Origin of the sequence: Candidatus Symbiopectobacterium sp. 'North America' (assembly GCF_015762685.1) — a bacterium.
Classification (GTDB): Bacteria; Pseudomonadota; Gammaproteobacteria; order Enterobacterales; family Enterobacteriaceae; genus Symbiopectobacterium.
This window is the reverse complement of record NZ_PEHF01000070.1, coordinates 1-41,697: the sequence shown is the minus strand read 5'-3', so window position 1 is coordinate 41,697 and position 41,697 is coordinate 1. Positions and strand designations below refer to the sequence as shown.

At 54.0% G+C, this 41,697-nt stretch carries 20 protein-coding genes and 18 pseudogenes; 13 read left to right on the top strand and 25 right to left on the bottom strand.

Annotation, left to right across the window (positions count from 1 at the left end; genetic code table 11):
- Positions 1 to 584 precede the first annotated feature (584 nt).
- The 7 genes and pseudogenes from kduI to CS369_RS14950 all read right to left on the bottom strand — a co-directional run bounded on the left by kduI (position 585) and on the right by CS369_RS14950 (position 8,693).
- Positions 585 to 1,421 carry a 5-dehydro-4-deoxy-D-glucuronate isomerase gene (gene kduI / locus CS369_RS14975; RefSeq protein WP_196907734.1) on the bottom strand — a complete coding sequence of 279 codons (837 nt, stop codon included), beginning with the start codon at positions 1,419 to 1,421 and terminating at the stop codon, positions 585 to 587.
- A gap of 11 nt (positions 1,422 to 1,432) precedes the next feature.
- A pseudogene (kdgT, locus tag CS369_RS14970) lies at positions 1,433 to 2,372 on the bottom strand (2-keto-3-deoxygluconate transporter).
- A 445-nt stretch (positions 2,373 to 2,817) separates the two neighbouring features.
- Positions 2,818 to 3,117 carry an IclR family transcriptional regulator C-terminal domain-containing protein gene (locus CS369_RS23835; RefSeq protein WP_244665039.1) on the bottom strand — a complete coding sequence of 100 codons (300 nt, stop codon included), beginning with the start codon at positions 3,115 to 3,117 and terminating at the stop codon, positions 2,818 to 2,820.
- A gap of 27 nt (positions 3,118 to 3,144) precedes the next feature.
- Positions 3,145 to 3,576 (bottom strand): IclR family transcriptional regulator, encoded by a 432-nt coding sequence (locus CS369_RS23830; protein ID WP_244665037.1) that lies wholly within the window; start codon positions 3,574 to 3,576, stop codon positions 3,145 to 3,147.
- 272 nt (positions 3,577 to 3,848) lie between these two features.
- Positions 3,849 to 5,204, bottom strand: coding sequence for a CDP-diacylglycerol--serine O-phosphatidyltransferase (gene pssA, locus CS369_RS14960; RefSeq protein ID WP_196907733.1), 1,356 nt, complete (start codon positions 5,202 to 5,204; stop codon positions 3,849 to 3,851).
- Between the two features lie 152 nt (positions 5,205 to 5,356).
- Positions 5,357 to 7,942, bottom strand: a pseudogene (locus CS369_RS14955) (GNAT family N-acetyltransferase).
- A gap of 50 nt (positions 7,943 to 7,992) precedes the next feature.
- Positions 7,993 to 8,693 (bottom strand): annotated as a pseudogene (locus tag CS369_RS14950) (tRNA-uridine aminocarboxypropyltransferase).
- 471 nt (positions 8,694 to 9,164) lie between these two features.
- On the opposite strand from CS369_RS14950, the gene CS369_RS14945 reads away from it, so the two are divergent.
- Positions 9,165 to 10,427: a tRNA/rRNA methyltransferase gene (locus tag CS369_RS14945; RefSeq protein WP_196907732.1), complete on the top strand. Its 1,263-nt coding sequence runs from the start codon at positions 9,165 to 9,167 to the stop codon at positions 10,425 to 10,427.
- A 178-nt stretch (positions 10,428 to 10,605) separates the two neighbouring features.
- Here CS369_RS14945 and CS369_RS14940 read toward each other — a convergent pair.
- The 11 genes and pseudogenes from CS369_RS14940 to hpxX all read right to left on the bottom strand — a co-directional run bounded on the left by CS369_RS14940 (position 10,606) and on the right by hpxX (position 22,271).
- Positions 10,606 to 12,074: pseudogene (locus CS369_RS14940) on the bottom strand (DHA2 family efflux MFS transporter permease subunit).
- A gap of 17 nt (positions 12,075 to 12,091) precedes the next feature.
- Positions 12,092 to 13,248: pseudogene (gene emrA, locus CS369_RS14935) on the bottom strand (multidrug efflux MFS transporter periplasmic adaptor subunit EmrA).
- Between the two features lie 223 nt (positions 13,249 to 13,471).
- Entirely contained in the window at positions 13,472 to 14,059 is a 588-nt protein-coding gene (mprA, locus tag CS369_RS14930) for a transcriptional repressor MprA (RefSeq protein WP_196907731.1), read from the bottom strand.
- Positions 14,060 to 14,219: 160 nt separating this feature from the next.
- Positions 14,220 to 14,564: an L-valine transporter subunit YgaH gene (ygaH, locus tag CS369_RS14925; RefSeq protein WP_196907730.1), complete on the bottom strand. Its 345-nt coding sequence runs from the start codon at positions 14,562 to 14,564 to the stop codon at positions 14,220 to 14,222.
- A complete protein-coding gene (locus CS369_RS14920) occupies positions 14,561 to 15,319 on the bottom strand; it encodes an AzlC family ABC transporter permease (RefSeq protein WP_196907729.1) in 759 nt (252 codons plus the stop codon). Before CS369_RS14920 ends, ygaH begins: the two co-directional genes overlap by 4 nt.
- 96 nt (positions 15,320 to 15,415) lie before the next feature.
- Positions 15,416 to 16,585 (bottom strand): annotated as a pseudogene (locus CS369_RS14915) (MFS transporter).
- Positions 16,586 to 16,888: 303 nt separating this feature from the next.
- Positions 16,889 to 17,888: pseudogene (proX, locus tag CS369_RS14910) on the bottom strand (glycine betaine/L-proline ABC transporter substrate-binding protein ProX).
- A gap of 31 nt (positions 17,889 to 17,919) precedes the next feature.
- On the bottom strand, positions 17,920 to 18,777 hold the full coding sequence (locus CS369_RS14905; RefSeq protein WP_244665036.1) for an ABC transporter permease subunit: 858 nt from the start codon (positions 18,775 to 18,777) through the stop codon (positions 17,920 to 17,922).
- A gap of 1 nt (position 18,778) precedes the next feature.
- A pseudogene (gene proV, locus CS369_RS14900) lies at positions 18,779 to 19,972 on the bottom strand (glycine betaine/L-proline ABC transporter ATP-binding protein ProV); the annotation flags it as partial.
- A 701-nt stretch (positions 19,973 to 20,673) separates the two neighbouring features.
- Positions 20,674 to 22,065, bottom strand: a pseudogene (locus CS369_RS14895) (AtzE family amidohydrolase).
- A 14-nt stretch (positions 22,066 to 22,079) separates the two neighbouring features.
- A complete protein-coding gene (gene hpxX, locus CS369_RS14890) occupies positions 22,080 to 22,271 on the bottom strand; it encodes an oxalurate catabolism protein HpxX (protein ID WP_196907727.1) in 192 nt (63 codons plus the stop codon).
- A gap of 180 nt (positions 22,272 to 22,451) precedes the next feature.
- On the opposite strand from hpxX, the gene CS369_RS14885 reads away from it, so the two are divergent.
- The 7 genes and pseudogenes from CS369_RS14885 (at position 22,452) to hpxK (ending at position 28,466) form a co-directional block, all read left to right on the top strand.
- On the top strand, positions 22,452 to 23,339 hold the full coding sequence (locus CS369_RS14885; protein ID WP_196907726.1) for a MurR/RpiR family transcriptional regulator: 888 nt from the start codon (positions 22,452 to 22,454) through the stop codon (positions 23,337 to 23,339).
- A 120-nt stretch (positions 23,340 to 23,459) separates the two neighbouring features.
- Positions 23,460 to 24,246: pseudogene (locus tag CS369_RS14880) on the top strand (transporter substrate-binding domain-containing protein).
- Between the two features lie 24 nt (positions 24,247 to 24,270).
- Complete coding sequence (locus CS369_RS14875; RefSeq protein ID WP_196907725.1) at positions 24,271 to 24,939, top strand: amino acid ABC transporter permease; 669 nt, start codon at positions 24,271 to 24,273, stop codon at positions 24,937 to 24,939.
- Positions 24,939 to 25,454: pseudogene (locus CS369_RS14870) on the top strand (amino acid ABC transporter permease); the annotation flags it as partial. The gene CS369_RS14875 and the pseudogene CS369_RS14870, both read left to right, overlap by 1 nt.
- Positions 25,438 to 25,910 (top strand): annotated as a pseudogene (locus CS369_RS14865) (amino acid ABC transporter ATP-binding protein); the annotation flags it as partial. The pseudogenes CS369_RS14870 and CS369_RS14865, both read left to right, overlap by 17 nt.
- A gap of 104 nt (positions 25,911 to 26,014) precedes the next feature.
- A pseudogene (locus CS369_RS14860) lies at positions 26,015 to 27,244 on the top strand (alanine--glyoxylate aminotransferase family protein).
- Positions 27,241 to 28,466 (top strand): annotated as a pseudogene (gene hpxK / locus CS369_RS14855) (allantoate amidohydrolase). The pseudogenes CS369_RS14860 and hpxK overlap by 4 nt, the downstream one beginning before the upstream one ends.
- Positions 28,467 to 28,820: 354 nt before the next feature.
- On the opposite strand, the gene CS369_RS14850 reads toward hpxK, so the two are convergent.
- Positions 28,821 to 29,588 (bottom strand): amidohydrolase, encoded by a 768-nt coding sequence (locus CS369_RS14850; protein WP_196907724.1) that lies wholly within the window; start codon positions 29,586 to 29,588, stop codon positions 28,821 to 28,823.
- Positions 29,576 to 30,733, bottom strand: coding sequence for a pyridoxal phosphate-dependent aminotransferase (locus CS369_RS14845; protein ID WP_196907723.1), 1,158 nt, complete (start codon positions 30,731 to 30,733; stop codon positions 29,576 to 29,578). The genes CS369_RS14850 and CS369_RS14845 overlap by 13 nt, the downstream gene beginning before the upstream one ends.
- 183 nt (positions 30,734 to 30,916) lie before the next feature.
- Here CS369_RS14845 and CS369_RS14840 point away from each other — a divergent pair, with 183 nt between their 5' ends.
- The 3 genes from CS369_RS14840 to CS369_RS14830 are packed head-to-tail and all read left to right on the top strand — an operon-like array spanning position 30,917 to position 32,777.
- Positions 30,917 to 31,531, top strand: a complete 615-nt coding sequence (locus tag CS369_RS14840; RefSeq protein WP_196907722.1) for a methylthioribulose 1-phosphate dehydratase — start codon at positions 30,917 to 30,919, stop codon at positions 31,529 to 31,531.
- On the top strand, positions 31,528 to 32,223 hold the full coding sequence (gene mtnC, locus CS369_RS14835; protein WP_196907721.1) for an acireductone synthase: 696 nt from the start codon (positions 31,528 to 31,530) through the stop codon (positions 32,221 to 32,223). Before CS369_RS14840 ends, mtnC begins: the two co-directional genes overlap by 4 nt.
- A gap of 11 nt (positions 32,224 to 32,234) precedes the next feature.
- Entirely contained in the window at positions 32,235 to 32,777 is a 543-nt protein-coding gene (locus CS369_RS14830; protein ID WP_196907720.1) for an acireductone dioxygenase, read from the top strand.
- Positions 32,778 to 32,819: 42 nt separating this feature from the next.
- Here the strand turns inward: CS369_RS14830 and mtnA are convergent.
- The 3 pseudogenes from mtnA to fadE form a co-directional block, all read right to left on the bottom strand.
- A pseudogene (gene mtnA / locus CS369_RS14825) lies at positions 32,820 to 33,449 on the bottom strand (S-methyl-5-thioribose-1-phosphate isomerase); the annotation flags it as partial.
- 79 nt (positions 33,450 to 33,528) lie between these two features.
- Positions 33,529 to 35,339, bottom strand: a pseudogene (gene atoS, locus CS369_RS14820) (two-component system sensor histidine kinase AtoS).
- Between the two features lie 176 nt (positions 35,340 to 35,515).
- Positions 35,516 to 37,964, bottom strand: a pseudogene (fadE, locus tag CS369_RS14815) (acyl-CoA dehydrogenase FadE).
- A gap of 360 nt (positions 37,965 to 38,324) precedes the next feature.
- On the opposite strand from fadE, the gene lpcA reads away from it, so the two are divergent.
- Together lpcA and CS369_RS14805 are read left to right on the top strand one after the other, a co-directional pair.
- Positions 38,325 to 38,909, top strand: a complete 585-nt coding sequence (lpcA, locus tag CS369_RS14810; protein ID WP_196907719.1) for a D-sedoheptulose 7-phosphate isomerase — start codon at positions 38,325 to 38,327, stop codon at positions 38,907 to 38,909.
- A 38-nt stretch (positions 38,910 to 38,947) separates the two neighbouring features.
- The gene (locus CS369_RS14805; protein WP_196907718.1) at positions 38,948 to 39,715 is read left to right on the top strand and encodes a class II glutamine amidotransferase; all 768 of its coding nucleotides are present in this window, start codon (positions 38,948 to 38,950) and stop codon (positions 39,713 to 39,715) included.
- Here CS369_RS14805 and dpaA read toward each other — a convergent pair.
- A complete protein-coding gene (gene dpaA / locus CS369_RS14800; RefSeq protein WP_196907717.1) occupies positions 39,686 to 40,408 on the bottom strand; it encodes a peptidoglycan meso-diaminopimelic acid protein amidase in 723 nt (240 codons plus the stop codon). The genes CS369_RS14805 and dpaA overlap by 30 nt on opposite strands.
- A gap of 224 nt (positions 40,409 to 40,632) precedes the next feature.
- Positions 40,633 to 41,402, bottom strand: a pseudogene (locus tag CS369_RS14795) (class I SAM-dependent methyltransferase).
- Between the last annotated feature and the right edge of the window lie 295 nt (positions 41,403 to 41,697).

Sequence of the window (41,697 nt, the reverse complement as noted above, 5' to 3'; positions counted from 1 at the left end):
GACGGCCCTTTTTGCTGTGTGTGATATTCACTTTATTAATGTAATAACCTTTCTCTTACCCTCATTTCGTTATCCTCGGCGAAGGCCAGAGACCTCAGACAGGGAGACTGCATTTTGCCTGCGAGAGTTCTTCGCATACGCGCCGAGAATAGCGTAAGGGGGCATGGTTTTAATTTTTTGAATTGTTTGACGTTATATCGCGTAAAAAATAACGCAGAGGGGAACGAGACCACAGGGTGAGCGGCAGGACGCCGCGAAAGTCAGTACCGCGTCGGGAACGCGTCGCTGGCGGCCCGTCAGTGGGCTCGGGCCCCTAAGGCACCGCGTAATTGAGCGCCCCGTGTCGGGCGAGTGCGATGTACGGTGCAAATAACCACGTGGGTTAACGCGCACGAAATATTCACAGTACCAACAAAAAGACTCGGCCTAAATTTGTAGGGACTTCTTTGTGGGGATCGGAAGGCCCGCCCTCCGACAGTGCGGTAAATGCCAGCGAAAAAGATTGCCGGATAGCAGATATAAAAACGCCCACGGTATCGATACCGTGGGCGTTAGCCGAACGAGTGCGAGTCGTGCAGCGCCTACTAGCGCAGATCTTTCATCGCAATATGGTCCATGTCGTCAAACGTCAGGTTTTCACCGATCATGCCCCAGATAAAGGCATAATTTTTGGTACCAACGCCAGTGTGAATCGACCAGCTCGGTGAGATCACTGCCTGCTCGTTGTGCATTACCAGGTGACGTGTTTCATGTGGCTCGCCCATCATATGGAAAATAATGGTGTCATCTGCCATATCAAAATAGAAGTAAACTTCCATTCTGCGTTCATGGGTATGGGTCGGCATTGAGTTCCAGTTGCTGCCTTCTGCCAAACGCGTCAACCCCATACTTAACTGGCAGGTTTCCACCACTTCCGGTACCAGATATTTGCAAATGGTACGCTTGTTACAGGTTGCGATATCACCCTGCGGGGCTTTAACCGCATCCTCTTGCGTAATCACACGCGTTGGGAACGTGGCATGCGCTGGCGCACTGTTGTAATACAGTTTTGCCGGTTTAGCCTTATCTACGCTGCTGAATGCCAGCGCTTTCGCTCCTTTACCCACGTAGAGCGCTTCTTCGTTGCCTACCGCGTAGCTTTTGCCATCAATCACGATGTTTGCCGGGCCACCGATATTGATCAGGCCCAACTCGCGGCGTTCGAGAAAATAGTTCACACCAAATTGCTTACCGATACCGTCATCAAAGGTGATCTCGCCGTCAATCGGCATAATCCCACCCACAACAATGCGGTCAATGTGACTGTACACCATCGTGTATTGGTTTGGCGTAAAAATCTGCTCAATGAGAAATTTCTTTCTCAGCTCGGTGGTATCGGGCGTTTTAGCATGTTCGCTGTGTACACTTTGTCGTACGTCCATATTGTTACCTTTTATGCGTTTTTAGGTGAAAATCGTTTTGCCCACAAGGCCGTAATGATGGGCACGAGTACTAAAGTCACTATAACACTGGTGGCAACAAGCGCCGTGGCTTGTTGAGCTACCGGGGCGAATTCCGGAGCCATGTTGGCGATCAAAAGCGGAGTTGCGACTGCGGCACCGGCGCTACTGGAGGCCGCTACACCTGCGGTACCGTTACCGCTACCGATAAATTTGTCAGCCAGGATCAACGGGATACCAGTAACTACAATCACCAGCACGCCCAGAAAAATACCGGCAAAACCGGTTTTGAGGATAACGGCCAGGTTGATGGTGTTACCCAAGGCGAAGAAAGGAATTAAGGTTTGGACAGAGTTACCAAACAGTTTTCTCAGGTCCGGATCCAGGTTGCCCAGTGTAAAACCAATCAGGAAAGGTAACACAGCGCTGACAAACAGTTGTGGTTCAAAGGTTGCGATACCGCTGGCACCGAGGATAACCATGTTCATCAGCGGACCGGACTCCAACGACATCAACACGAAGGAACCGGCTTCTTCTTTAGAACCATATTGGTTCATCAGGGCGGCATACAGACCCCCGTTGGTCATATCCATCGCTGCTACCAGTGCGAGAACTGAGATACCCGCAAGCAAGCCGTTTTGGATACCATCGCCCGGCAAGAAGGATTGCCACGACCCATGCAGTGGCAATTTTGGTGACAACCAAAACGCCAGATTTTTTCAGCATGGTACCCGTCGCTTTGAGCTCAATGGATGCGCCCATGCAGAAGAACCACACGGCCAGAATAGGAATGGTGCCGGTAATCAGTCCGTTACTGAAGGAGCCCAAATACTTCCCTGCGCCCGGAGTAAAGGTATTACAGAGTGCGCCCAAAAAGAGCGGAACCAGCATTAATCCCCCAGGGATTTTATCAATAGCTTGTTTGATTTTCATGAAAAGCCTCATCTATAAAAAATAAAAATGTGTCCCGCCGCTTTTGATAAAAGCAGATAGGTGATAGGTATAAAATTTAAAAATCAGGGGCGCACAAGGCCCTGGGTGTTATTACCCACATTCACATAATGTTGAAGATGGTTATCCCCATTAAAAATTGATAATTAAATGTTTGCTATTGCCTTACTATTTTGGGTTTCTAGATGTTATTTTTAATTATAAGCTGCCTTCCCGTAATGTTGTTAAAGACATTACAGATATTTTACCCATTATGTATCGCTACCTAGATTGATGATATCCATTACCGGTTTCCGGTGAATGATCAATCTTTCAGTAGTAAGCGAATTACATGTAATTTATCAGTGTAAAATAAAAATTGTTTTATTGACGCTCTGATTATTAACCTCTTAATTAATAATATAGTATTTCTGTTTGCTTATTGGAGTTATTCAGCGCGATGGCTGTTAATATGATCGGAGATTGCCTTGCTGGTTTTAATCAGGCTTGCCAAGTGTTTCTCTTTCTTGCCATTGGCATACTGTGACTGCATGCCATTGACGCCGATGGCGGCGATAACCTTGCCATCCTGATTAAAAATCGGTGCTGCCATACAGCAGATTTCCTCAATGTCTTCACCGTCGTCGATCGCCCAATCTTGTTCTTTGACGAGCTTCAGGTGTTCCAGAACATCATCTTTATTGGTAATGGTTCGTGGCGTAAAACGCTTGAAGGTACAATCAGCAATCAGGGCTTCTATTCTTTCCTGTGGCAGCTAAGCCAATAATGCTTTTCCCAGAGACATGCGGTTAAATACAATTTTCTTACCTTTCCAAGATGTTTTCACAATAGCCTTGGGCGATTCGACTTTACTCAGGAAAAAGCCGTTATCCCCCTCAAGAATACCAAGGTGGCAGGTTAACTCCGTCTCTTTCACCAATGTGTGCATAAAACCAATGGCATCTTTGCGCAGGTCGATATTCTTAATTGCCAGACCACCAAGTTCGAATAAACGCAAGCCTAAAACATAACGTCCATCAGCGCGCTGACGTAATAGTTGTGATACCGTCAATACTTCAAGCAGATGATGTACGCTACTTTTCGGTATAGACAGATCGGTACAGATCTCGGTAAAGCTGGCTTTATCACGATTGGCAATATAGTCAACGATCATCACGAGACGGACTGCCGCTGGTGCTTTGCTCAAGTTGTTGGAAGATATTCATAGTGGTTTTATATGTGAAACTGTGGTTTTTTATATAGAACAATAATAACGGAAGGGTATTTTATTTACCTAGATGCAGATCACAAAACGAGCGCTGTAGTGTTGATTATTTCAAGATAAATGGAACTGAGTTTCATTAGGAAAACGAAAAAGGCAGTTTTATGACAATATGGCGCGGATAAGGGCGAGATGAGCAGAGATGGCATCTACACTGATAATCAAAAACCCCGCGAACGGGGCTTTACGGTGTGGAATTACAGAATCCGACTGATCAACCTGTCGATCCTGATACGGCGCAAGCGGCGTATCAATTTACGTACTTTCACTGGATATTGTGCGATACCTTGCAAGTCGGTATAGCTTTGGAGCGGCGTGGTGTATGCGCGAATCTGCTCCAACTCTTGCAACCGCTGTTCCAGCAGCACTTTTTCAGGATCGTGGATCAGGATGGCGTTTTCCAAATCCAAACGCCACGCGCGAGGATTGAGGTTATTACCTGTCAGTAATTGCCAGGTATCGTCGGACCACAGCCCTTTGAGGTGGAAGCTGCTATCCCCATCCTTCCACAACCGCACGGTTAACTGCTGATTGTCGATATAACGCTGCAAGCGGCTGACGAAACGGCGCAGGTTGATTTCATACAGGTAGGGCAACGCACCGATGATCTTGAACGGCTGATCTTCGGGAATAAAGAAATCGTTAGCCGTCTTGTCGCCAATGATGATCTCCACCTGCTTGTCCTCTTTGAGCAGGCGCACCACGTTTTTGATCAGCAGTGCCGGCAGGTTGAAATAAGGGGTGCACATTACCAGCCTATGCTCGGTACAAAACATCAGGTGATGGATGGTGTTATTCAACGGGCTTTGTTTACCCAACCCGACTAACGGTGTGACCGTCAGTTCTCCATTGACGCCCTCACTGCCGGGCGTGTTGTAAGCCAGAGTGCGCAGCATTTGGCGAAATTGACGAATATCTGCTTTGATTTCCAGATTTTTGGGCCGCGAACGGCTGTCCAGACGTTGCACCGCCGGATCGTTTAGCAGCGTGGTGATGTAGCCCGACATGGTGTCGGCCAGCGCTGCATTATGGATAAGCTGATAGCGATCGTAGCGATACTTATCATGCTGATGCAGATAGACATCGTTCAGGCTGGCACCGCTATACAGCACGCAGTCATCAGCGATGAAGCCCTTTAGGTGCAAGACGCCGAGCGCTTCGCGCGTATTGACCGGAATACCATAAATGGGAAACTTCACGTCAGCGTGTTTTTCTGCCATGTCGCAGTACCAATCCGCATTGGTACTCGCTGATTTGTCACCAATGCGCCCGCGCTGCGCACGGTGCCAATCGACCAACAGACGCACGTCGAGATAGGGGTTGCTGCGCTTGGCGTTGTAGAGCGCAGAGAGTATGCCCTGTCCGCCGTCATCCTGCTCCAGGTAGAGTGCGACCAGATAGACTCGCGTCTTGGCCTGTTGGATCAGGTTAATCAGCGCGGCGCGAAACAGTTCAGGGGAGTGTAACGTCTGAATGCCGTCCGCTGCTTGAGGGATTTTGGGCAGTTGTGCAAGGTGTTGTTGGTATTTATTGCGTTTAAATGTAGACAACATCACAGTGCGTTTCTTCTCTTATTAGTCGGCGCAAGGCCGTCATTAATGATGTCAGGGGAATGCCTAATCGGGCGATGATACCACTACTTTTCGGGCGTAGTGAGTAAGTTTTACCGTTCATTACCAGATTGACCGCCAAAATAAACGCTCTGTCACGCAACATCTTGTGTGTTCAACGGCAGCACCAGCGTGACAATCCCTTCGTCCAACTGCACGTCTACCGTGAAACCGAGTTTCTTCGCCAAGGCGACCATGCCCTGGTTATGCGGCATGGTGATGCCGTTCAATTGTTTTAATCCGTGGCGACGGGTGTAATCAATCAACTTGCTGAGCAGACACTTGCCAAGCCCCATCCCTTTACAGTCTGAACGCACCAGCACCGCGAATTCAGCGGCAATATTATCGGGATCGGAAATGGCGCGCGTCACGTCAATGATTTCATCACCGAACGCCGTCGGGCGCACCGCAACAAAAGCCATTTCCCGATCGTAGTCGATCTGCGTCATGTACGCCAAATCTTCATGGTTGAATTCGTTGATTTCACTGAAATAACGGTAGTAGAGATCTTCTTTGGTGACGTTGCCGATAAAGCCTTCCAGCAGCGGTTCGTCCTCGGGCAGAATGGGGCGAAACAGTCAATACTCCTGATTATTGAGCTGCACCTGTTCTTCCAGCTCTTGGGGATCGCCAGAGAAAGGCGTGAGATGGAGTGTGACATCTAGCAGGGTGAATTCACTGCCCGATGCCAGCAGCGGATGAATATCGAGGCGATGTACTTCCGGGCAGTCCAGGATCAGATTGAATACCTGCACCAGCAGCCGGCTGAGCCCGGCGATATCCAATGGATGCAGGGCGCTGCGCCCGCGTATTTTTCCGCTTTTCAGCGCTTGCATTATCAGGTAGCGCGCCAGCGTCATATTGAGCGCCGGCAAGGCCACCGCCGCCTGCGAATCCTTGTTCCACTCCACGCTGCCATCGCCCAATAAAATCAGCGGACCGAAGATAGGGTCCTGTTCTACCGCGATACGCAGCTCTTGTGCGCCAGCGAGATTCGCCATGCCTTGTACTAGCAGCCCGTGAATGCGAGCCTGCGGATAGGCACGTTTAACACGATCGATAATCGCATCGGCGGCTTGCTGAACTTCATGGGCGGTGCGCAGGTAGAGCATCACCCCCTGTACTTCGGATTTGTGCGGGATATCAGGTGAACGCAGCTTGATGGCGACAGGATAACCAATCTGTTCGGCAATATGCACCGCTTCCGCGCTGTCGCTGGCAATCCAGGTCGGCAAGGTGTGCAGCCCGTAGGCGTTCAAAATCGGCTGAACTTCGTGGGTATCCAACTGCGTTACCCCATCCGTCAACGCCTGATGAATCAGTTGATGTGCCTGAGCGGCGTTGATGCCGAGATCGTGCGGCAGGGCCGGCGTTTCCATCAGTTGCTTCTGGTTACGTCGGTATTACACGATATGCATAAAGGCTGTGACCGCCCCTTCAGGTGTGCGGTAAGTGGGAATGCCAGCCTCATTGAACAGACGACGAGCCTCTTGAGAGGAATATTCGCCGCACCAGTTGGTGAGTAAGGTGATGCGCTTGCCGCGCGGATGTGCCTGACAGCAGGCAATCAACTGCTGCGCGCTTTCTGTACCGGGCGCCGCGGCGCTCGGTGCGTGGATGATCAGTAGAGCGTCGTAGTCATCGCTGTCCAGCAGCACTGAAAGCGTGCTGAGGTAGCGCGCAGCGGTAGCGTCGTCGCGCAGCTTCTGCTGGGTTTGTTCCGTCAAGGTCGCCAGTTTGCCTTGTCGGCTAAGCAGTTGATCGAGCGCTTGTGCGGCGAGTGATGCGCCGTTGCTGACAATAAGCAAGCGCTCACCGCGCAGCGGGCGCAGGTGGCTCAGCGTTTCCACCGCGGAGAACAGCTCGTGGGTGTCTCGTACTCGTAGCAGACCGGCACGCTGGGTGGCCGCATCGTAGGCAGCATCCAGCCCGAGTTGGTGCCCGTGCAGTAACTGCTGAGCAAGCTGAGTTCGGCCACTCTTGATAACCAGGTTGGGCTTGTTTCTGGCGGCGCTGCGCGCGGCAGAGAGAAAACGCCGCGCATCCTTAAGCTGCTCAAGGTGCAATAAAATGGCGCTGGTTTTACCATCACGCGCCAGGAAATCGAGGACATCGTCCACATCGATATCCAAGCTGTCACCCAGTGCGATGAAGTAGGAAAAGCCGATGCCACGCTGCTGCGCCCAATCGAGAATGGTATTGGAAACCGCAGCGGACTGAGAAATAAACGCCAGCTTGCCTTTGACGATCGGCACGGGGGAGAAGCTGGCGTTGAAACCTTGCCACGGTGCCAGTATCCCCAGACTGTTCGGACCCAACAGACGCATGGCATAGCGGCTGGCACAGGCTTTGAGCTCTTCCGCCTGTGCGGGGGGCGAAGAGAGAATAATCACGGTTTTACAACCGCGCTGACCCAACGCGTCCAGCAGCAGTAAATTGCGACTGGCATGGGTACAGAGAACTGCCAGGTCGGGAGTGATGGGCAAACTTGCCACATCGGGATAAGCCAGTACGCCACAGACGGCACGATATTTGGGCGTGACGGGCAGGATCGGACCGGTGAAGTGACCGCCCAGCAGGTTTTGCATCATGAGAAAACCGGCGCGCCCCGGTTTCTCCGATGCGCCCAGCACGGCGATCGATTTTGGTCTTAATAACGCTTCTAACTCGCGCTGACTCATCGCTCGCTCCCGACAGGACAGAGAGCTGAATCATAGCGGTTTTTATGCCTTTATGCTGTGACAGTCGATGAAATTTCCTGCACAAGGCGATGTGCTTTACCGGCCAGATAGCGTTGGCGAAAGCGGTCGAAGTGATTGAGCAGGCCCTGGCTGGCATCATTATCACACGCCTGTTGCAACAGTGCGGCAGCAATTTCCGCTGTGCAGTGTTGTCCTGCGCTACTGGCTTCGCGCAGTTGGTAGCGTGAGAGTGATTCAACCGTAAGCGACAAAATGGGCAGCGCATCCAGATAAGGGCTTTTGCGAAACATCTTGCGCGCTTCCGGCCAGGTGCCGTCCAGCAGCACAAACAGCGGCGGCTCTTGGCGTTATCTGGTAAACTGTGCAAAACCTGACGCGACGGCCCGGCTTCATCCGCAAGAAAAACCAGATAGGGCTGATAGTCCGAGGTTTTCAGTGCTGCCAGCAATGCTGGATCAGGCTCAGTGCCTGACCAGAGAAAGGCCTGGGTGTCAGGCAGAATATCGGCAATCAGGCGACCGGTATTGCTGGGTTTTAACGGTTCGGTATCGAACATAATCAAACAAAAGCGGCTGCGTGCCGAATGAGGGGTGATGATGTCGCACAGACAGCTGGTCACCGGCAGCAGGCAGTGTTGACAACGTACCACACGGCAGCCTCGGGCCCGAAAAGGGCGAGTGGAGCGTTCCAGACGGTGCTGGCGCAAACGAAGAACAGCGTTATCGCGCATAGGGGGGTGGCTAAAAAGCGCTATTCTACTTGACGCACTGGAGGACACAAAGCCCCAGTGCGGCTTTTATTACATGGCTTAACGGCTCAAATCGTTTCATCTAACCAGTTTTCGAAAGGCGTTTTCGGCAAACGGTTCGTGGTGTGGCAGGATTCGCATACCATGTTCATAGGCGACCTCAAATCATAAAACGGCTAAAATAGATGTGCTGTGGTCAACGTTGTGCCAAAACCAGAGGGCAGCTTGAAAAACAACAGCATGTTGCAAAAACGTAAACGTATTATGGTGATGGCCGTCTGAAGAAACAATGTGGTTTCCTCAATGATTACAATAGACATCACCGTTGTGATTCAGGTTTCGGTGTCATCGTCTGCTCTGGTGTCACGGAAACTCCGCTTTTATACCCGAAGTCGGTAGCGTCGCGGGTGTACATCAGGTAATCTTCGCGCCAGCGCGTTGGTGGAGAAAATAATGAGCGATTCAGCGGGTAGTAAGAGCGGAAAGGTCCGCGTGATGTACGTCCGTAATGAGGACGAAAAGAAAAATTCGCGTACCGGAGACGGCGCGCGCGATCGCCGCAATGATAACGAAAAAACCGGGCGGCGCGACAACCGAGACAAAGACGGGCGCAGCAAAGGGCCGTATGAGTCTCGCGACAACCGGGACAAAGAGGGGCGTGGCAAAGGGCCGTATGCGTCTCGTGACAATCGGGATAAAGACGTGCGCGGCAAGCCGCGTGATAATCGCGATAGCCGCGATAAAGATGGGCGTACCAAACCACGCGATCCGCGTGACATGAACCCGCGCTATGTGCGTGAAAATCCGCACCGCAATAATGACAATGCTGGGCGCGATGATCGTGCAGATTACGGTCGCGGCAGTGATTCACCGTGGAAAACCGTGTCGCGCGCACCGGATGCCGCAGAGACACCAGACCACGGTGGGATTGTGGGCAAGAGCCGTCTCGATCCTGAGCAGATTCGCTGTCAGCGTCAGGAAGAGACGCGGGTTTATGGTGAAAACGCCTGTCAGGCGCTGTTTACCAACCGTCCGGACGCCATTGTGCGCGCCTGGTTCCTGCAAGAAGTGACGCCGCGTTTCCGTGAAGCGTTACGCTGGATGGCGGCGAACCGTAAAGCCTACCATGTGGTGGATGATGAAGAACTCACCAAAGCGTCTGGCACTTATCACCACGGCGGCGTGTGCTTCCTGATCAAGAAACGCCAGGGCTCTGATGTGAATGATTATCTGGCACAGGCACAGACGAAGGAAACGGATTGCGTGCTGGCGCTGGAAGATGTGGGTAACCCGCATAATCTGGGCGGTATCGTGCGCTCCTGCGCGCACTTTGGTGTCGAAGGGGGGCTGATTCACGATCCGTCGTTGCTGGAATCTGGCGCGGCAGTGCGCACGGCAGAAGGCGGCGCAGAGCATGTGAATGCCATTCAAACCGATAGTTTCCCCTCGGCGCTGGATGCGTTCCGCGCCGCGGGTTATACCATCGCGACCACCTCCAGCCACAAAGGGCAGCCGCTGGCACAAACCGCATTGCCGAAGAAAGTGGTATTGGTGGTGGGGCATGAAGGTGATGGCCTGACGGACAGCACCTGGCAGCAGGGCGATTTGCCGCTGTCTATCGGTGGTACGGGTAAAGTGGAAAGCCTGAATATTTCCGTCGCGACGGGTATTTTGCTGTCGGAATGGTGGCGGCAGCACAGCATCACTGAAGAGTGATGTCCGACTGGTGATTAAGTCACTTAACGCCTTGTCATCTTCGGATTCCCTCTCGTCATCCTCGGCGAAAGCCGGGGATCTCTGCCAGAAGAAACGCGTTTTACCGGCTAGAGATTTCCGCCTTCGCGGGAATGACGACTGTTTTAGGTAAGGTTGTCAGCAACCTTACCCCACTCTATCAATGAGCGCCGCCCCCGGTAGTAAACGGTGGTCTCGCAAACCACACCAATATCATCAGCACCAGAAAGACCCCTGCCGCTGCCCAAAAGATTTCATTGGCTGAAATAATCAACCCTTGATTGGTGATTTGTTGGGCGATGTATGCGGAAGCCTGCTTCTCACTCATCCCCATCTCCATCAACTGCTGATAGGAGCCCTGAGCAATGGGGTTGTAAGGCGTCACCGATTCGGTGAGATGCGCGTGGTGCAGCGATTCGCGCTGTGTCCACAATGTCGTCGTGATCGAGGTACCGATGGAGCCTGCCAGCGTACGCGCAAAGTTCGAAAGGCTCGATGCCGCCGCCAGTCGCTCTGGGGGTAATCCGGAAAGCGTAATGGTGGTGAGCGGCATAAAGAAGCAGGCCACGGCGAACCCTTGCACAAATTGCAGCCAGGCCGAGGCACCGAAATCCATCCCCGGTTCAAAGGTATACGCACGCCAATAAAAGCATACGGCATACATAATGAAGCTGAACGTCACCAGCTTGCGCATATCCAAACGCGGTGCAAAGCGTCCAATGATTGGGGATAGCAGCACAGGCATCAGGCCGACTGGCGCTGAGGCAAACCCAGCCCAGGTTGCGGTATAGCCAAAGACTGTTTGCAACAACTGAGGTAACAGCACGATGGAGCCAAAATAGAACATGTAGGCCAGGCTGATACACAAGCAGCCAATGGTGAAGTTACGGGATTTAAACAGTGACAAATCCACCACGGTCAAAATGATTATCTCATTGAACTGAACCAGTCCAGCTCTTTAACACTGTCCAGCATCATTTGCAGGCTGCCGATCCCGATAATCAACAGCGCCAGGCCGATGGTGTCAATCGGTCGAATTTCAGTTTTGGTTTTGCACCCCTTCAGGGTTTGCATCGCAATGACCACAACCAAAATACCTAACGGCACGTTGATAAAGAAGATCCAGCCCCAGTGATAATTATCGCTGATCCAGCCTCCGAGAATCGGACCACAAATGGGTGCCACCACCACCACCGTCATCGACCAGAGCGCCAGTGCAATACTGCGTCGGGCAGGTGGATAGTTACTCAGTAGCAAGCTTTGCGACAGCGGAATCAACGGACCTGCCACGATCCCCTGAAGCACACGGGCGAAAATCAGCATTTCCAAGCTGGTGGAGACGCCGCACAGCCATGACGTGAAGGCGAACAGTCCCGTTGCCCACAAAAACAGACGTACCTCACCGATGCGTTTGGCGAGCCAACCGGTAATCGGAATGGAAATCGGATTGGCTACCCCGAATGACGTGATAACCCAAGTACCCTGGGAGTTTGAGGCTCCCAGGTTACCGGCAATCGTGGGGATGGCCACGTTAGTGATGGTCGAATCCAGCACCTGCATAAAGGTCGCCAATGACAGCGCGACGGTCATCCAGGCCAGGGCCGAGCCTTCAAGCGGTTTTCTCTGCACGCTCATCTCCTGCGAGGTTATTCCGCATTAGCTCGAATAATGGTGTCGATCAGGGTATTGACCGGGGCCAGATCCAGCGTCAACGCATCGCTTTGATATGCTGGTGCGCTGCGCGGTGCATCGGAAAGCACTTTCCCCTCTACATTGGCCGTATCGACTTTCACCAGCGTGGAAAGGCCAATACGCAACGGGTGCCCAGCCAGTTGCTGCGCATCCAGCTCAATACGCACGGGCAAACGCTGCACGACCTTGATCCAGTTACCGGTAGAATTTTGCGCTGGCAGCAGAGAGAACGCGCTGCCTGTCCCCATATCGAGGCCGACGGCCTTGCCCTGGTACACCACATCGTCACCGTAGATATCACTGACCACCGTGACGGGCTGGCCGATACGCATATTGGCAAGCTGCGTTTCTTTAAAGTTAGCATCCACCCATAAATGGTGGGCGGGCACCACGGCCATCAGCGCAGAAGAGGGGGTGATACGCGCACCAACTTGTACGCTGCGGCGAGAAATATAGCCATCCACCGGGCTGAAAATACGGGTTCGTTGCAGTGCCAACCAGGCATCACGCAGATCGGTTGCGGCTTGTTGCACACCGGGTTGTTGCTCAAGCGGCGTATCAAGGATCATCGCGCGATTGGCCTGATATTGCTGCTTGGCCACTTCCAGTGAGGCGCGTGCGCTGGCGACGGCATCACGCGCGTGCTGCACATCTTCACGGCCAATGGCATTCACATACCCAGGGTTTCACGGCGCGCAAGGTCGCCCGTGGCTTTATTGAGTTCTGTTTGATACAGATCGATGTTGGCTTGATATTGTTTGCTGTTGATCATCAACTGGTGCGTCTGGCGCACTCTGTTAGCCAGCGCGGTCTGCGCACGTTCGAAAGCCAGTTGCGCATCGGTCGCGTCCAGTTCGACCAGGACCGCCCCCTGCTTGACGAAATCGGTGTTGTCCACGTTGACGCGGGTGACGCTGCCGCTCACCTGGGACATCAACTGCACCTGATTACCAGCTACATAAGCATCGTCGGTTTCCTGATGGTGTCTGAGCACCTGATACCAGTAGACGAACCAGATGCAGCCAACCAGTAAAAACAGCATGGTTAACAGGATAAGTACCAGTTTTCGCTGGTATTTTTTATCGGAATGCGGCGGATAACGATGGCCGATTCTTACACATGCGCTGCGAGGCAGAGAATCGGCCAACGCAGCCTTTACCCATGATGCAACTTATCGCTCCGGCTGCCGTGAGGCAGCGGAACGTGGTCCGTTTAATGAACGGTCATGATACGAACGGGTATTGATCCAAAAACACCAGGCATCTGGCAACACGCCAGTGCGTGTGAAGATGTATTTAAGGTAAGACAGTATTGTTATTATCGGTCTGACGAGATCATGGATTATCGATCTTGTCCATTTCGTCCAGCCGCACCAGCAATTTACGCATCAGCACTTCCAACTGCTTCTGCTCATCTTTTTCCAATGCTGACCAGAGGAAATGCAGACTCTGGTGCTGCGGTGGCAACAGACGATCGAGAAACGCTTTGCCTTCATCTGTCATATGCAAGTGTAAGCAACGACGATCGCTATCGCTTTCACGGCGTTCAATCCAACCGCGTTTCTCTAACTCATCGGCAATGCGCGTGGCATTGGTACGCGAAGAGCCCAGTGCGGCGCTCAATTCTGATGGTTGAATACTACGTGATTCCTGAGACTCCAGCGTAATCAGTGCCATAAACAACGTTTCGTTGATGCCCTGTTCCCGCAAAATCTTGTTGCGGTGCTCCAGAATCTTGTTCTGCATGTGCATGCACAAACGCACCAGCAAGATTTCCTGTTGAGGAAACTCTGGATTGCGCGAAGCTCGCAGATTGATCATTTGTTCGATGGGCGAGAAGGAGCTGTTTTTATCGAACTCAGGTTTTTTGTCACGCGCGCCACTTTCAGTGAGCCCGTGCTTGTGTACAGATGGACTATCCATTTTTATGTAAACCTCATTAATCACGATCAGTATAATAACGAAAGTTACTAATCGGGTAAACGATATTTAGTCGCATTGGTCGTCGACTTTGTGACAGAACATAAGTGACCTTCTGTAATGTAACGTGAACCACTAATAACGTGCTGCTAACACAATGATATTAAATAATTCCCAATGAAAGGTATTTAAAAGCAATACCGTAACAAAACGCGCCCAACAATGTTGATATGACAATGCTGCGTGTCCGGTAGAAGCAGAGCGTGAGCGTCAGACAACCGATGAGTGTAGGCAACAACTTGTTAGTATGCTGTTGAATCTCTGGGACGCTGGAAACAATCAGCAAGGCGCAGATAGACGCGATGCCAATGCTGTCGAGCACTGCCCCCACTTTGCCGCGCTTGAGTGAGCCGGAAGCGCGGCTGGCTCCCAGACGGAGTGGCAGGTAGCGGAATAAAAAATTCACCATGCCGACCAACACTCCAATCAGCACTATTTGGCTATTCATGCGGATTTTTCCCCCTGTTGAGCCATGACGGGCGGTGCAAGAAACAGTGCGGCGGCGCAGCCACTGCCGATACCGACTAAAATCGCGGCCGGAATGGAGAACAGCAGTAACCCAAGCAGGGCACCACCCAGTGCACACACCACGATCACACTTTGCCGTTTTTTAAAAGAAGCTAGCAGGAAACTGAGGAACAGCGCGGGCAGCATGAAGGTAAGTGCCGCCTCGACGGCGGGGTACGCTTTCAACGGTCCATTACCAAATAACGCGCCGATCACTGTGCCACAGGCCCAGGAAATCCAGGAGGCGGCAGCGACGCCCAGCATCCAGTTTTCACTCCAGCGGCGATTGTTTTGTGCCAGCCGTGCTGTTGCGGCGGCGAAGACTTCATCGGTCAGCCCAAACGCCCACAGCGGTGTCTTGCGCGTAGGCAGGCGCTGCAAAATACGGTGCCGCAGCGCAGGGCCATACAGCACATGGCGTACATCCATGGCCATGACGGTAAACGCCGCCACCCAAATGGACATCCCGGCGCTGAGCAGGGCGGTAATCACAAACTGGCTGGCGCCGGCGTAAATCACGCACGACATAAAGACCGCTTCCCACGGCGAATAGCCGAGTTTGACTGCATTCAGACCAAAAGCGAAGGCGACGGAAAGATAACCGATCACAATCGGCAGGCTACTGATCACCCCTTCGGCAAAGGTGGCGTGCGGGGAGTCGTGTTCAATCTGCTTCTCCTGCTGTTGGCTTATCATTGGCTAACGTGTCGTTTAATAGAATGGGTAGTCAATACCCTACCGATAAAAGGGCGGATGTGCCAGAGATGTGACACATCCTCATCGACGGCCCTCTCAGCCGTGTTTTCGGCTGGGAATCCAGATAAGCAGCGTCAGCAGGCTCACTGCGGCACCCGCATAGCAAACACCTGTCCAGCCTGCGACCTGATAGGTGGCCGCAGACAGCAAAGAGCCCGCAGCGCCGCCGATAAAGTAGCTGGTCATGTATCCGTCGGTGAGTCAGTTACGCGCTTCCGGCATCATCTGGTAGATCACGCTTTAGTTAGTGACGTGCAAACCCTGCACGGCAAGGTCGAGCACGACAATGCCGACAATCAGCGGCAGCAGCGCCGTGGCACCCATGGCGATCATGCCCCAGGACAGCAACAGCAGTACCAGACCTACCGTGGTGGTTAATGTGGCTTTTCCCTTATCGACCAGACGACCAGCGCGGGTGGCGGCCAGTGCGCCTGCCGCTCCAACTAAACCAAATAGCCCGATAATCCCTTCTGAGTAGTGATAAGGCGGTGCCGACAGCATAAATGCCATCGAGGTCCAAAGAATGCTGAAATTGGCGAAAGAGAGACACCCAAGCAGTGCGCGCACGCGCGTAGTGCCAAACAGCCGGAAAATGGAAACGATCAGTTGTTCGTATTGCAGGTTATTGCTGGGCAGTAAACGCGGCAGAGCGCGCCACAGCACCAATGCCATGATGACCATCAGTACGCTGGCTACCCAATATACGGTACGCCATCCTCCCAGCGTGGCGAGTGCGCTAGCAATGGTGCGTGCAAGCAGAATGCCGAGCAGTAAACCGCTCATTATCGTACCGACCACCTTACCGCGGGTTTCGGGGGTTGCCAGCGTTGCCGCGAGCGGCACCAGCACTTGGGCTACCACGGAACACAACCCCGCGACCCCGATACCAGCAAGCATCACCGGTAATGTGGGGGCCAGCGCGGTAATCACCAGTCCCAACGCGGTTAACAGCGTCATGGTGACAATCAGCGTGCGCCGTTCAAACATATCGCCCATCGGCACCAGAAACATCAAACCTACCGCATAGCCCACCTGTGCGGCGGTGACTATAAGCCCTGCCTGATTAACGGAAAGCTCAAAGACTCTGGCGATGGTTTCTAATAGCGGCTGGGCTTAGTAATTACTGGCAACGGCCAATCCGGTTGCCGTTGACATGATGAGCGTTAAAGGAAGACTGAGGCCGGTCTGGGCCTGTTGAGAAGACATGAATACTCGCTAGCGTTCTGAAAGGTGTGGGCGTGATTGTAGCAAATCCGTTAAGGGTGAGGGCGTTTACGGGGAACGGAATCTGAAGAAACAGGTCCGAATGGGCTTGAGGTAGCTGACAAAGCGAAGGAAAACGGCCATTCCCATATACTCTCTGTCATTCCCGCGTAGGCGGGAATCTCCCACAGGCGAAACACATTCTTCCTGACAGAGGTCCCCGGCCTACGCCGAGGACGACGAGCTTTGACATCAGTTTAAGGCCCAAGTGGGCCTGTAAGTGAATAACAACGTGACGCTATCTGATTACTTGGCCGCGTCAGTGGCGGTTTTTATCCAACCATCAAACTGTGCCTGATGTGCCTTGATCCAGCCATCCACATGGCGTTCGATATCTTTCTGGCTGCTCTCTCCGCTGCGCATCCGCATGTTTTGCGCGTTGATGTCGGCCAATGGCAGATTCATGATGGCAAACAGCTTGGCAGCCGCCGGATTTTTCTCGGCCCACGCTTTGTTTGCTGCGATGCGAATATTATTCACGGGGAAGCCGTAGTCGTTGCCGTTAGCCAGCTTGGTGCTGGAGCCTTTCATTTCTCCCGGTTGAGAAGAGAAAGGCACCTGTAACCAGACAACATCGCGCCCCGGGTACCAGCACATCGCTGACCCAGTACGGTGTCCAGGTGTAATAGAAGATAGGTTTGCCTTCTTTATAGCGGGTAATGGCATCCGCGATCATCGCGGCGTAGTTACCCTGATTGTGCTCGACCGTGTTGCTCAATCCGTAAGCCTGAAGGTGATGGTTGATGGCGGCTTCACAACCCCAACCTGGTGCACAACCGATCAGGTCCGCTTTGCCGTCACCGTTGGTATCAAACAGCTTGGCGATCTCAGGGTCTTTAAATTGCTCAACGTTGGTGATCTGGTACTTTTCCGCTGTCTTTTTGTCGATCAGATAGCCCTGCGCGGCACCGCCAACGTAAACCCCATCGCGGTAAAATTTAGCATCACCGCCAGCCGCTTTGTACATGTCTGCCTGAAGCGGATGCCAGTTGACGGCGGTGAAGGTGGCATCGCCGGATGCGATGGACATATAGGCAACGTTATAATCCACTTCGCGAATGGGTTGCACGTTGTAGCCCAGTTTCTCCAGCGCGCGGCTAACCAGCAACGTCTGGAAGGTTTCTTCCGAAATCGTGCTCTGCACGGGCTGAACACTGACACCTTTGCCCGGCTGATCGGCGGCATAGAGCGGCGAGCCTGTTAGCGCGGCAATCAGGGCAACAGCCCCGAATCCGGTTTTCTGCATCATGGTTTATCCCTCTTTATATGTAATGTGATTAACGCGTGAACGGGCGCAAGATCAGCCCCAATGGACCGGTGCGATACCAGGATTGATTACCATGGCTACGGCGGTCACGCCCCAGAGACTGGGTCAATCGGTCCAAAATAATGGCAAGAATAACGATCCCGACTCCGCCCACGGCAGCCAGTCCCATATCCAGACGCCCGATACCGCGCAGCACCATCTGCCCCAATCCTCCCACTTCGATCATCGAAGCAATGACCACCATGGAGAGCGCGAGCATCAGCGTCTGCTTAACACCAGCCATGATGGTGGGCATTGCCAACGGCAACTGTACTTTGAACAACATCTGGTGCGGACTGGCTCCAAAGGGCTCAGCGGCTTCTACCAGATCGGCGGGCACCTGCCGGATACCGAGGATGGTCAAACGAACAATCGGTGGTAGCGCAAAGATAATAGTGACCACCACGCCGGGCACATTCCCGATGCCAAACAGCATGACAATGGGCACCAGATACACAAACGCCGGCGTGGTTTGCATGGCGTCGAGCAGTGGGCGCACCACTTTTGCCGCACGCTCACTGCGCGCCAGCCAGTCGATCCCTCCGGTGACCCAATGATCCAACGGAATCAACGTGTCTTTGAACGGATCTAACAGCGAAAAGTGTTCCTGAGTCGGTGCAGGGGCGCTGTTCAGCCAATCAGCGCCAGACTGTGCGGCATCCTGAGCGGGGGCGCCCCAGGCATCTGCGCTGTTAGTTGCGGCGTCACCTGAAGCCGATGCACTTTGTGCTGCCGATGACCAGGGATCGCCATTGCTGCTGGTGGCTGCCTGTTCGGCAGCATTGACCGGTGTTTGCGTGGTTTCCCACGGATTGGTTGCGTAAGTCATTGTTGCTGCCCTCCTTGTCTAATGCCTGTAACAGCATGCCCTTGGAAATAATGCCGATATATTCACTGTTCTCACCGATGACCGGTACGGCGCAGGGGGCCTGCGTAACCTGTAAAATCAGTTCATTGAGAGACATATCTGCGGGCACGGGGGTAGGGTCGGGCAGCAAAGCCTGTTCCAGTGGTTCTTGCGTGTGCAGTGCTTTTTTCAGTGAATCGATAGAAACGACGCCGATAAATTTTTTCCCTTTTTCCAGCACGTAGCCATATTCACGATCATCATCCTGTAGGATCTTGAGCGCAGAGCACGGCCCAACGCCGGGCGTTTTGCGGATCAAGGTAACGGGGCGACGACGCGCAATATCTTTGGCACGGAACACGTGGCTAATATCCACGCCGCGGAAGAAGGTACGCACATAGTCATTAGCCGGGTTGTTGAGAATTTCATCTGGCGTACCGACCTGGATCACTTCACCGCCGTGCATGATGGCGATGCGATCGCCGATGCGCATGGCTTCGTCCAGATCGTGGGAAATAAACACGATGGTACGCTGGTGGCGCGATTGCAGTTTCACCAACTCATCTTGCATTTCAGTACGGATCAGCGTATCGAGCGCTGAAAACGCTTCATCCATCAGCAGAATATCGGGATCGTTTGCCAGTGCGCGCGCCAGACCGACGCGTTGGCGCATCCCGCCGGAAAGCTCATCCGGGTAGGTATTGGCATAGGCTTCAAGGCCTACCTGTTGCAGTGCTTCGAGCGCTTTCTGTTCACGCTGTGCTTTATCGACGCCTGCCAACTCCATGCCAAACGCAGTGTTAGCTAACACGCTCAGGTGCGGCATCAAGGCGAATGACTGGAACACCATGCTGATTTTTTTGCGGCGCAGGGCGCGCAGTTCCGTGTCTGATACCTCGGCGATGTTTTCGCCGTCGATCAGTACCTGACCGAGAGTCGGTTCAATCAGACGATTGAGAAGGCGTACCAGTGTGGATTTACCCGAGCCGGATAATCCCATGATGACGAATATCTCGCCTTCTTCAATGGCCAGATTGGCGTCTTTCACGCCGACAGTGAGCCCGGTTTTTTCAAAGATCTGATCTTTGTTTAGCCCTTTGTCTATCAGTTTGAATGCCCTGTCAGGGTGCTCGCCAAATATTTTATAGAGATGCTTTACTTCGAGTTTTATTGCCATGAAATGATAAAGTTCCTCTGTGATTTATCGTTCTATATTTCGTCCTGATGAAGGTGAAAACACGTCATACCCTACCATACTCAGATTCTGAGGCAACCCTTTGTGCCGAGAGTGGTGCTATGAAGATATTCATTTCCATGTCGCTTGGTAGGCCATTTTTCTTTATTTTTCACTGTCTGCTTTTTATATTATTTATTGATGTTTTGTATTAATTTTTTGTTTATATATCAATGATATGTGTTTTAAAATTCGATGTTTTAAATGGTTTTTACGTTTCTGTATGTTGTGGGTAATAATGGACTTGAATGACGTTGTGATTTTTTTGAAATTACTTATGCCATTGCAGTGATAAAGGTGATTTATATCGCTATTTGATGGTGGTTATTTTCGGATTACACTGAAAATGATTGCTTGATCGAAAGGGGGAGAATGCCATTGTCAATGCTTTATATTTCCCTGTGATGCACACTGAAATAGAAAATACATTCGGGTCTTCTCAGGCTGATGACAAAGTCACTTTCCCTTTTCGTTATCCTCGGCGAAAGCCGGGGATCTCTGTGAGGAAAAACGCGTTTCATCTGCCAAAGATTCTCGCTTACGCGGGAATGACGGTGGTGGAGGGGGAATGACTGTTTTAGATAACGTTGCCAGCAACCTAAGGATGCCCACAGGCATCCCCCTACAATGCTATTTCACCTTCTTTACTGGCAGGAAATGGCACTGACCACGCCGGATTGTTCCAGCGCCCAAGCAGCACGCAGACAAATATCTTCCCGCCAGGGGGCGGCAATAAGTTGCACGCCAATAGGCAACCCTTTTGTGGTCATCAACGGCACGGTGACGACGGGAAGCCCAACAAACGAAATAGGCTGAGTCAACATGCCCATAATGGCGCGTACGGGCAGATCGGTGTGATTGATTCGCATCGTTTCTTGGCCGATCAGGGTTGCGCAGCACGGTGTCGCCGGGGTAATCAGCAGGCCCACGTGTTCAAACAACGGTAATACCTGACGGCGAAGGACGTCATGAAAACGCTGAGCCTGTAGATACCAGGCAGAAGGCAACATGGCTCCCGCCGTCAGGCGTTCACGTGAGTGCGGCTCAAATTTTTCAGGCGCGTGGCGCAGGGCGGAGAGATAACGGTTACCCCCTCGCTGGCCGAGAGAATAAAGGCGGCGGTGCGAGCCAGTTCGGCCTGGGCGATAGTCCTTTCTTCATTGGCTGCAAGCGCGTGTGCAACACGCTGCACTGCATCGCGCGCATCATTATCGCAGGCTTCATGAAAGTAGCCGGAAAGCACGGCACTGCGCAAGCCATGAGCGCCGTCCTGCAAGCGGGATGCGCTAGAAAGGAGCGGCTGCGGGCGCTGAAAACGATCGTCACTATGAATGCCCTGTAAGGCATCGAACACCAAAGCCAAATCCACTATGCGGCGCGCCAGCGGGCCGATATGATCGAGGCTGGCAACAAACGGGTGGCTACCTTCACGAGATAACCGGCCAAACGTCGGCTTTAGGCCAAAAATGCCACACAGGGACGAGGGCACCCGAATCGATCCATTGGTATCGCTGCCCAGTGAAAAGTGCACCAGGCCCGCGCCGACCGCGGCGGCAGACCCGCCGGAGGAGCCTCCAGCGATACGGGTTGGATCGAGTGGATGGCGAGTCGGGCCGTAATGGGTGTTTTCGGTGGTGAAACCGTAGGCGTAAGCATCCATATTCAGCATGCCGGAAAGCAGGGCACCGCTGGCGCTTAACTGGCGCAGCGCAAACGCATCGCGCTTGGCGGGGGGGGTGGTTGGCAAACAGCTGTGCGCCTGCCAGCGTCGTTTCTCCGGCAACGTCAAACAGGTTCTTTACCGCATAAGGCACACCTGCCAACGGTGGCAAAACGTCACCGCGCAGGCGCCTCGCATCCAGCGCATCGGCCTCTTGTTGCATACGTTGGCCTGTTACCTGGTTATAGGCATTTAACGTTGGGTGCCGCTGCGCGATGGCATCCAGCGTAATGTCAGCGATCTCACGGGCGGCAAGCTCTCCGCGTTGCAGGTGTTGTTGCAGTTGGGTGATGGATAACGCGGTGAGTTCCGCCATAGACAACGGGTGCGTCATAATTGATAAACCCCCGCGATCTCTTCCTGCACCTCCAACGGATAGTCCATCAGCGGCTGCGCCATCTCTGCGATGTGCTGTAACTGGAGCAGCACCGCGTCATGGCGCTCTGGGGGGAGTGGCAGATTCAGCAGGGTTTCCATCTGTTGCAGATAAGCGGTTAGGGTTTCAGGGGCGTGAGAGGTCATCGGTTCTCCTGTTGTTTCACGATGCAGAAGTGTTAGCGTGAAACGTGTGTTGCAAGAGTTGTTCCAGAATGGTTTCGACACTGAGAGGGCAGACGTTTTTTCCTATTGTATGTCGTTGATGTGCTTGTGTTAGTGTGGTTGCAACGAAAGTTGCAGTGACACAGAGATAACGGAATCACCATGACACAAATTGATGAGCGGCTACGCAGTCGTTACAGCACACTCTCTGGGCAGGAACAGCGCATTGCCGATTTTATCTTTACCCATTTCGACGACGTGATTGGCTATAACAGCGCCGAGCTGGCGCGGCTGAGCGGCGTGTCGAAAGCTACAGTCAGTCGCTTGTTCAAACGGTTGGGGTATGCCAGCTACCGTGATGTGCGTGAAGAGCTAAGAACCTTGCGCCAAAGCGGGATGCCGCTGGCCGAGAGCCGTGATGCGGTTCAGGGCAATACGCTGCTGGCACGCCACTATAAACAGGAAATGGCGAATTTGGCGCAGTGGATCAACCGTATCGATCCGGCACAGTTTGGTGCCATTATCGATGCATTCCTGCGGGCTCAACAGGTCGCGATCGTCGGTCTGCGCAATAGCTATCCGGTGGCGCTTCATCTGCGCCAACAATTGATGCAGGTGCGTACGCAGGTGGCGCTACTGGCCCAACCGGGGCAGACGCTGTCGGAAGAGATTGCCGACTTGGGACCACAGGATGTCGCGGTGATCGTGGCGTTTCGCCGCCGCTCGCGCGTTATCCAGCCGTTACTGGCACAGTTGCAGGCGCGTCAGGTGCCTGTTGTACTGATCTGTGAACCGCAGGCCAACGGGTTATTTCCGTTTGCCACGTGGTCATTATGTCTGCCATTGGACAGCGTTTCCGCCTTTGATAGCTACAGCGCGGCCATGAGTCTGGCCGTGTTGCTCAGCAATGCGTTACTGCATGAAATGTTGCAACAGGGCCGCCAACGTATTCATCAGATCGCCGATCTTTATACCCACCTGGATGAATTAGCGCTGCGTTTTTGCGCGTTTTACTCTCTGTTTGCTCATTCCCTCCCTTGTTATGCCTGATTATCACGCTTTTTAAGACTGGCATGCCCTTTGCTTAGTGAATGAAACGATAGTTTTACTTATCGCTTATTAAGAACTTTTGGTTTCATCAGACTCTCAACCAGGAGATACGCAATGGGCATCAAAAAACACCTTATCGCGCTGGCAGGCGCAGTGCTGTTAGTGACACAAGCAGGCCGCTGTTGCCGATCAGCTTCAGGACATTGAACAGCGTGGCGTGTTACGCGTTGCTGTACCACAAGACTTCCCGCCGTTTGGTTCAGTCGGCACTGATCTGCAACCGCAAGGGTATGACATCGACGTCGCTCGCTATCTGGCGCAAGAGATGAAACTAAAGTTGCAACTGGTACCGGTGACCAGCGCCAACCGTGTGCCTTATCTGCAAACCAATAAAGTGGATCTGGTGATCTCCAGTCTGGGTAAAAACGCTGAACGTGAAAAAGTGATCGATTTCAGCCGCGCCTATGCGCCGTTCTTTCTCGGCGTGTTTGGTCCACAGGCCGGTACAATGAGCGATGCGCAGCAACTGGCAGACAAAAGCGTCGGCGTAACGCGTGGTGCCGTAGAGGACATGGTACTGAGTGAAATCGCACCGAAAGCAGCGCAGATAAAACGCTATGAGGATAACAACACCACGCTGTCGGCTTACCTGTCTGGACAGGTGGAGTATATCGCTACCGGTAACCTGGTGGTGGCTGCCATTGCGGCACAAAACCCCGCCAAGGCTCCGGTTGCCAAATTTATGCTGAAAGACTCACCGTGCTATATCGGCATCAAGAAAGGGGAAGCGGCGCTGCAAGCTAAAGTGGATACGCTGATTGCCCAGGCGTTGGCGGATAACACCCTGAATTCGCTCTCTGAAAAATGGCTGAAAGCGCCATTGCTCGCCAGCCTGCTGGCTGAATAACCGGGTGCCTAAGGGAGAGATGCCATGGCCTATCAACTGAATTTTGCCGCGCTGTGGCCTTATTGGCCCGAACTGCTCGCGGGGCTATGGGTGACGGTCCAGTTGACGGCCATGGCGACCTTTGGCGGTATTGCCATCGGCATCTGTGGCGCGGCATTACGCAGTGGCCGCCCCTCGCTGCCAAGCCGCCTGTGGGGGCTATACGTTGAGCTGATTCGCAATACACCGTTTGTTGTGCAGCTGTTTTTCATCGTTTTTGGCCTGCCAACGCTCGGCTGGAAACTGACGGTGGGTGAGGCCGCGCTGCTGGCGATGTTGATTAACCTTGGGGCCTACAGCACGGAAATTATCCGCGCGGGCATTCAGGTTATGCCGAAAGGGCAATGGGAAGCCGCGCGCGTGCTGGGGCTCACACGGATGCAAACCTTTGTGCGCGTTATCTTGCCACCGGCCATGCAGCGTATTTATCCGGCGCTGGTCAGCCAGTGCATTATCGTGATGCTCGGTTCATCCGTGGTATCGCAGGTCTCTTATGAAGAGCTGATCTTTGCCGCCAACCTGATTCAATCGCGCACCTTTCTCAGCTTTGAGGTGTATCTGATCACCACGCTGTTTTATCTGGAGCTGTCGTTGTTAATGCGTCAATTGCTGATGATGGCGGGCCGCCGTTTATTCGGGAGAACGCACGGATGATGAACTTTACCGATTGGGATATCGTGTGCAACCTGCTGCTGGCGGCGCGTTGGACACTGCTGCTCTCGCTGACGGCCTTTTTCGGCCTTGGATTGTTTGGCATTAATGTCAGTCCCTGGACCGCTGCGGCACTGGCGCTGACGCTGTTTACCAGCGCATTTCTGGTGGATATCTGGCACGGCAGCATCGTGGCATTGCCAAAAGGGCAGTGGGAAGCGTCACGCTGTCTCGGGCTGAGTTTTGGTCAAACGCTGTGTCGAGTGGTCGCGCCGCAGGCCATGCGCATCGCTATCGCGCCCACAGTGGGGTTTTCGGTGCAGGTAATTAAAGGGAAGGCGCTGGCATCGATCATCGGTTTTATCGAACTGACCAAGGCCGGCACCATGTTGAACAACGTCACCTATCAACCTTTCAAGGTCTTTGGCCTGGTCGCACTGGGCTACTTCCTGATGTGTTATCCGCTGCCCTACTACAGCCGCTATCTGGAGAAGAAATTCAATGCCGCTCATCACCATTATCAGGTGCAGAAATACTACGGCCAGAACCACGTCCTGAAAGGCGTCGATCTGGATATCGATATGGGCGAAGTCGTTTCTATCATAGGGCGCAGCGGCTCGGGAAAAAACACGCTGTTGCTCTGCATTAACGGCTTGGAAGGCTATCAGGAAGGCAGCATCAAACTCGGTGGCGTAACCGTGACCAATCGCGATTCACAAGCGCGTGAAATCAGCCGTTCAGTGGGTATGGTGTTTCAGAACTTTAACCTGTTCCCGCACATGAGCGCGCTGGAAAACGTGATGCTGGCACCTCGTTTGGTACTGAAAAAAAGCGAAGCAGAGTGCCGTGCTTTGGGGGAACAGATGCTGGCGAAAGTCGGGTTGAGTGAACGCCTGCACTACTCACCGGCCAACCTGTCTGGCGGTCAGCAGCAGCGCGTGGCGATTGCCCGCGCGCTGTTCGCTAACCCACAGACCCCCGAACTCAAACAGTTTATTGCGTCGGTGCGTGGTTTGACGGAGGCCTGAGCCCTGTTGCTTGCAGCGAACGTTCCTGCTTTTTTTTGGAGTTGTGCATGATGAATAACGAATTATACGCGCAGATCAATCCGCCTCACCGTTTACTGATGGGACCCGGTCCGATCAATGCGGATCCCCGTGTACTGCGTGCCATGGCATGTCAGTTGATTCGTCAATACGATCCGGCCATGACGGAATACATGAATTAGATCATGGAACTTTATCGTCAACTGTTCCGTACGGAAAACCGCTGGACCATGCTGGTAGATGGTACATCGCGCGCGGGTATCGAGGCCATTTTGCTTTCGGTGATCCGCCCCGGCGATCGGGTTCTGGTGCCGGTGTTTGGGCGTTTCGGGCATCTGTTATGTGAAATTGCGCGCGGCTGTCACGCTGACGTTCACACCATCGAAGTGCCCTGGGGGGAAGTCTTTACCCCGGATAAGATTGAATATGCCATCCAACGGTTGCGCCCACGTGCCTTGCTGACGGTACAAGGCGATACCTCCACCACCATGTTGCAGCCGCTGGCAGAACTCGGGGATGTGCTGTTTTATACCGATGCGACCGCCTCTTTCGGTGGTAACGCGCTGGAGACAGACGCTTGGGGATTGGATGCCGTTTCTGCCGGTTTGCAGAAGTGTCTGGGTGGCCCTTCAGGCAGCGCGCCGATTACCCTCAGCCCGAAGATGGAAGCGGCCATACGTCTTCGTCGCTGCGTGGAGCAGGGGATTCGTACGGCGGAACATCGCGACGGTGAAGAGGAGATGATCTACTCCAACTATTTCGATCTCGGCATGGTGATGGACTATTGGGGGCCCGAGCGCCTGAACCACCATACCGAAGCCACCAGCATGCTGTTCGCCGCACGGGAGTGTGCCCGAGTGATGCTCGAAGAAGGTCTGGATAAGGGTATTGCGCGTCATGCACTGCACGGTGAGGCTCTGGTCGCCGGTCTGAAAGGCATGGGGTTGCGCATTTACGGTGACAAGCAATACAAAATGAATAACGTGACCGGAGTGGTTATCCCTGAGGGCATACAGGGTGAGCAGATTCGCCAGTGCTTGCTGAACGATTTTTCCATTGAAATCGGCACCTCATTTGGTTCGCTACAGGGGAAAATCTGGCGCATCGGTACCATGGGGTATAACGCCCGCAAAGATTGTGTGATGCAAACCCTTAGCGAGCTGGAAGCGGTGCTCAACCGCCATGGTTTCCGCACGGTGCAGGGCGAGGCATTGCAGGCAGCATGGGACCGCTATGACGCCAGCGCTGGAGTTGCGCAATGAGTTCGCCATGGTTATCGCGCTTTACAGCGCAATCGGCCGCCGAGCGGGTCATGTGGCGCTGCGATACCTTGGCAGAGATCAGTGAAGATACCGATCAACTGACGCGGGTTTATCTGTCGCCGCAGCATTTGCGCGCCAACACCTGCGTGGGTGAATGGATGCGGGAAGCGGGAATGCGGGTATGGCAGGATGCGGTCGGCAATATCTGCGGTCGCTATGAAGGCAATCTGCCCGATGCGCCGGAGGTATTGTTAGGTTCGCACCTTGATACGGTGCGTAATGCCGGACGCTACGATGGCATGCTGGGCGTTTTGGCGTCCATTGAAGTGGTGCGCTTTCTGCATCAGCAGCAGATTCGCCTGCCGGTGGCGTTGGAAATTGTGGGATTTGGTGACGAAGAGGGCACGCGGTTTGACAGGTACCTGGCCTGAAAGTTGGTTATCCTGTCAGGATGCGCAAGGTGTGAGCGTGTCACAAGCGTTGTCTCTGGCGGGATTATGCCCGGAAGGAATTGGGCGTGCGGCGCGTGCGCCACAAAGCATCGCCGCCTATCTGGAAATGCATATTGAGCAAGGCCCCTGTCTGGAACACGATGACGCCGCATTGGGCGTGGTGACGGCAATCAACGGTGCGCGCCGGTTAAATTGTGTTTTTCAGGGAACGGCAGGCCACGCCGGTACGGTGCCGATGACGCAACGTCAGGATGCGCTGGCAGCAGCGGCACAGTGGATGGTTGTGGTTGAGCAACTGACACGAGAGCAGGCGTCCGGTTTGGTGGCAACCATCGGCATGTTGCAATGTGCGCCGGGGGCGGCGAATGTGATACCGGGTGAGGTGCGTTTAACGCTGGATGTGCGTGGGCTGGAAGAGACGGCACTGGCCGCGTTGCTGGCTAACTTATTGTCTCACGGCGAGCAGGTGGCGCAGGCGCGCGGCTGCCGCTTCGAGGCTGAAGAGTCGCATTGCCCCGACGCGCTGTGATGATGGGCTACAGCGGTTGCTGCGTGAGGCGGTTACTCAGGTGCAAGGGTGTGCTCCCTCTTTGCCGAGTGGTGCAGGTCACGATGCGATTGCGATAGCAGAGCGCTGGCCGGTAGGCATGCTGTTTGTGCGCTGCAAAGGGGGGATTAGCCATCATCCGGATGAGTCGATCACCAAGGCGGATGTGGCGCAGGCGCTCCGCGCATGGTTGGCCATGGTGCTCACCTTCGGTGAGGAATAGTGAGTTGCGAGTCGGCGTTTAAAGCATCAGGTGCTTTTATGCTATGTTTGCGTAGGGTTTCGTGCGCCAAAATGTGTTGTTTATCTCTGCCACTCGCGTAGCACGCGCCCAACGAGGGGAATGCAATCGCCCATTCCCCTCGACCCCAGGCTATTTGCGTAATGCCGTCGCTACGCGATACCTTCGGAAAACGCTGCCGCCGGACGGACCGCCAGCGACGCGTTCCAGACGCGGCGCTGGCTTTCGCTGCATCCATGCTGCTCATCCTGGCGTCATCCTTTTCCTCAGCGCCATTCAACGCGGGGGGCAACCCCAAATACCTAAGAGAAATAGCGGCCTGCGCCGTCTCACTGACTACAATGTAAATCTATCCGCATCACGCCATGCCGGAAACGCTTCACGGTAGCTTTGCAGCGCTTCCAGCGACAGCTCTGCGCTGATTTGCGCGGGCTGGTTCTCTGGCGCACGCGCGACGATCTCACCCTGCGGGTTGATTATCTGGCTGTCACCCTGATAGCTGTGATCGTTGCCATCAGCGCCGACACGGTTGCATCCCGCTACGTAGGCCTGATTTTCAATGGTGCGCGCCGCGAGCAGCGTACGCCAATGGTGAGCGCGCGGGGCGGGCCAGTTCGCTACGTACAGCGCCAGATCGTAATCCTGGCGGTTGCGTGACCACACCGGGAAACGCAGGTCATAGCAAATCTGCGGCAATATCCGCCAGCCACGCCATTCGATAATCAGGCGTTCATGCCCGGCTTCAAAATGGTGGTGCTCATTAGCCATGCGAAACAGGTGGCGTTTGTCATAGTGGTAAACGTCGCCCAGCGGTGAAACCAGCACAAAGCGGTTTACTGCGCCTTTGGGCGTGGAAACAGCAATGCTGCCGCCGACAAGTGCATTGGTCTCTTTGGCCCACTCTTGCAGCCAGGTTTCCACCACCGATTGTGACAGCCCCTTGCCCGCGGCATTCATGGCGAATCCGGTGGTAAACATTTCTGGCAGCACGATAAGATCGCTGCCGCGCACCGTTTCCAACTCGGCATCGAAATGGCTCAGGTTGGCTGGCCCATCGAGCCATACCAGGGGCTGTTGTAGTAGCGTGATAGTTAAAGTCGACATAAGCGCTCCGCTGCTGCTTGCAAGGTAGATTTCTGTTTAGCAAAGCATAGCCGAATCAATTTGTGTGGGAAGGGGTCGGCGCAGAAAACCGAGAGTGGGATCGCCGCCACGCCAGCGTGTTCCGTCAGCCAGCGGCAGAAGGTGACATCATCAAGATCAGAAATGGCACTGTAATCCGCCAGCAGGAAGTAAGTTCCTTCACAGGGCAGCACTTCAAAACGGCTGGCGGAGAGCGCATTGACCAGAAAATCACGGCGTGCCCGATAGAATTCCGGCAGTTCCTGCCAGTGCTCTGGCGCATGGCGCAGCGTATCGGCTATGGCTAATTGTGCCGGCGTATTGACGGAGAACGTGAGGTACTGGTGTACCTTGCGAATTTCTGCACTGATGGCCTCAGGCGCAATGCAATAACTCACTTTCCAACCGGTCATGTGGTAGGTCTTGCCGAAGGAAGAGACCGCGATGGCGCGTTGGCGCAGCTCGCTGTGGCACAGAACGCTGGCGTGTCCTTCTGGTGCAAAGCAGATGTGTTCATAGACTTCATCGCTCAACACGTAGATCTCGTGGTCAGCAATCGCCTGCCACAACTGCTCGAAATCGCTCTGACGCCACACGGTGGCAGACGGATTGTGTGGCGTGTTGAGGATCACCAGACGAGTACGAGAACTTAACAGCGCGCGAAACGCTGCCCAGTCCACGTTAAATAGCGGTGGCTGTAGCGCTACGCGTTTCACCACGCCACCCGCCAGCTCAATAGCGGGCGCATAGCTGTCATAGCTGGGATCAAAACAGATAACTTCATCACCGTGCCGTACCAGCGCGGCGATGGTGGCAAACAGCACTTCGGTGGCCCCGGCTGTGACCGTGATTTCGTGGTCGGCATCGGGCTGCCAGCCATACTGTGTCGCAGTTTTTTCGGCGATCGCGCTGCGCAAGGGTGCTGCCCCGGTCATCGGTGCATACTGGTTCGCCCCTTGGGCAACGTGATAGGCCAGACGCTGTTGCAGGTAATCTGGTCCGCTGAAATCCGGGAACCCCTGCGACAGGTTGATCGCCTGATGCTGCTGCGCCAGCGCGCTCATTTGGGTAAAGATGGTGGTGCCCAATGCGGGCAGTTTGCTTTCGGGAAAAAGTGCGGCACTCATGGTAGAAATGAACTCCTGCAAACTTGCTGTATTGCGAGCCAATATAACACGATGCTAGTATTTGGCAATCAAGACGTATGGACGTTTAAACTGCTAAATTCCATTGACGTCTAACTTATAACAAAACGTACTAACCACAATGCGAAACGCTGTGGTGAAGAGCACACCTGCACAGGATGAACGATGAGTGAAAACCCAGAACTGGCTGCGTTAGTCGCGGCCTGTCATTGGATTGGGCAAAAAGGGTGGTGTCCGGCAACCGGCGGCAATATGTCGGTGCGTCTGGATGAAGACCGTTGCCTGATCTCTCAATCCGGTAAGGACAAAGGCAGTTTGCATCAGGATGATTTTTTACTGGTGAATATTGCCGATAACCATGTCCCCAGCGGGCGTACGCCGTCGGTTGAAACTGGCCTGCACACCTTGCGCTATCGTCGTTTTGCGCCAGTAGGGGCCGTGTTGCATACCCATTCCGTCAACGCCACCGTGCTCTCCCGCGTAGAGAAAAGCGATGCGCTGGTGCTGGAAGGGTATGAGATGCAGAAATCTCTGCAAGGGCAGCATACTCACCTTGACCGCGTTGCCATTCCCATTTTTGCTAACGACCAGGATATTCCCGCACTGGCAGCACGCGTGGCGGCGTACGCCGATACTCAGGCGCTGCGCTACGGTTTTTTAGTGCACGTTAATGGGCTTTACTGCTGGGGAGAGGATGTCGCGCAGGCTCGCCGTCATCTGGAAGGGCTCGAGTTTCTGTTTCAGTGTGAACTGCAACGACGCTTGCTGGAGGCAAAATGATCAAGGCCATCGTGACGGATATTGAAGGCACCACCAGCGATATCCGTTTTGTGCATAACATCCTGTTCCCTTACGCGCGGGCGCGTTTAGCCGAGGTCGTGGCACAGGCTGACACTCAGCCAGAAATCGCCGAAACGCTGGCGTTGTTACGCGAAGAGCTCGGTCAGCCGCAGGCGCAAGCCTCCACCTTGCTGGAAGCACTGCATCAATTTATGGAGCAGGATCGCAAATCAACGGCATTAAAACGTCTGCAAGGGATTATCTGGCGCAACGGCTATCTCAACGGCGATTTCCGCGGTCATGTGTATGACGACGTTGCGCCGCAGCTGCGCAGGTGGCGCGAGCAGGGGATCGATCTCTACGTCTATTCATCGGGGTCGGTGGAAGCACAGCAACTGCTGTTCGGTTACAGCGATGCAGGGGACTTACGCCCGTTGTTCAGTGGTTACTTTGACACCCGCGTCGGGGCTAAGCGCGAAGCGCGCTCATACCACCATATTGCTCAGGCAATTGGGCTGCAGGGCGAGCAACTGCTGTTTTTGTCTGACATTCATCAAGAACTGGACGCGGCTGCCGAGGCCGGTTGGCAAACGTGTCAGTTGATTCGTGATGAGGCGGATGTGGAAAGCTTTCATCGTCAGGTGGCGCGTTTCGACCAGATTGACCCATCCCAGGCCACTAGCGCCGTTTAAGAAGTTTTGCCATGAGTGCATTAACCATTTTTAACGACAATGACGCCAGCCAACCGGTATGGGACAGCCGCGATGCGGAGGCTATCCAGACGGCGCTTGCCGCGATTGGGGTGCGTTTTGAGCGCTGGCAGGCCGATCGTACGCTGAGCTTCTCTCCGGCAGCGGAAGAAGTGCTGGCGGCGTATCAGCATGAAATTGATAAACTGGTGGCAGAGAAAGGTTACCAAAGCTGGGATGTGATCAGCCTGCGTGCCGACAATCCACAGAAAGACGCATTGCGCACCAAATTTTTGTCTGAGCATACACACAGCGAAGATGAGGTGCGTTTCTTCGTCGAAGGTGCCGGGCTATTCTGCCTGCACCTGAACGGCAAGATTTATCAGATATTGTGTGAGAAGAACGATCTGCTGTCGGTACCCGCGGGTACGGCACACTGGTTCGATATTGGCTCCGAGCCGCATTTTATCGCGATTCGCGTGTTCGATAATCCAGACGGTTGGGTGGCGCATTTTACCGGCGATGCCATTGCCGATGCTTATCCGAAGCTGGCATAGTCATGCCGATTTTTCCTCCAGCCAACGGCTGGAGGAAAGGGATTAGCGCAACTCCTGAGTGAAGATCCCTGCTTGCACCTGCTCGGGCGTGGTCACACCGCTATCCAGTACCCAACCGCTAATCAGTGAAGCGGGTATGACATCAAAAGCAGGGTTATAAACCTGTGCGTCTTGTGGTGCTCACTGGCAGGTGCCAAAGCTGCCCGCCACGCCGGTCACCTCGCTGGCGGCGCGCTGCTCAATGAGGATCGCCTTGCCATCCGGGCAGGCCGCATCGTGCGTAGTGTGCGGCGCGGCGACATAGAACGGAATACCATGATAACGGGCCAGAACGCCCAGGCTGTAAGTGCCAATTTTGTTGGCAATATCACCGTTAGCAGCAATGCGATCGGCCCCGACCCAAACGGCATCAACCAAGCCCTGCGCCATCAGGGTGGCGGCCATCGAATCACAAATCAAACGATAGGGAATGTTCAATTCCCCCAACTCCCAGGCGGTCAGCCGCCCCCCTTGTAATAAGGGGCGCGTTTCATCCACCCAGACCTGTTCCACGTGTCCTTGCCTGTGTGCATGGTGAATCACCCCGATGGCGGTGCCGACGCCCGCTGTGGCTAATCCACCGGTATTGCCGTGGGTAAGCAGACGACTGCCAGGTTTGACCAATGTGGCCCTGTGGTGAGCATACGGCGTACATTCTTTTCATCATCGGCGATCAGGATACTGTAAGTCTGTTTCATTGCGGCGTATTTCCCTAATGGTGAATCGGTAGCAAAAGGGTAAAGGCGGTGCCGTGCTCAGGATCTCTGCTAAGCTGGATGTCTCCCTGATGCGCATTGATAATGCGCTGGCTCAGCGCTAACCCAAGGCCGGTGCCCGACGCTTTGGTGGTGAAAAAGGGATCGAAAATCTTGTTTTTGTGGTGCTCAGGAATACCGCAGCTGGTGTCGCGGATGGTGACCGCCTGGCGTGCATTATCCACTTGCCAGGTTCGAATGTGGATTTGCCCGCGTGCGCTGATGGCTTGTACCGCATTGATCAATATGTTGAGGATCACTTGCCCCAGCAGTTCGCCGTCGGCTTCTATCTCTTCGAGGTCTGGCGCCAAATTTTTGCTTACGTCAATGCGGGCTTGCAGTCCGGTGGTTTGGATCAATACCAGACACTCTTCGATAAGCTGGTTCAGGCTGACCAACTGCCAATAGACCTGACGCGGGCGGGCGAAATCGAGCAGTTGCTGAATCACCCGGTTGATGGAATGGGTCTCTTTCAGGATGATGGCGATATATTCCTGATGGATCGGATTCGTGTCCTGCTACTTGAGGATCTGTACGTAGCCTTTGATGGCCGTCAGTGGGTTACGTACCTCGTGGGCGACGCCCACCATCAGTTCGCCCAGTGTCGCCAGCCGCTCCGTTTGCGCCAGCCGCCGTTGCACCTCTTTACGTGCCGTGAGATCGGAGAAGATCACTAACGCGCCGATCAGTTCATTATGGGCGTTATGGATCTGGCTGGTGGTCACACTCAGTTCAATGGTGCGATTCCGGGCGGGAAAACTGACTTCCAGCGCCACGTGTTCGGTGCCTTTTTGCAGCGTATCCAGCACCGGGCTGTCGAAATGCGTGTTGGAGAATATTTTGGCATACGGCTGGCCCAGTAACTCATCCTGTCGATAGCCGGTGATCTCCTGAGCGGCAGGGTTGATTGTGGTCACATTGCCGTGTTTGTCCACGGCGATCACGCCGTCGGCGGCACTTTCGATGATCAGATCGTTGAGGGTTTTGGTTTCGCGTAACGCTTGCGCCAACGCGTTGACACTGTGCGAGATTTTCCCCAAATATCCCGATAATGACGGTAGCCGGGTATTGAGATTCTGCGCCAGATCCTCCAGCCCATGAGTAATCACGTCAATACTGGTACTGAAACGGCGAGAGAGCAAAATGATCAGGCACAGGCTCACCAGCAAACCCAACGCCAGCACCGAGACAATATTGATATCCATGCGCCGCTCCTGCTGGCTGATGTCTTCAGATAACTCGTTGGCCCAGATATACCCGATGACGTCGCCATCGCGGGTAATAGGCTGCATGGAATTCATGATGTTGCCACGCACCTGCTTGCCGGAATAGACCTTGGGCTGGTTGCTGGACATCACCTCTCTGCCGGGGTGGTCGGCGTTGATCGTGACACTGACGTTGGACTGGAATTGTGCCGAAGGGGCATAGGTGCGTCCAGGGCGCGGTGGTAATAGCCTGCGCCGACGCCGTTAAAGGCGCGCATGGGGGCTAACTCCTGATTGAGCGCTTGAATACGCTCGGCATGGGGGAGGGTGGCAAAATGCGTGAACCTGTCCCCCAGTGCTTCATCCAGCAGATGGGTAATGGCAGAGAGTTTTTTCTCTTTCTCTTGCAGCAGTGCCGCCCAGCCCTCGGTTTCAACCATGTAGCCAATGATGAGGGTGGGGATCGTGACCATGAACACCGCAATCATAATAAGCTGGTTGCGTAGACGGCGCGGGTACATCCAACTGAGCCCAGCACGTAACCCACTGAAACGGGTGCTCATCGATCCTTTCCTCTCAGCTAAAAGAGGAATTATCCGGGCAATGACGTTGGGTTTCTCGGAGGCGCTTCAAACTCCGCGTAGATACTGAGCAGGATAATGATACGTTCAGTGAGGTAATTTAGCTTCGAGGACGAAGAACGGAAAACGCCGGACTGCGAGGGCAGTCCGGCGGGTTATCAGGCGACAGCTACGGATTTTTTGGTTGCCGGTTTGGCCTGTGGTGCCTGAGCAGCCAGTGCCTCAGCTGCAAAATCATCCACATTGATGGCACGCAGTCGGCTCGCTTCGGCTCGAATCAAGATCTGCGCCTCTTCCGCGGTGATATCGCCTTCTGCCAAGGCTTGCTCCGCCAACTGATCGAGTCGCATGAACGGCAGGGATTTACCCAACGCCTTCGACAGCCGCTGGTGGATTGGTTCGGCGGCCATCACATCCAGTAACGACTGTTCCAGCAGACCCACCGGGTTGTGCTCGCTGGCCGTCAGGTATTGACCGCGTCCTAACCTGCTGCGCGTGGCGCTTGGCGTTTGCAGCAGCTTGGCGACTTGGTGATCCAGACGGTCGCTCGGAGCCGGACTGACCTGACCCAGCGGGAATAGTGCTATGTGCATGATTGCCGCCACCGCACGGTTCGGGAAGTTGCGCAGCAGATCGTTCAAGGCCACTTCGGCCTGATGCAGGCTATCTTGCACGCCCCAGTGCACCAGCGGCAGATCGGCCTGCTGTTGGCCTTCGTCGTCAAAGCGTTTCAGCGTCGCTGAGGCGAGATAAAGTTGGCTCAACACATCACCCAGCCGTGCGGAGATACGTTCCCGACGTTTCAAATCGCCGCCCTGCACCGCCATCGACACATCCGCCAGCAGAGCCAGGTTGGCACTCAGGCGATTCATCCGCTGATAGTAGTGGCGGGTGGCATCTTTGGTTGGTGCATGACTCGAATGCCCATTGCTGAGCCCCAGCCACAGGCTACGAGCCAGATTGCTGCCGACATGCCCGGTATGACCAAACAGTGCGTGATCGAAGCTGGTCAGGTTGTTGTCCTGCGCAGCCGCTATCTCTTTGAGCACATAGGGATGGCAGCGAATCGCACCCTGCCCAAAGATAATCATGCTGCGCGTCAGGATATTAGCCCCTTCAACGGTAATCGCGATGGGGGAGCCCTGATAGCTGCGCGCCACGAAGTTGGAAGGGCCAAGGCAGATGCCTTTACCGCCGGTGATGTCCATGGCATCCAGCGTGGCGCGCTGGCCGCGATGGGTACAGTGATATTTCACGATAGCGGAGAGCACCGCCGGTTTGGCACCTTGCATGATACCTACGGTCACCAGCGTCGCGGCGGCATCCATGACGTAGGTGTTGCCTGCGATACGCGCCAGCGGTTCTTCAATCCCTTCCATTTTACCGATGGAGATTTTGAACTGGCGGCGCAGGTGTGCATAAGCCCCGGTTGCCAGCGCAATGGATTTCATGCCCCGCGTCGAGTTGGACGGCAGCGTAATACCGCGCCCCACCGACAGGCATTCCATCAGCATACGCCAGCCCTGACCGGCCATTTTGGGGCCGCCGATAATGTAATCGAGCGGCACGAAAATGTTTTCTCCTTGCGTCGGGCCGTTTTGGAACGGCACATTAAGCGGGAAGTGGCGGCGACCAATTTGTACGCCGGGCGTGCTGGTCGGGATCAGCGCACAGGTAATACCGATATCGTCTTCGTCTCCCAGCAGGTGATCGGGATCGTGCAGCTTGAATGCCAGCCCAAGAACGGTCGCAATCGGTGCCAGTGTGATATAGCGTTTGTTCCAGGTTAAACGCATACCCAGCACTTGCTCACCTTGCCATTCGCCGTAGCACACAATGCCGACATCAGGAATCGAGCCCGCATCGGAGCCCGCTTCCGGGCTGGTGAGTGCAAAACAAGGAATTTCCTGACCGCGCGCCAGACGTGGCAGGTAGTGATCTTTCTGATCTTCAGTGCCGTAATGTTGCAACAGTTCGCCGGGGCCGAGCGAGTTAGGTACGCCGACGGTGATCGCCAGAATGCTGGAGACGCCCGCCAGTTTTTGCAGTACCTGAGACTGCGCATAGGCGGAGAATTCCAGCCCGCCGTACTGCTTTTTGATGATCATGGCGAAGAAGCGGTGCTGCTTGAGGAACGCCCACAGCTCCGGCGGCAGATCGGCCAACTCATGGGTTATCTGGATAATCATTCGCCATGCGGCATGCTTCTTCCACCGGGCCATCGAGAAACGCTTGCTCTTCTTCTGTCAATGTCGGCTGCGGGTAGTTATGCAGCATCTTCCAGTCCGGTGCACCGCGAAACAGTTCGCCTTCCCACCAGGTAGTCCCGGCGTTGATGGCCTCTTTCTCGGTGTTTGACATGGCGGGCATTACCTTCTTAAACACCCGCAGGGCAGGGGCCGACAGTGCTTTTTGGCGCAGCGCGGTCACTACCAGTGGCGCCAGCACCACCAGCAGCGGCAACAACAACCAGTAGGACCACAGCCCACCAGCACCCATCAATGCGAAGTAGGCCACGAGCAACGCGGCGCTGAGCGGCAGATTCACCCGGTGATAAAACAGGGCTCCCACCATTATCAGCAAAACAAGAATACTGACTGCGGCCATAGTTCGTCTCCAGAGTTGTCATCGGCCGTTAATCCGATCCGTTCACGTTGCGCCTGCGCGCATCCCACTCAATCCTGTTATCACTACGGCAAACATCTGCTAAGAGGTCTGACCTGTATGTGTATAGTGTGTAGTGCATCGCGTCTTTTTTATCAATTTATTTACAACACAATTACAACTTAACTCACAAACTGGTGTGTTTTTACCCCGGTAGTGATAAACATCAGCAATTGTCTTGATTGCGGCATAGCGTACTTCTCGCGGTTTCCACGATCCGTTACACTGCCAGCATTCCCTCTGCGCATACCTCCCGTGCGATGCAGAGTTATTGCCTGTTACCGAACAAAACGAGAGGATCCTATGTATCAGGACTTAATCCGTAGTGAACTGAAAGAGGCTGCGGCTACGCTGGATGCTTTTCTGAGTGACGACGCGAACATTCAGTCGATCCAGAATGCTGCGGTGCTGCTGGCTGATGCGTTCAAGGCGGGTGGCAAAGTGATTTCCTGCGGCAATGGCGGTTCACACTGCGACGCGATGCATTTTGCCGAAGAATTGACCGGTCGTTATCGTGAGAACCGCCCTGGTTATCCGGCGATTGCTATCTCCGATCCCAGCCATCTCTCCTGCGTGAGCAATGATTTTGGCTATGATTTCGTGTTTTCTCGCTACGTAGAGTCGCTGGGGCGTGAAGGGGATGTGCTGCTCGGGATTTCCACGTCGGGTAATTCCGGTAATATCATCAAAGCCATTGATGCCGCGCGCGCCAAAGGGATGAAGGTCATCACCCTGACGGGTAAAGATGGCGGCAAAATGGCGGGCACGGCGGATGTCGAAATTCGCGTACCGCACTTTGGTTACGCTGACCGTATTCAGGAAGTGCACATCAAAGCGATTCATATCCTGATTCAGTTAGTCGAAAAAGAAATGGCAAAAGGGCAGTAATCTCGCCAGGTTGCTAGCAGTAGGGGGTAGGAGGGGACATGTGTGAACTGCTTGGAATGAGCGCAAACGTTCCGACGGATATTTGTTTCAGTTTTACCGGGCTTATACAGCGCGGCGGCGGCACCGGGCCACACAAAGATGGCTGGGGCATTACCTTCTATGAAGGCAATGGTTGTCGCACATTCAAAGATCCGTTGCCGAGTTTCAACTCTCCTATTGCCCGCTTGGTGCAGGAGTATCCGATTAAATCCTGCGCGGTGGTGTCGCACATTCGTCAGGCGAATCGCGGCGCGGTCACGCTGGAAAATACCCACCCCTTTACCCGCGAGCTGTGGGGGCGTAACTGGACGTTCGCCCATAACGGTCAGTTGAAGGGATATCGCGGGCTGAAAACCGGCAATTTCCGCCCCGTGGGACAAACGGACAGCGAGTACGCCTTCTGCTGGCTGCTCAATCAGTTGGCACAGCGTTACCCACGCTCACCCGCCAGTTGGCCTGCGGTGTTCCGCTTTATCGCATCGCAAGCCGATGTGCTGAGAGGTAAAGGCGTGTTCAACATGCTGCTCTCTGACGGACGTTTTGTAATGGGATACTGTTCCACCAAGCTGTACTGGATCACGCGGCGTGCGCCTTTTGGCAAAGCAACGTTATTGGATCAGGACGTGGAAATCGATTTTCAGCAGCAAACGACGCCCAACGATGTGGTGACCGTGCTGGCGACGCAGCCGCTGACAGGGAATGAAACCTGGCATCAAATTATGCCAGGTGAGTTCGTGCTATTTTGTTTGGGTGAACGCGTAGCGTGAAGGTTTTTCACTGCTGATAACGGATGGGTTAACCACATACTGTCCGTTATTTACCGTGATTAACGGTGGCTGATAATTCTGGTTAAAATACGCATAGCCCGGCTGAAGTTGACGCCAGAAACTGTTATACGTGGAATTACGGTGGCGCTGCATATTGGTTTCCATCATACGGAAAGGATATATCGCCAAATCAATTTTGGTTTGTCCATTACGCAACGCCGCTTCGGCGTAACGGTAAATTTCGTCGATATAGTTGTTGGTCATGGCATAACAGCCAACAGAGACGCATTCACCGTGAATCATCAAATAGCGACCGGAATAGCCCTGCGCCCGATCGTATTCATTAGGAAAACCAATGTTGATCGCTTTGTAGTAATGGCTATCGGGTTTTAACTGCCGCAGATCAACCTGATAGAAGCCTTCCGGACTTTTCAGATCGCCCTCGACACGCTTGGACCCTAATCCGCCGGAATATTTGCAGATGGGATAGTGTTCCAGCAGGCGATATTCATTTCCTACCTTGGCGTACAGTTCCAATATCCGCTCTTCTTTGAAGATCTGAATATAGATCGGTGAACCTAATAATTGTTGTTTTAATTCTTTTGCTATGGGAGCCGTTTCACTGGCGACACTGGTAACAACGACGGATGGCAAAAAAAACAACATCGCAATAGACAGCGCGATTTTTTGCATTATTAATCCTGATGGTAAAAGCTGTGTGACAAACGATAGCCGCTGCCCTGCTCATCTTTTGTGAAGCAGGCGCAGCCACATTATCATTGCGTTTATTTTTATCAAGCGAGAAAAGCAGCAAAACGGCATTTTTACGTTAAGAAAACGGTGACACTGCTTTTTCTCTGCGTTTCTTCAAGCGTATTGACAGGAAAAAACATTGTCACCTGATGTGTCAGCCCTATTTATGCACGTTGCGCTTCAATGGTCATGATATCCGTGCTGAATGAGCCATCGGATTGAATCGCAAAATAGTCGATGACTTCTGCGGGCAAGGTTTTTTGCAGCGCCAGGATCGCGGTGGAGAAATGCGGCGGTGTGCGCATGCGGGCAATCCAACTGCTGAACTCCAGCGGCAGTTTGTCCGCCTGAAGCTGACGTATGGCAAAACCCGCTTCGGTCAGCAGCGTCATCCACTCACCCGGCGCGTAGTTACGCACATGTGAGGTGTCGCGCAGCATTTCCACCGTTTGCAGGTAGATATCCAGCGCCGGATGGCCCGGCGAAACCACATCCATCAGAACCACCGTGCCCCCCGGCTTCAACACGCGCTGGATTTCACGCAATGCCGCCCTACGTCGTGCCAGTGATGCGCTGAATAGCGGCTAATGACCACGTCGGCGCCGGCGCTGGCAAAGGGCAGAGACTCCGCAGGACCATGTTGGGTGTGGATGTTGTTCAGCCCCCTCTGTTGTGCCGTCTGCGCCACGACGTTCAGCATCTCTGTCGAAAGGTCGTATGCCGTCACGCGGGCGACCTGCTGCGCTGCAACAAAGCTGGCATGGCCTGCGCCACACCCTACATCGATAATGTGTGCATCGGGAAACACGGCGAGGCGCTGTGCCAGCCAGGAGAGATCGTTCCCTTGCGCGTGTACCGCGCTGTTTAAATAGTGCTGCGCCCGTGCGCCAAATTGTTCAACGACGTGCTGATGGTGATTCGGTGTAATTTTCATCATGGCTCTCATGCTGTTGGCGAAGGTAAGACGCAGCGCTACGTCGACCTGAATGACCCGAGTTGTTGTTACTATAGGCAGCCTCTGATACGGGTAAAATATGAACATTTATACTGGTATATAATAGTGCTGATTTGATTAACACGATTCGCGTTAACCAACTTATTGTTCACCAACACGGTCAAAAGAACATGAGTAATGGCTCACTGAGTGGTCCAAAGGCATTGGGGGCTAATGAGATGGTCACCCCCACCCTGTAGCGGTACGCTGACAGGGTGTTTTTCTTTCAGGAGAG

Excerpts from the sequence above, each read along its gene's own strand:
- kduI (WP_196907734.1), bottom strand. The coding sequence starts at position 1,421 with ATGGACGTACGACAAAGTGTACACAGCGAACATGCTAAAACGCCCGAT.
- pssA (WP_196907733.1), bottom strand. The coding sequence starts at position 5,204 with ATGTTGTCTACATTTAAACGCAATAAATACCAACAACACCTTGCACAA.
- CS369_RS14945 (WP_196907732.1), top strand. The coding sequence starts at position 9,165 with ATGAGCGATTCAGCGGGTAGTAAGAGCGGAAAGGTCCGCGTGATGTAC.
- mprA (WP_196907731.1), bottom strand. The coding sequence starts at position 14,059 with ATGGATAGTCCATCTGTACACAAGCACGGGCTCACTGAAAGTGGCGCG.
- ygaH (WP_196907730.1), bottom strand. The coding sequence starts at position 14,564 with ATGAATAGCCAAATAGTGCTGATTGGAGTGTTGGTCGGCATGGTGAAT.
- CS369_RS14920 (WP_196907729.1), bottom strand. The coding sequence starts at position 15,319 with ATGATAAGCCAACAGCAGGAGAAGCAGATTGAACACGACTCCCCGCAC.
- CS369_RS14905 (WP_244665036.1), bottom strand. The coding sequence starts at position 18,777 with ATGACTTACGCAACCAATCCGTGGGAAACCACGCAAACACCGGTCAAT.
- hpxX (WP_196907727.1), bottom strand. The coding sequence starts at position 22,271 with ATGACCTCTCACGCCCCTGAAACCCTAACCGCTTATCTGCAACAGATG.
- CS369_RS14885 (WP_196907726.1), top strand. The coding sequence starts at position 22,452 with ATGACACAAATTGATGAGCGGCTACGCAGTCGTTACAGCACACTCTCT.
- CS369_RS14875 (WP_196907725.1), top strand. The coding sequence starts at position 24,271 with ATGGCCTATCAACTGAATTTTGCCGCGCTGTGGCCTTATTGGCCCGAA.
- CS369_RS14850 (WP_196907724.1), bottom strand. The coding sequence starts at position 29,588 with ATGTCGACTTTAACTATCACGCTACTACAACAGCCCCTGGTATGGCTC.
- CS369_RS14845 (WP_196907723.1), bottom strand. The coding sequence starts at position 30,733 with ATGAGTGCCGCACTTTTTCCCGAAAGCAAACTGCCCGCATTGGGCACC.
- CS369_RS14840 (WP_196907722.1), top strand. The coding sequence starts at position 30,917 with ATGAGTGAAAACCCAGAACTGGCTGCGTTAGTCGCGGCCTGTCATTGG.
- mtnC (WP_196907721.1), top strand. The coding sequence starts at position 31,528 with ATGATCAAGGCCATCGTGACGGATATTGAAGGCACCACCAGCGATATC.
- CS369_RS14830 (WP_196907720.1), top strand. The coding sequence starts at position 32,235 with ATGAGTGCATTAACCATTTTTAACGACAATGACGCCAGCCAACCGGTA.
- lpcA (WP_196907719.1), top strand. The coding sequence starts at position 38,325 with ATGTATCAGGACTTAATCCGTAGTGAACTGAAAGAGGCTGCGGCTACG.
- CS369_RS14805 (WP_196907718.1), top strand. The coding sequence starts at position 38,948 with ATGTGTGAACTGCTTGGAATGAGCGCAAACGTTCCGACGGATATTTGT.
- dpaA (WP_196907717.1), bottom strand. The coding sequence starts at position 40,408 with ATGCAAAAAATCGCGCTGTCTATTGCGATGTTGTTTTTTTTGCCATCC.